We start from the raw sequence: 55844 nt of genomic DNA, 5'->3' as shown, positions 1-55844 counted from the left end.
GTCCTCTAAGTAGGCCTGAACGGCGGTACGCAAACCAGGCTCGTCATCGACAAGCAGCAACCGTGGGGTCAGAGCCTCGCTGGGGGTCTCCGTCATGGACCTGACGCATCTACGCGAAATCTAAAGGCGCTATTGGCTTGGCAACCGCAAAACCTCTTGGGATTCCACTTGCAAGGTGGAGAAGCCCAACGCCTTGGCCTGCTCTGTCAATCCTGAGGGATCTTTACCAGCCAGTTTTGGCTCACAGGCAGCCCACCAGACCAGATGGTTTTCCCGATTCGCCGCCGTAACCAAACCACCCGGGTTGAGGCGCTGAAGATAAATCGCACTCTGATCGCGGGTGACGCGCATGGGCTCAGTGCGACTACAACTCACCGATTCCGTCGGAATGATCAGATTTTCAGAAGATTCCCTCCAAAGCTTGTAACGCCTCAGATCCGGATCAGCCGAATCCACCTCGATGGCAAAAATGCCAAGCATGGAAGGACGTCCCAACTCACGCGTCTCAAGCACCACCAGATCGGCAGGCCGCGACGCCCGCATCTCTTCCAGCACCTTCTGACGCAGGGATTGCTCTGCCATGCCAGGCGGCACCACACTGATCGTGAGCAGACTGAGGCTGCTGATCCAACAAGCCGCGCGCATCACATAGGGACGACAGACTCACACCATGCTGCCAAGTTCTGACACCGTCTCGACACAGGGGGGAGCCATCGCCCTCGATCATCAAGCCACGACCCCGTGTCACAAGGATGTGATGACGGCGATGGAGCCCTGGTGGAGGGAGCAGTGGGGCAACCCTTCCAGCAGGCAACATCGCCTGGGACTCACGGCCGCCGCCGCCGTGCAAGTGGCCCGAGAACAATTGAGTGATTGCCTTAACTGCTCTGCCGAACAGCTGATCTTCACCAGCGGAGCCACCGAGGCCAACAACATCGCCCTGCTCGGACATGCACGAGCCGTCTCCCGCGAGAGGGGAAAACCAGGGCATCTGATCAGCATGGTCAGCGAACATCACGCTGTTCTCGACCCTCTTCAGCACTTACGGAGCGAAGGCTTTCGCATCACCCTGCTCTCGCCCGAGCCGGATGGGCGCCTTGCCCCCGCCAAACTTGAGGCCGCCATCAGCGAAGACACCCAGTTGGTCAGCGTGATGCTGGCTAATAACGAAATCGGCGTCATCCAGCCACTTCCTGAAGTCGCCGCCCTTTGTAGAGCTCACGGGGTGACGCTGCATAGCGATGCCGCTCAAGCCTTCGGCCACATCCCCCTGGATAGCAAACGTCTGGGCGCAGATTTCCTCAGCCTGAGCGCCCACAAATTGAACGGACCGAAAGGGGTCGGTGCTCTGATCTGCCATCCGGAGCTAGCGGTGGAACCGCTGCAATGGGGAGGGGGACAAGAACGGGGGTTGAGACCTGGCACCTTGCCTGTGCCACTCATCATCGGATTTGCCAAAGCGGCGGAGTTGGCCCTAAGCGATCTCGCAAGCCGCAGTCAACGCCTCGAACAGTTGCGCAATCGGCTTTGGGAGGGTGTGAAACAGAGACACCCAACCGTTGTTCTCAACGGGCACGCCACGGCTCGACTACCGCACAACCTCAACATCACCATTCCTGGTATCTCGGGAAGCAAACTGCATCGAGCGTTGCGATCTCGCGTGGCCTGCAGCAGTGGCTCGGCCTGCAGTCGCGGTGAACCTTCCCATGTGCTGATGGCCTTAGGTCGAAGCCGCCAAGAGGCCGAAGCCTCCCTGCGACTCAGCCTGGGACGCAGCACCACGAACGGCGACATCGACCAAGCCATTCAGGCTATTAACGGCGTCATCCACCAATTGCGTCATAAAGCGTGAAATTAAGAGTGCGCGTCGCTACTTTCCGGCCAAGCCACTAATACAGATCTGGCAATGAGCGACACCACAGAGAGCGGCAGGCTCCACGTCCTAAAAGCAATTGAAGATGGCTGGGAAGGCTTCACAAAAGCCCCCATGTCCTTTGTGCTGTTCACCCTGCTATCGGGCGCATTAGGGCTGATCTTTCAGGTAATGAGTCATGGAGCTGCCATCAGATCATCGGCAGGATCGGGCTTTAATCCAGGCACCGTTCTGCTGATGATTGTCGCCGTGATTGGCAGCACCGTGATCAGCCTTTGGGCGGTCACAGGCCTGATTCGCGGAGCATGGAAGGCTCTCAGTGGGCATAAACCTTCTTTTAATGACTTCACACGCTGGGATGGCAAAGCGGCAGGTCGCCTGTTCATCAACCAGGTGGTGCTTGCCATCGTGCTGGCCATCATTCTTGTGATCGCCATTGCCATTGGATGGGGATTGCTCCAGATCAATCAGGTCTTGGCCGTGATTCCAGGCCTCGTGGCCGGCATCGTTTTTCTCTATTTGGGAGTGAACCAGAAATTCCTTCCTTTCATCGCCATCGTGGAGGAAGGCAATCCTCTGGATAACATTCAGAGCGGCAGAGACGTTGTGGATCCCAGCTGGTGGTGGATGCTCCTGCTGCTGGTTGTGGAAGTTGTGATCCTGGGCATTGGCCTTCTGCTCAACGGAGTCGGCCTGCTGGTGGCTAGCCCCTTGGTGATCTGCATCTCAACAGCGGCCTACCGACAGCTGTTTGGCACAGAAGACCAAACCGGTTTTCTTAGCGAACACTGAGTGCGATAAAAGCCGCCAATCCGATCAGCGCCAGAAGCAACTGCGCCAGACGACTGACGAGGAGGCCGGCCACCACCGCCAAGCCCACCACGGCTCCTTGGCGTAGTGCTTTGAGCCACCCGAGATTCAAGGGTGGCTTTTTGTTGACCCAGGTCTCCACCACCAGGGCCCCAAGCCAGGGGCCGAACAAGGCTCCAAGCAGTGGGCCTCCAAAAGGAAGGGCCGGAAGCAAGCCAAACACCCCTAAGAGCAGACCCACTCCTGCCCCGGCTGCTGACCAACGGCTGGCCTTCAAGCGCATCGAGGCCAGGCCCAACGCCAACAGGTCGGCCACAAGGCCCAGAGCAAACAACACCAAAGCGACGGCGAACTCAGGCCAGGCCTGCTGCCATCCGACAGCAGCGATCCACACCAGTCCCCCCACAGGGAGCCAGATCAAGCCTGGAAGCAAGGGCAAGAGCGTGCCAGGAATCGCCAGCAGCTGCACCAACAGCGCCAGCCACCACAATCCGTCAGAAGACCAGGGAATGTTCATGGCTCAAACCGAGCGTTGTCAGGCCTGCGCCTCGCAATTCTGAGTTTTGCGCTGCGACTGCGCGGATTCTCTTCCTGCTCCTGCTCTGACGCCATCAACGGTTTGCGCGTGACCCGCTCAAGCCGTTCCTCTTGGAGGAACGCGGTTTTGACGCGGCGATCTTCCAACGAATGAAAACTGATGATCGCCAACAGCCCTCCTGGTTTCAGCCATCCAGGTGCTGTCTGCAGCAATCGGTCCAGCGCTCCCAATTCATCGTTCACGGCAATCCGCAGCGCCTGAAACGTGCGCGTGGCGGGATGAATTCGTCCCCGTCGTGCTTTCGGTGGGTAACACCCCGCCACGGCATAAGCCAACGCTGCCGTCCCTGAATAGGCGCCTTCTGCCTCCAGATCCGCCTTGATCCGGCGAGCAATCCTGCGAGACAAACGTTCCTCACCAAAGGCGTAAATGAGGTCAGCCAGAGCATTCAGATCCAGCCGCTCGATCATCTCCGCTGCCGTTTCACCCCCAGCCGCTGGGTTCATGCGCATATCCAAGGGACCGTCCAGGCGGAAGCTGAAGCCTCTGGAGGCCACATCCAATTGGGGACTGCTCACCCCCAGGTCTGCCAGCACTAACGACACCGGTTCCTGCGGTTCAAAGGCAGCAAAGTTGACCGGCACGATCTGCACGCGCTCAAGGAAAGGCTCCAGCCTTGAAGCAGCGGCAGCCCTGGCCGTGGGGTCCTGATCCAATCCAATCAAACGAAGGCCAGGACAGCGTTCCAGGATGAGTTCGCTATGACCACCACCACCCAGAGTGGCGTCGATCACAGCTGTGTTCTGCCAGAGGGATGGGGGCTGTTCAGACAGAACCTGCATCAGCATTTCAGCCAATACGGGCACATGGCTGAACGTCAAAGCAGAAGACAGCGAGTGATCGGGCATCGGTCCTTCCTAAGATCCCAATAACGCAATGAACCTCGGCTCACCATGACGCAGCTGGAAACGCGCACCGAGCCGATGGTGGTCAACTTCGGCCCCCATCACCCCTCCATGCATGGGGTGCTGAGGCTCGTCGTAACCCTGGACGGTGAAGACGTTGTGGATTGCGAACCGGTGATCGGCTATCTCCACCGCGGCATGGAGAAGATCGCCGAGAACCGCACCAACGTGATGTACGTGCCCTACGTGAGCCGTATGGATTACGCAGCGGGCATGTTTTACGAGGCCATCGTGGTGAACGCTCCAGAGCGCCTCGCCAACATCCCTGTGCCCAAGAGGGCTAGTTACATCCGGGTCTTGATGCTGGAGCTCAACCGGATCGCCAACCACCTGCTCTGGCTTGGCCCCTTCCTCGCTGATGTTGGTGCCCAAACACCGTTCTTCTACATCTTCCGTGAACGGGAGATGATTTACGACCTGTGGGAAGCGGCCACGGGTCAGCGACTGATCAACAACAACTATTTCCGCATCGGTGGTGTAGCCGCCGACTTGCCCTGGGGCTGGCTGGAAAAATGTAAGGATTTTTGCGACTGGTTTGGACCAAAAATCGATGAGTACGAAAAGCTCATCACCAACAACCCAATTTTCCGTCGCCGCATTGAAGGCCTCGGAGTGATCGGCCGAGAAGAGGCCATCAATTGGAGCTTGTCGGGTCCCATGCTGCGAGCCTCCGGCGTGCCTTGGGATCTCCGCAAGGTGGATCACTACGAGTGCTACGACGATTTCGATTGGGATGTGGTCTGCGAGAAGGAGGGTGACTGTTTTGCTCGCTATCGCGTGCGCATCGAAGAAATGCGTCAATCGCTGAAAATCCTGCGCCAAGCCTGCGACATGATCCCCGGCGGCCCCACAGAGAATCTCGAAGCCCAGCGGATGGCAGAAGGCAAAGACAGTGCCTTTGCCGGATTCGACTACCAGTACGTGGCCAAAAAAGTGGCGCCTACCTTCAAGATCCCGAATGGTGAGCTGTACACCCGTCTGGAATCAGGCAAGGGCGAAATCGGGGTGTTCATCCAGGGCAACAATGACGTCACCCCCTGGCGCTTCAAGATCAGGGCCGCCGACAGCAACAACCTCCAGATCCTTCCTCACATCCTGAAGGGACACAAAGTTGCCGACATCATGGCGATCTTGGGCTCGATCGACGTGATCATGGGATCTGTCGATCGCTGATCGCCCTGAACGTCGTTCTACGCCAATTCCGCCAGTCAGGGTTCCTCGTCCCAAGCACCCTGACCATGGTCCTCTGGTTCAAAGGACGCTACCCGCAAATCCCAGGCTGGGGCTGCCCATTTCGCGGCATCACAGGAATTCCCGGCCCAGGCTGCTATCTAACGAGAGCCACTTCCGCCGCTCTCACTGGTGACCTTCACCGTGCCTTGGAGTTTCATCTGTTTGGGCCGGTTTTGGCGGCAGTATTGCTGAGCTGGAGCGTCATGGCCCTTTGCAAGCGTCGGTTCATCCCGGTGCGTTTCAGGCTTGCACCCATCAGCATCGTTGCTTCCGCCTTCGCTCTGTATTGGCTCCTTCGGCTGGTGCTCAGCTATGGCTTTGGAGTGGTTGGTTCGCCGGGCTTTCCAGCTCCAGGCTGAACCATTCCACCGCGCATCTCCATCCCCTTGTCCATCACCGTGCCATCCCCCGACCACTGGCTTCAGCTTCAACGCAGCGTGCGCTTTGGGGAGACCGATGCCGCAGGCGTGATGCATTTTGATCAGCTGCTTCGCTGGTGCCATGAGGCCTGGGAAGAGAGCCTTAACCGTTATGGCATCGGCGCAGGCACCATCTTCCCTGGCTGTCGAGATGCCAGTGAAAGGCCCACCATCGCCCTACCGGTGGTGCATTGCGAAGCCGATTTCCAACGGCCAGTGCATGGCGGCGATGACCTGAGAATCCTGCTCGAACCTCAACGGCTCAACCCCGGCTGTTTCGAGGTGAGATACCGCTTTCAGATCGAGGAAACGGAGGTTGCGCGTGGTCTCATTCGGCACCTTGCCATCGAAACCGAAAGTCGCAGGCGCTGCGCCTTACCCGAGCCGATTGATCTCTGGCTGGAGGCCTCAACCGTAGGAAGACTCGAAGCGATCTAACGGCAGCGGCGCTGCATAGACACAGCCGTGATCGCCCACACCAATCCAGCCACCTGGAGCGGCAGCATGCAAGCCGCAATCACCAAAGGATGAAAACCGTCATGGGCGTGGGTGGATAAGGCTGTTCCACTCACGCAGGCTGCGATCGCAAGCAGCAGGGTGGGGGCGGATGGCCAGGAACGGGGCTTCGCCATTAAAACCAAGCCTTTTGCTGCTCGAGATACATCTCCCGGAATTCATCTGTGGATTTGGTGAGGTAAATGATGCCTTCAATCATTCCGATCACAGACATCACGCCGGTCGCGACACCACAGGTCACAACCCCACCAGCCAAGCTCACCACCAACATGATGATTCCGGCGTTGTTGTATCCCAAAACAAACTTGTGAATACCGAACGAGCCCAAAAAAATTCCCAACAAACCTGCTGCCAGCTTCTTGTTGCTGATTTCGGTTTCCGACAGCACAGTCATGGACTTAGCGCAGAAGACTTAATTCTTGCGACTCCAGCCAGCGCTGCCAACGACCCCGCTCCCATTTGCCCTCCAATGAGGGTTCAAGAACCGCGCACTCAAGCCATTGCAACGGTTGCTCGGCCGCTAGCCAGCCTGAGGTCATCTTGCGCATCGATGCTTGCACCGACGCCCAGCCCTCGGTCTCAATCCAGCCATCACGGCAACGCACCAACGCCACCAATCGCTGCCCCCATTCCTCACTAGGGACGGGCAGCAGCAGAACCGCTTCCAGCGGCAGTCCTTGCTCCTGCGCATGATGCAGGAGGCGTTGGCTGAGCTGCTCAGGAAACACCGTTTCACCCCCGGAATGGATGGCACCATCAACCCGGCCTCGTATCTGCACGCGCAGATCCCCATCCCCTGCGGAAACGAGAGCGGCCGCATCTCCGGTGCACCACCAGCCCTCGGCATCCACGAGGGGATCCAGCCGCCCATCACGCCAGCGAGCCAGCGCTAAACGCTCCGTTCGCACCCTCAACACACCAGCCCGGTCCAGCTGCAGCTCCACATCATCGAGGGGCGCACCACAGCCCAGCTCCCCTTGAAGGAAGCGATCGGGCGCCTGCGCCACCACCATCGCAGCGGTTTCAGTGGCGCCATAGCAAGGAGCAAGGCGAATCCCCTGAGCGCGAGCACGCTCCGCCAAGGGTGCAGGCAGCCCGGCTCCTCCCACCCAAACCAGGGCCAAATGCCGCAACCAAGCCAGCCCCTCGGGGTGATCCAGCAAGCGTTTGAGCTGGGTTGGCACCAAAGACACCACGGCCGGTTTCTGGCCCCAACCAGGGACGTCCCGACAGGTCGCCAGCAAGGACGGCGGATCTTTCATCAGCAAAGGCGGAAGCAGAACGTGCTGTGCTCCCCAAAGGCGACTGCGCCACCAAGGCATCAAGCCACTGATGTGATGAACCGGCAAGGGATTGAACAGGATCACCCCCTCTGGGCTGAGGCCAATCCCCCCTAGCCAGCGTCCACACGCTGCAGCAGAGCCATCGAGGTGAGCCCACGGCTGCAGACACCAGCTCCGCCCCCCCTGACTACCACCACTGGCCAACACCACACCCCCCTTGCGCGGCCAAGCAAGGTCGGAGAGTGAGTCGGGGAGTGAGAGGTCTCCATCGGTTCGACGTCCACCAGCCTGGCCCACCTGCAAGTGCAACCAGGCCCCCGCCTCTACCGCTTGCTCCAGGGCGGCGAACGTCGCCATGCCTCCCCCAGGCTGCACCAGCCATCGAGCCAATCCCTCGAAGCCTGCGCTCACCCGACCCCCCCGGCTGCGGCCCACACCTCTGCAGGATCAGAACTGAACAGGGGGCCAGCCGGACACCATCCCGGAGCCAGACCAGGAGCCGCCGGTGTTTCCCCCTGTGCCTGCAGGGCCGCTAGGTGCGCCAGCCAGCGGCCACCGATCCCGGTTTCAAACGTTGTGCTCAACATCAGGCGGGGCTTGCCGCGGCCAAGGTCCCGCAGGAGAGGCCTGGGGTCTCCCTCCAACAACGGTCGGCGCACCTGCCAGCTCTCCCACTGATCCCGCCAGCTGGGATGGGCCTGCAAGGACTCATCGAGAGCGACCGGCACCACCGCAGCGATGGCCTTAAGGCCCTCCCAATCATCAGCCGCAAGCGGTTGCTCCAACCACTCCACCCGTGGATCCCCGCGTAGCTTCTCCACCCAGCGCCATGCCTGAAGCCTATCCCAGCCGCCATTGGCATCGAACCGCAAGCGTGCCGACGCCGGAAGCCTGTCGAGAAGACCCTGGAGCAAGCACCACTCCTGCTCGTGGTCGCAGGCCGCCACCTTCCACTTCAGCGTGAACGGCAGGCTGCAATTCACGCTGGATAGCAGGCGATCCAGGGCATCCTGCATCGCAGCTCCTGCCGGCAACAAAAACGCCGACGGTGGCGCTTGGAGCCAGCCCACACAAGAGGCACTCCCCAGCTCACCATCCAACTCGGCGAGGGCAGCACCAAGGGCGAAAGCCAGCGCCGCCGGCCCTGCCACCAGCAAGCGCTCCAGCTCGCTGGTGGTCCAAACAACCCCAGGCTCCATCATCGGCACCATGGCCTCTTGGCAGGCCTCGAGCTGCTGGAGATCCAAGGGCGACACCTCACCCCATCCGAGACGACCGGCCGAACTTTCCACGCGCAACAACCAACCCCGACGTTGCTCCAAGACACCAGTAGCAGTCTGGAGTGGGCGCGTGAGCTTGAACGCATAGGGCCTGATCTGCACGCGCAGCTCCATGGGTGTCAACTCAGGAGGGGGCCGAGCGCTAATCCCGCGCTTAAGCCAAGACCGTTTAAAGCCTGAAAACGCAGCGCCAAAAATTTGCTGCCAGCAATCCGATCTGGTTCGGCATGGTGTTCCCGCAGCAAACGGATCAGCGCTGATGCCGCTGGCAGGCCAATCGCGCTGAACAGAGCCGTCAGCGGCCAATCACCATGAAGAACCGGCACCCACTCGAGCGCGAGGGTGCCGGCCACAAACCAGGGCACCAAAGAAGCCGCTTTGGCCGTTCCCAAGCGCACCACGGGAGAGCGTTTGCCATGGGCCGCGTCCTCATCCAGTTGGTGGAAATGGGAGCAAAACAACACCAGAGACGTGGCCAACGCAGGACCTGAACCAAGCAAAAACGCAAGCTGCCAAGGCACTCCCGCCTGATCAGCAGGAGCCAGTACAAGCAATGCCGCCGCCGTCGCAAAAGGACCAAAAGCAAGCCAGCAAAGCGGTTCCCCCAAGCCCCGATATCCCAAACGAAAGGGTGGGCCTTGGTACAGATATCCGAGCCCACAGCTCACAAGCACAAGCGGGAGCACTGCCCACGAACTACGCAGAGCAAGCATCAGCATCAGGCCTAAACCCAAGATCAACGCCAGACAGGCCCAACGCCGCACAGACCGTCGCTGCCCTACCAGGGCCACGATCGAATGCGGCTTGCCCACCACATCCACACCGGTATCGGCGTCAAACAGATCATTGCTGAGGTTTTCCCAGAGAAGCAGCAGCACCGCCGCCAGCAAAAACCCCGAGAACTGCAACCAGCGCACCGACTCCTGGCCGCCTAGTCGCCAGCCTGCCGCCAACAGCACGGGCATCACAGCAACCGAATACATCCGCCACTTGATGGCGGCCTTCCACAGGCGTCGGCGATCGGACATGGAGTAACGGGTTGCGACAGCCTGGGGATCTGGCATGGGCAGGATCCAGACACACTGCGACTTGGCTCATACATTTGAGCAGGACGCTGCACCGATCCGCCTGCACATGACAGCCGCTGCCAACCAACCAACGGCTGCTCAGCGGTTCGACACGCTGCTCAACACCGCTCAGCGCGCCTGGCAACAGCGCCAATTGGAGGAAGGCACCTTCAGCCTCGCCCTGCAGATTCCTGCTCAGGATCCCCTGAAGCAGTTGCCCTGCCTAGCGGGAGAGAGCTCGTTCCGCTTCCTGTGGGACAGCGCCCCAGGCCTCTGCCTCGCTGCGGCTGGTCAATGCCAACACCTTGACCTGGCGGGTCCACGACGCTTTGAACTGGCCCAACGCTTCAGCGACACCACCCTGCAACGCCTGATCGATGCCAGCCCTGAGGCACCGTGCCAAGCCCGGTCTCGCGTCTTGCTCGCCTTCAGTTTTTTTGAGCAGAGCAGGGAACAGCAGGGCAGCGTGGAGGCGGCCCCCTGCTTGCAAGCGCTGCTCCCGCGCTGGCAGCTCAGTAGCCATGGCCAACAAAGCTGGTTGCGCATGCATGGCCATGCCTCCGATGCCTCCGATGTGCGGGTCTTGGTGGAAGCGCTTTGGCAGATGGCCGAAGCGCTCAACGCAAGCTCGCCTCACGATCGGCCAGGCGATGCAACGGTTCTGGGGACCCCCGTGGGCTGCTGGCAAGAGCGCTATCAACCCGCACTCGAGCAAGGGCTGGCGTTGGTGAATGAGGGAGCGCTGCACAAGCTGGTGCTGGCGGTTCGTCAGTCGATCGAGCTCACCACACCTCTCTCCCCCTTGCCGCTACTGGAGAGGCTGCGGCATCAGCAAACGGGTAGCTGCCGCTTCCTCTGGCAACGCGGTAGCCATGATGCTTTTTTTGGAGCCTCGCCGGAGCGTCTGCTGAGCCTGCGAAACGGACGGTTGCGAAGTGATGCCCTGGCCGGCACCGCTGGTCGAGGCGAAGGCGGCGACACCCTGATGCAATCGAGCAAGGACCGCCATGAACACGAGCTGGTGGTGAAAGCGATCAGCGAGAGCCTTCATGAGGAAGGGCTTGAACCCCAGAGCCCCCGGCGGCCCCAACTGGCGCGCCACGGGCAACTGATCCATCTGCACACCCCGATCAGTGCCGATGCCACAGGACATCAGGCCCTGGCCCTCGCCGCCGCACTGCACCCAACCCCCGCCGTCGCGGGCCTGCCCAGGCGGGAGGCGATGCATTGGCTGCAAACGCTTGAACCCTTCGAGCGGGGTGGGTATGCAGCCCCCATCGGCTGGATCGACCAAGCCGGGGATGCGGAATTGCGGGTTGCGATCCGCTGCGGACACCTGCGCGGGCACCAGCTCGACCTCACCGCAGGGGCTGGCCTGGTGCGGGGATCGATTGCGGAGCGGGAATTACAAGAGGTGAGCCAAAAGCTGGCCGTCCTCGCCGACCAGCTTGATCTTCATTCAGGGAGCAGGGAGCGAACGCAGTCGCCACTCCATTGATGATTGTTTGAGCACATCACCGAAGGGTTCAGCGCGACCACCGATGTGCTGTTGAAGGAAAGCCTCCACCAGAGCGATCATCGCGAGGCTGTTACGAGGGTTCGCCAATCCATGCCCCTCATCGGGGAACACCACAAAGTCGATTGGAAGGCCACGAGCCTCCATCGCCGACGCAATCGTTTCGCTCTCTTGAAGCTTCACGCGCGGATCATTGGCTCCATGGCCCAGCAGCAGCGGACGCTGGATCTGATCCACATGGTTGATCGGTGAGATCGCATCGAGATCCACCGACCCCACACCAATCATCCGTTCCGTAATGGTGCGCGCTGATTCCCAATAAGGAGGGAAAGACGCGAGCAACGTGCGCAGATTGGATGGCCCCACTTGTGACACTGCAGCAGCAAACAGCCTGGGATCCCTCGTAAGACCAGCCAAGGCGGCATAGCCGCCATAGGAGCCCCCCATGATCACCAAGCGATCAGGATCGGCGATGCCTTCTGCCACCGCCCAATTCACGGCATCCACCAAGTCGTCTTGCATCCGCCCGTACCACTCGCCTTCTCCCGCGAGCAAATGGGCTTTGCCAAACCCAGTGGAGCCGCGATAGTTCACACTCAGCGCGTGATAGCCGCGGTTGGCCAGCAGCTGATGCATGGGATTCAATCCCCAATAGTCTCGAGCCCAAGGGCCGCCATGCACCAAGAGCACGAGGGGCTTGGGCTCCTTCCCAGCCACAGGGGTGCGGGTCAAATAGGCGGGAAGTCTGCGCCCATCCCGGGCCTTGAGATCCAAGCTCTCCATCGGAGCCAGGTCGTAGTCGTCAAGCCGTGGCTGGACTGAAAACAACTTTCTCTGTTGTCTTTGATCCCGATCCCACAGCCAATACTCATCTCCCTGCTGATCCGAACCAATCGCAACCAACCAGAGCCGATCCTTCAGATCGTTATCAACAATGCTGAACTCTTTGGAACCCGCCACCTTTGTCAAAGCGTTCAGGTCGGGTTGGAGGGCAGGGTCAAGCACCACACGCCGGCTGCGCAAATCCACCTCCGTCAACACCGTGGGCTCACCTGTCTTGATGTCATTGAGTGACACGCCTAACCCACCAGTCGACGACCGGTGCACCAGCTCGGGCTGACAAGTCGTGCCACAGGTTCGAAGATGTTCACGGCTCCAGCGCACAAAACGGGGAAGATCCTCGCCAGTACTCAGGGAGCCATACAGCCATTGGCCATCCCGGGTGAATCCGGCCACGCTCGACGCGCTCATCGTGTCTTCAAACCCAAAGCTCAGAAAAGGACGCCAGTCCTTTTCTCCAGGCAGGCGGAGCTCATAGGCACTGCCTCCATCGGCCAGCACCTGACTGCGCAACACCGGCTGCCAAGCACCATCCACCCACTCCACACTCACCTCGCGGCCGTCATCGGTGTTGCGATACAGCAAGCGACGCTTTCCGCTGTCGATTTCGAGCGCATAGAGATCGTGAAAACGGGGATCACGATCATTGAGACCCACCACAATTTCATTGGGGACATCGCGATCGACCGCCTCAATCTCGGCCTTCACTCCTGACGCCGGCGTGAGATCAACGCTGTCTCCCGATTGGGGATCAATGCGAACAACAACCGTGTTTTCATCGCCCTGGGTATCGCGCGTGGAAATCAAATAACGGCCATCGGGGGTCCATCCCGCAGGTCGCTGGGGGCGGCTGCGCTGTTGCGTTAAGACCCGCGGAGGCGCCTCTCCCTCCAGATCTCGCACCCACAGGTTGAGAACCCCTTGATCAGGGGCTAGATAAGCGATGCGCCGCCCATCAGGGCTGAGCGAAACACCAATGATTTCCGGATTACCAAACAGCACCTCACGGGGAATCAGCGGTGGCTCGTGGGCAGCTCTCGCGACCGGCGGAACAACAGCTGAAACCAGACCAAGACTGGCAAAAACGAGTCCTCCCAGAATTCTTTTGCAAAGAAGTCTTGGCATGGAACTCACTCTGCTCAATCTTCCGATTGTGACAAGCAAGTTCAGGACGAACCACTCAGACGTGCAATCACCATGTCGGCCAAAGGCACATGCATCAGCCGCTCCACCTCACGAATGCCCGTTGGGCTGGTGACGTTGATTTCACTGAGCATCCCGCCAATCACATCGATACCCACAAAGAACAAGCCTTCCGAGCGCAACGCGGGAGCCAAGGCCTCACAAATCAAGCGTTCACGATCCGTGAGCTCCGTGGCCTCCGGAAATCCCCCAACAGCGAGGTTGCTCCGAAACTCCCCCTCTTTGGGCTTGCGGTTCACGGCTCCTAGAGGTTCTCCATCCACCAACAGGATCCGCTTATCTCCATCGGTGACGGCCGGCAGAAACCGTTGCGCCATCACCGGAAGAGAACCCTGTTCCGTGACCAGTTCCAGCAAAGCCCCTAGACCTGGCGCTGACGCGGAGACGCGCACAACACCTAAACCAGCCCGGCCACCGAGGGGCTTCAGAACCACTTCCTCCTGTTCGCGCGCAAAGGCCGATAGCTCCGAAATTCGGCCCGACACCAACGTTGGAGCCATCCAACGACTGAAGCGCAAGGCACCAAGCTTTTCGTTCCAACTGCGCAGCGATGCCGGACGGTTCAGCACCAGGGCTCCTGCTCGCTCGGCCACATCGAGCAGGTGGGTTGCGTAGAGGTAGGCCTCATCAACGGGAGGATCTTTCCGCATCCAGATCGCTCCAAAGCGCTTGAGCGGACAGCGTTCTGGTTCACCGATCTCAATCCAGGGATCCGGTTGCACCGGCACAGCCACCGCTAGGGGCTCATCACCGAGGGCAATCAAATCAGCAGGCGTGGACGCCCAGACCTCATGGCCGGCGCGCTGGGCCGCCTGCATCAACGCAGCTGTGGAATCTTTGGCGGGGTTGATCCGATCCAGCGGATCCAACACAAAGAGGTGGCGCATGGCAGACACCTATTCAGCCCTGACCGGCGAGCAGGGGATCCAGTTTCCCCGCGCGCTCCAGGCCATGAAGTTCATCGCAGCCGCCAACATGTTGGTCATCGATGAAAATCTGAGGAACGCTGCGTTTGCCGTTGCCTCGAGCCGCCATCGCATCCCGTCCAGGCTCATCCCCATCCACCGAGATTTCGGTGTAGGCCACACCCTTGCGGTCCAGCAAACCCTTCGCGCGAATGCAAAACGGGCAGGTGCTCCAGGTGTAAATCTCAACCTTGGCCATCGAACTGCCGCATACGAAGGCTGAATCTTATGCAGGACGACCGCGCTGATAGCGTCGAGATCACAAGACTCCGTTGCCCCATTGCTGGATCTCACAGACTTCAAACGCGATCTTTCCGAGCTCACTGACCGCCTGGGCCATGCCCAGGACTGTCTTTGACGTTCCTGCACTGAATGCCAGGCAGCAGGATCTCGAGCAACTCGCCGCTCAACCCGACTTTTGGAACGATCAGCAAAACGCACAAAAGCAGATGCGTCGCCTCGACGAGGTCAAGGCGCAGCTGCAGCAACTTGTCGATTGGCGTGGAGCGATCGACGATGGGCAAGCCACCCTTGAGCTCTATGAATTAGAGCCTGACGAAGACCTGCTCGGTGAGGCGCAGCAAGGACTCAATCGGCTGCGACAAGCTCTTGATCGCTGGGAATTGGAACGGCTTCTCAGCGGTGAATACGACAAAGAAGGTGCGGTCTTGAGCATCAACGCCGGTGCCGGGGGGACCGACGCCCAGGACTGGGCCCAGATGCTGCTGCGCATGTACACCCGCTGGGCTGAAGACCAGGGGATGAGCGTGACGGTCAATGAGCTATCGGAGGGAGAGGAAGCTGGGATCAAAAGCACCACGATTGAGATCGAAGGTCGCTACGCCTACGGCTACTTGCGCAACGAAAAAGGCACCCATCGACTGGTGCGGATCTCCCCCTTCAATGCCAATGACAAACGGCAAACGAGCTTCGCGGGTGTGGAAGTGATGCCCAAGCTCGATGAAGAGGTTGATCTCGATATTCCTGAAAAAGATCTGGAGGTGACGACCTCCCGCTCCGGCGGGGCAGGTGGACAAAACGTCAACAAAGTGGAAACGGCCGTTCGCATCCTCCATGTGCCCACCGGCCTGGCAGTGCGCTGCACCCAAGAGCGCTCTCAGCTTCAGAACAAGGAGAAGGCCATGGCTCTGCTCAAGGCGAAATTGCTGGTGATTGCCCAGGAGCAGCGTGCAGCAGAAATTGCCGACATTCGCGGTGACATCGTTGAAGCGGCCTGGGGAAATCAGATCCGCAACTATGTGTTTCACCCGTATCAGATGGTGAAAGACCTGCGCACCCAAGAGGAGACCACGGATGTGCAAGGCGTGATGGATGGAGATCTCAACCCCTTCATCCAGGCGTTACTGCGCCAAGGTGTGGATCGCCCAGGCAGCGACGACGACGGCTGAGCGACGCTCCATCCATCACGATCATTCCTCCATGACCAAGGCTCCCGAAAACGACAGCAGCCCCTCCACCCCCCAAAGCGATGACAAGGGGGCTCCACCCCCCAGTTTCGTGAAATTGGCCATGCGCAACATGGTGCGCAAAGGCGGGCAGAGCCTGTTCCACTTCGGCCTAACCGCTGCAGGGTTCATTGGTTTCATTCTTGTGGTGGCCTGGTTAGGGCGACCCACACTCCCGCAATGATCACGCTCGACCTGGCCTTCAGCCCTGCAGCCGCTGATCTCCTTGATGCGGCCGATGACGCGAGCACGCGCTCCAGGCTGCAGCAAGCCAGAGACTGGGAGTGTGATTTAAGCGCTTGGATTGAAGACCTTCGCCAGGGCCGCGACCACCCCTGTCCCGAAGCTGTGAGGACCTGCGAGTCGGTCAGCCTTGGGGTCTCGCTGCTCGATGACGCCAGCGTCGCCGACCTGAATCTTCGCTGGCGCCAGAAACCCACGCCAACAGACGTGCTCTCCTTTGCGGCCCTGGAGAGTGGGATGCCGATGGGTGCTGGTCAGGAGCTTGAGCTAGGAGACATCGTCGTCTCGGTACCCACCGCCCGTCGTCAAGCCTTGGAACAGGCGCATGGCTTGGAACGGGAACTGCGTTGGTTGGTCAGTCACGGGCTTCTGCACTTGTTGGGCTGGGATCATCCCGATGAAGACTCCCTCGCTGCAATGCTTCAGAAACAGGAGCACCTACTTGGCATGGGCGGTAACGTTCGTTCCTTAGTTGAGATCAACTGTGAATCAGCAGATGAAGTCACTGCTGAACCCTGAAGACGGAGCACCGGTGTCAGAGGAGATCAGCCAGCGCAGCACCCAACGAGCCCACCGTGCCGCGAAGCGGGGTGCTTGGCGGATCGCGGGGGATCTCCCCTCCAGCTTCCGCTACGCAGCCCAAGGGCTGGGCTATGGCTTCGTTAGCCAGAGGAACTTTCGTATCCACGTCTTTACGGGTGCACTGGTTCTAGGGATGGGGATTTGGCTCCAGCTGCCCGCGATCCAGCTGGCCGTGTTGGTGCTCACGGTGGCTGTCGTGTTGGTGCTGGAGCTGCTCAATACGGCCATCGAGGCGGTCGTGGACTTGGCGATCGGCCGCCGATTCCATCCCCTCGCCAGAATTGCCAAGGATTGTGCCGCTGCCGCTGTGCTCGTCTCTGCGATCAGCTCAATGCTGATTGCGCTCCTTCTTCTCGTTCCACCCCTGATCCTGCGCCTGGGCCTCTGAACAATGCTCCTGGTTATCGATAACTACGACAGTTTCACGTTCAACCTGGTGCAATACCTGGGCGAACTCGCCAGCCAGTTCCCCGTGGCGACCGACTGTCGCGTCGAACGAAATGATGCCCTCAACCTTGAGGAGATTCGCAAGCTCAATCCATCCGCCATTTTGCTTTCACCGGGACCAGGCGATCCGGATCAAGCCGGTGTTTGCCTTGAGGTTCTCCGCCAGCTCTCACCCACCATCCCAACCCTTGGCGTGTGCCTCGGACATCAATCGCTTGCGCAGGCCTACGGCGGACGCGTTGTGAGAGCCCGCGAACTCATGCATGGGAAAACATCACCTGTTCAGCATCGCGGTGAAGGCGTCTTTGCCGGGCTTCCCCAACCCCTGACCGCGACCCGATATCACAGCCTGATTGCTGAACGGGAAACCCTTCCTGAGTGCCTTGAAGTCACTGCCTGGCTTGACGACGGAACCATCATGGGGCTGCGCCATCGCGACTACGCCCATCTCCAGGGAGTGCAGTTCCATCCGGAAAGTGTGCTCACAGAAGCAGGGCACCAGCTGCTGGCCAACTTCCTGCGCCAAGCAGAACCCCAGTGACAACACTGCTAGCTTCCTGGGCAAGAAGACGATCAACAATGTCGGTCCACGAACGGGTTCAGAGTCTTTTCCGCATTGTTCTGAGTAGTTCCGCCCTGCTGGCGGTTGGAACGGTGGCTCCCGTTCGGGCGGCAGGCGTCACCGTGACTAATTACGGCCATAGCGCCTTGCTCATCCGCGGAGGTGGCCAATCCGTGATGGTGAATCCATTTCGGGCGGTGGGCTGCGCCAAGGGACTGGCTGAGCCTCGCGTGAACGCAACGGTGATCCTCGCCAGTTCGGAATTACCCGATGAAGGAGCTCGCATCGGGGGCGGCACCTATTTGGCCAAACCAGGCTCCTATCGGGTCGGTGGCCTCAGGATCGAAGGGTTCGCCGCTCCCCATGACCGGGTGGGTGGCCGTCGTTTTGGCCAAGCCACGGTGTGGCGCTGGCAACAGGCAGGTCTCAACTTCGCCCATCTCGGCGGCACCGCCGCCACCCTCAGCGGTGAAGACAAAGTGCTTCTCGGTCGCCCCGACGTCTTGATCATCGGTGTTGGCGGCGGCGGCAAGGTCTACAACGGAGAGGAGGCGGCCAAGGTGGTGCGCGCACTCAATCCCCGCAGGGTGATTCCCGTTCAATACGTGAATGGGGAGCCTCCTTCCGGATGCGACCTCGGCGATGTTCAGCCTTTTTTGGATGCGATGGCTGGGACCGAAGTGCGCAAAGTGGGACCAAACCTCAACCTGCCTGGAACCCTCGGTGACAACACCGTGATCGATGTCATGCGTTGATCGCCATCGAAGCCAACAGCGCTGACAGCTCGGCCCGTTCCATCTCAGCAATCAAGGCCAAGAGCAAAAGAATCCTCGCCTTCTGAGGGTTGAGGGTTCCTGCCGGCAACAACCCCAGGGCATCCTGAAGCGCACAGGGATGAACGGGCCCGCTACCGCAACGACTCGCGCGCAGCATCAACGGCAAGGCCCCAGGCCAGGTTTTGATCGCTTCACACTCCCCTGCAGACAACTGACCGGCCCCGGTGCCGGTCCAAACCAGCCCCTTTACCCCCGCCTTGAAGAGGGCCGAAACCATCGACACCGGGGCATCCACACAGCCGTAAACAATGGCCACTTCAGGCCACTGGGGCGGCAATACCAATGGGGCGAACGGAACGAACCGGGCCCCGGACACCCCCGGCAAATGCACGCCGCTGTCATCCACCCAGCCCAAGGGGCCCAGGTCTGGACTTTGAAACGCACCCACCCCCTGGGTGGCCACCTTGGTGACAGCCCTGGCTCCATGGATCTGGCCATCCATCACCACAAGCACCCCATGCCCGCGGGCCCGAGCACTCAATGCCACTTGCACCGCTTGAAACAGATTGAGCGGACCATCGGCACTGAGGGCTGTGGCCGGACGCATCGCTCCCACCAACACCACTGGCCGCGGATCATCAATCAGGAGCTCCAACAACCAGGCGGTTTCTTCCAAGGTGTTGGTGCCGTGGGTGATCACCACGCCCGCCAGCTCGGGGGAGGTAGCGAAAGCCTCACGAATTCGCGTCACCAGCTGGATCCAATGCTGAAACTGCAAATCAGCACTATCCAAGTTGGCCAGTTGTTCCACCTGAATGTGGGCCAGCCCTTGCAGCTGCGGCAGCGCCTGGAGCAGCTCCGATCCAGCCAATGCCCCCGCGGTGTAGGCGTTAAGGGAGGTGCTGGTGGCACCACGGCCGGCGATGGTGCCCCCCGTAGCAAGCAGGAGCAACGTTGGAAGTGATGATGTGGCCTGATCGACCGTCAAAGCTCGGAATCAATCGCTTGATAAGCCTGCCAAAAGCGCTGCATCTGCTCCGTAGTGCCAATGCTGATGCGCAGTGAACCATCAATCTGAGGCTTCCCCGCCATCGATCTCACCAAAATCCCTGCCGCCCGCAGCGCGGCTTCCACGGCTTCAGGCGAACGACGAGGCCAAAGCAACAGATAATTACCACCAGCCGCATGGTGAACGACACGCTGCCGCGTTAATTCAGAAACGATCCAGTGACGCGCACGTAACACCTCGGCAACATAGGTGTCGGTGTAGGGCTGATCCTTCAAGGCCGCCATCGCCGCCGTGACCGCCAAACTATTGACGTCATAGGGGCCCGTAACCCTGCCGACCCGGTCCACCACATCGGGATGACCCAGGGCAAACCCGATCCGCAAACCAGCAAGTCCAGCGGTTTTCGCCAATGAGCGGAGCACGAGCAGATTGGGAACAGCACGAAAATCAATCAACGGCAAGACGCTGTCTCCCGTGAAGGCCTCATACAACTCATCCACCACCACGAGCGATTCAGGCGCCGCAGCCGCAAGTTCCAACACTTGATCCGCTGGCAAACGCGTTCCCGTGGGGTTGTTGGGATTGCACAGCACCAAGATGCGGGGCTTCTGCGACAAAGCCGCTCGAATCGCCTCCAGCGGAAACAAAAACCCGGGAAGCTCATGGGGCACGGCCTCAATCGCCATCCCCTGCATGCCCGCACAGGGGGCGTAATACCCAAAGGTGGGACTGGTGGTCAACAGCGTGTCACCAGACGCACCAAAGGCATGAATCACGGCATGGATCGCCGCATCCACCCCGTTGAACACCCCAACATGGGCAGGCGTCAGCACAGAAGCCAGGCCCGCCGGCGACGCCTCGAGATTGGCAATCAGGGCTTCGCGAAGGCCGTCGTACTCGGGATAAATCGCGATCTGCTCGGCCGGAAAGGCGCGGATCGCCTCAGCGACCCTTGGGCTTGGCCCCATCGTGTTTTCGTTGAAGTCAAGCCGGAGCAAGTCGCGACGCCCTTCGAGAGGAGCGCTGTAGGCCTTCAACCTTTCCACCTCAGGCCGAGCGCGCGGTGCATTGCCTTGAGGGTGTCTATTCACAGCCAATCCCACATCACTAAACAATCAAAACGTGACAGCCAATTCGAACCACAGCTCTTGCACTGACAAAGGAATGGTGTCATCACATCCGCTCCAACGTGGCAATCCCTAATAAGCCCAACCCTGATTTCAGGGTGTCAGCAGTGAGCCGACACAACGCCAAACGGGGTGACAGGGACTTGCCCTCAGCCTTAAGGACTGGAACCTGGTCATAAAAGCGATTAAACACTTGGGACAACTCGAACAAATAACTGCAGAGACGGTTCGGCAATAACTCCTCCTCCACCTCGGCAATCACCGCATCAAACTTGAGCAGTTCCCGCACCAAAGCCCACTCCTGCGGCTCGCTGAACTGCAGCATTCCGGCCTCGGCCTCAAGATCTCCCCCCTTGCGCGCAATGCCAGCAATTCGAACCACCGCATACAGCAAATAGGGCGCCGTATTGCCTTGCAGGGCCAGCATCCGATCAAAGCTGAACTGATAATTGGTGATCCGGTTCTGACTGAGGTCGGCGTATTTCACCGCCGCGAGCCCCACCGTGCCAGCGACGTGCCGAATGAATGACTCGTCCTCGTGACGTCCCTCCTCCTGCAAGCGCCTGCGGAGATCGGCTTCTGCCCGCTCAACGGCTTCATCGAGCAGATCCCGCAGCCGAACGGTGTCACCAGAACGGGTCTTGAGTTTCTTGCCGTCCTCGCCCTGAACCAGCCCAAAAGGCACATGCTCCAGTCGGCCGTCCTCTGGAATCCAGTTCGCCCGTTTGGCGACTTGAAACACACCAGCAAAATGATTGGCCTGACCGGCATCGGTCACATAAATCACACGGCGCGCCCCATCCCCGTCCGAGCCCCCCGCAAAGCGATAACGGATCGCCGCCAGATCGGTGGTGGCGTAGTTGAACCCACCATCACTCTTGCGAACAATCACCGGTAGGGGCTTGCCATCCTTCCCGTTCACGCCCTCCAGGAACACACACTCCGCTCCGTCATCGGTGACCAGCAGATCAGCCTCCTTCAAGCCACTCAGCACTGAAGCCAGATAGGGGTTGTAGAACGATTCGCCTCGTTCGCTCAGACGAATATCAAGCCGGTCGTAAATCTTCTGGAACTCTCGCCGCGACTGATCACAGAGCAATCCCCAAGCCTTGAGAGACACCGGATCTCCTCCTTGCAGCTTCACCACCTCCTCGCGAGATGTGGTTTGAAAAGCTTCGTCTTCGTCGAAACGCTTCTTGGCCTCGCGATAGAAAGCCACCAAGTCACCCAGGTCAACAGCATCGGCCGTGTTGAGGGTCTCGGGGGCCACCTGTTTGAGATGGGTGATCAGCATCCCGAACTGCGTTCCCCAGTCACCCACATGGTTTAAACGCAGCACCCGATGACCGCGGAACTCGAGCACCCGAGCCAGAGAGTCGCCAATAATCGTGGAGCGCAGATGGCCGACATGCATCTCCTTGGCAATGTTGGGGCTGGAAAAATCCACCACCACCGCTGAATCGTTGTGTACCTCCGGTACCCCCAGGCGCGGATCACCAAGCCTTGCTGACACCTCAGCCGCTAAGCACTCAGGCCGAATGGTGAGGTTGATAAAGCCTGGGCCAGCGATCTGAGGCTCTAAACACAGGGACGTGAACGCTGGGTCAGCCTGAAGCGCCTCCACAATCGCCCCTGCTATTTGGCGAGGAGCCTGCTTGAGAGGCTTGGCCAAGGGCAGGGCGCCATTGGCCTGGAAATCACCAAATTCCGGCTTACTGGCTGACGCCAGCTGGGGATCGAGCAGAGCATCCACCTCGGGGAAGGCCCGCTGCATCGCCTCACGCAACTGAGTGTCTAAAGCCTGGGCGATGCGCAGCATGGAAAGCAGCGGTGAACGAATTCAGCTCCTGATCATCCCCCGGCGCGGGTGAGCTTCAGCCCCCAATCACGCCAACCTGGGCTGAGGAAATGTTGGCGCGATCTCAACAAAACGCTCAAACCATACAATTTAGCCACTCCCAAGTCTTAGACAAGAGGACAGCAATGACCACGTGGATCTTGAATCCGGTTGATCTTTAGGAGCCAAAAAAGTAACATCAATATGGTCAAATTAACAGAATTAACTAGCCGTTACTGGATCAAGCTAAGCCTATTCATACTCTTGGCAATCACAATTCTGTCGTTGCATCCTCTGGAGAGCTTGCCCGAAGCTCCAGGAACAGACAAAACGCATCATTTGATTGCCTATGCAGCTCTTGCCTTTCCAACGGCTTTACGCAAGCCAAAGCGATGGCCCATCATCATCATTTTTGCTCTTTACAGTGGCCTGATAGAGCTCATACAACCCTATGCCAATCGTTATGGGGAATGGATGGATTTTCTTGCCAACATCAGCGGACTCCTTGTAGGCGTCATGCTGGCATTTTCCACCAACAAACTTACGAAACGAGCTCAATAAGGCATCCCCGCAGATCCCGGGCAGCCCATGATCAGCTCCCTGCGGGGGTGAAGCGCATGCTCAGATCCAGCCAGGAGCTGCGTGTCATCGGCGCACTGGAGGAAATCAGATCCACCCCCGTTGCGGCGTACAACGGCAATTCCGCTGGGTTGACCCCAGAGGCTTCCAACACAACGGATGTCCGAGCAGGACGCAATGCCGCCTGAGCCCGCAGCGAGGGGACCAAGGTTTTCAACGCATCCGGGCTGAACTCATCAAGGAGCACCGCATCGGCACCGGCTACCACCGCAGCCTGGGCTTCCTCAGCCGATTCCGCCTCCACAATCACCCTGGCTGGCCAGGGTGCATCAGCGCGTACCGCTGCGATGGCGGCTGTGACGCCACCGGCCCAAGCCAGGTGGTTTTCTTTGAGCATGGCTGCGTCATCCAGCCCCATGCGGTGATTCACCCCACCACCGCAGCGGACAGCATATTTTTCCAGCGTTCGAAGCCCCGGAGTGGTCTTGCGTGTATCCGCTAAGGCCACACCCGTGCCCTCCAACTGAGCCACGAGAGCGGCCGTCGCCGTGGCAATACCCGACAGGCGCATCGCCAGGTTGAGAGCTGTGCGTTCCAGCGCAACCAACATCACCGCAGGGCCACGCAGCTGCAGCAATGCATCACCTGCCTCAACGGACGCCCCGTCTGCAACGCGTACATCAATTGACCAATTCCGCTCTCCATTCGCCAGTTCCCGCAAAAGAGGTTCAATCAAGACGCCTCCACAGAACACCCCTGGCGCTTTAGCCACCCATTGGGCCTCACCCTCCACGCCCTGGAGTGCCGGAGCACTGAGATCACCTCGTCCGAGATCCTCCTGAAGCCACTCGGCCAACTGCTGGCGAAGTTGTGGAGTGATCGACAGCGGCTGCAGGGACACCAGAGGAGCAGATCAAGGGCATCTCATGATGACGCCAGTCTCCACTGACCATGCGGCTCAAGGTACAGCGCCTCATCGGGCCATGGTGGCCAGGCGACCTGGATGGGTTTCTAGCCCTGGGGCTCAACAACCTGATCCAGATTTTGCTGATCATCAGCCTCTGCCGAAGTGTGCTCGGCTATCCGGATGCCTTGCTGTTCGGACAAATCTTGCCTGCCGCCGGAGTGAGCCTTCTGGTGGGGAACCTGGCCTACACACGACTGGCCAGGCAACTAGCCGCCGATGAGCAACGGGACACCTGCACCGCCATGCCCTACGGCATCAACACAGTCAGTTTGTTTGCCTACATCTTTCTCGTGATGCTTCCAGTGAAGCTGGCAGCACTCAATGGTGGGATGACAGAGGCTGAGGCCATCAGCCGTTCTTGGCATGCAGGAATGGTGGCCTGCATGGGATCCGGCCTGATCGAAATCGCAGGAGCCTTCAGTGCCGACCGCTTAAGACGCTGGCTCCCGCGAGCGGCCCTGCTCTCCACCCTTGCCGGGATCGCCCTCGGTTACATCGCACTGGGCTTCCTGCTGCGGACCTATGCCCACCCTCTGGTCGGACTCACGAGCCTGGCCGTGATCGTTCTCGGCTATTACGCCAAGGTGCGCTGGCCGTTGCCCACAGGCCTGATGGCCGTTCTTCTGGGCATGGTTCTCGCCTGGAGTAGCGGCTTGATCGCTCCCAGTCCAGGCGCTTGGCAGGACAGCATCCGCACCATCGGCTGGCATCCACCAACCCTTCAGCTGCAGATTCTTTGGGACAACCGAGCAGACCTCTTCCCCTGGCTGGGGGTGATCGTGCCGATGGGGCTTTTCAATGTGATCGGATCCCTGCAAAACCTTGAAAGCGCAGAAGCCGCGGGTGATCGCTACGCCACCCGCACCTGCCTGCTAATCGACGGTGTTGGGACACTCGCAGCTGCAGCACTCGGCTCCTGCTTCCCCACCACCATCTACATCGGCCATTCCGGTTTTAAGGAGATTGGGGCCCGCTCGGGCTATTCCTGGCTGAACGGTGTCGTGATGTCGGCAGCGTGCTTCTTTGGCTTGTTTGAGTTGCTCGCGCTCTTGATTCCGATCGATGCCGGCATGGCGATCGTGCTGTACATCGGGATTGCGATGACCGCTCAGGCCTTTCAGGCCACACCCTCACGCCATGCCCCCGCCGTGGTGCTCGGACTGCTTCCTGGCCTGGCTGGATGGGGCGCCCAATTGCTGAAAGCCGGTTTACGCGCAGGCGGTCTGGGCACTGCAGAGCGACCTTTCAACCAAGAGATGGTTCAGCAGCTCGCCAGGGGAGATGTCTGGGCGGCAGGTGCATTTGCGCTGGAGCAGGGACAAATCATCACAGCCATGCTGCTTGCAGCGTTGCTGGTGTTTGCCATTGAAGGCCGGTTCCTCGCCGCGGCAAGCTGCAGTGGATGCGCGGCCGTCTTCGCTTGGTTTGGCGTCATTCATGCCTGGCAATTTTCCACCGCTGACACCGTTGTGCACTTGGGTTGGGGAACGGGTCAGCCCTGGGCCATCGCCTATGCGGGGATCACCGTGTTGGTGTTGATCGCCCGACGCTTACCCAAACAGCAGCAAGGGAACTGATCACTTGCCGATGCAGAAGCGAGAAAAGATCCGATCCAACACCGATTCCGTGAGTTGCTCACCGGTGATCTCACCCAGGCTGCGAATCGCCTGACGCAAATCGATCGTCCAAAAATCCCAAGGAAGGCCATCGGCCGCCACCTGCTCACTGCGGGCCAGGGCCTCAGCCGCAGTGGATGCCAGATCGGACTGACGCTGATTCAAGGCCAAAAGCAAGGGCTGCTCGCTCAAGCCTCCACAACGCTCCAACACCTTACGGACGAGATCCTGCTCCCCCTCTCCAGTAACGGCGCTGAGGCGCACATCGGCAACCGATACGGAAGCCGACGAGGAAACAGGCCCAGCAACGGAATCAGCCTTGAGAGGTAGGTCGGCTTTGTTGCCCACCCGTAAGCAGGGAACCCCGTCAGGGATCTGGGCAAACAGGGCTTGATCCTCCTCCGACCACCCCTGGGCGAGATCAAACAACAACAGCACCAGGTCGGCACTGGCCAGGGCATCGCGGCTGCGGGCAATTCCCAACTGTTCCACGGCATCACGGGTGGCCCTGATCCCTGCAGTGTCGAGCAGGGTGATCGGTACGCCATCCAGCACGATCTCACTTTCCAGCAAATCCCTTGTGGTGCCAGGCAAGTCGGTCACGATCGCCCGCTCCCGGCGACTCAACAGGTTGAGCAGGGAGCTCTTCCCCACGTTGGGCCGGCCCACCAGCGCCACCCTCAATCCATGGCGCACAACGGATCCCCGCTCGCCGTCGGCCACCAGCGCGTTCAACTCCATCCGCACAGCCTGCAACTCCTGCAGAAGCGCCTCACCATCTAAAGGGGGAAGATCCTCTTCAAAGTCCACACGGGCCTCCAACTCACTGAGCTGATCGAGCAAGCGCTCTCGCAGGACCACCATTTTTTTCTGGATCCCGCCATCAAGACCCGCCATCGCCAGCTGCGCTGCCCGCTGGCTGCGCGCTCCCACCAGATCACCAATCGCCTCCGCCCTGGTGAGATCAAGACGGCCATTCAGCACAGCCCGCTGGCTGAATTCACCGGGCAGGGCCCGACGCACGCCTGGCTGCTCCAAGACGCGCGCCAGCACCTGCTGCACAGCGATGACCCCGCCGTGACAGTGAATTTCGACCACGTCTTCCCCGGTGAAACTGCGCGGCGCCAACATCACGAGCACCAGCACCTCATCGAGCCGTTCCACACCACCGGCAGCCACCACATGGCCATACAAAATCCGGTGGCTCTCCCAAAGCTGCTGACCAGGAATCACCGTGATCGCAGCAACGGCGCGCACCGCACTGGGACCCGACAACCGAATCACGGCGATGCCACCCTGCCCCGGTGCCACAGCGGTAGCGATCGCAGCGATCGAAAGCTCCTGATCTGGCCCAATCCCCGACATTCCCCGATCCCTGCCGCCATCACGCACTCCTTCCTACGATCCCGGTGCTTCCTCAGCCGCATTAGCGGCCAGCAGTTTCGATGAAGCGGTTGCGGAACAAATTGCAGCGACGCTTGAACCGATGGCTGCAGTGGATCTGGCAGCAGGAGGGAACCCCTGGCCAACGCGCCCGCGGACTGGCCGCAGGGGTGTTTTGCGGCTGCTTTCCCTTCTTTGGATTTCAAACCCTGCTGGGAATTGGCTTGGCCAGCGTTGTGCGCGGCAACCATTTGCTCGCAGCCGCAGGCACCTGGATCAGCAACCCGTTCACCTATGTGCCGCTGTTTTGGTTCAACTACCGCCTAGGGGCCATGATCATCGGGGAAGGCGCTGGCTGGCCGGGGCTCAACAATCTCAATCAAGAGCTGCTCGCCACGGCGGGGTGGGATGTGATGAGCAGGCTTTTGCTCGGCTCATGCCTGACTGGGATGCTTCTAGGAGTCTTTACATGGAGGCTTGCACGAAGCTGGCTACAACCTGAAAGAAACAAAATCAAAAGCTAGCGCAATTGACGACAATAAATCAAACATCTTTTACCAAAAAATATTCACCAAGCGATACACATATAGGAATTAAATTCCGAAGAGCGCAGAAACTTCGTCGAGCAATTTAAAGATCAGACAACAACTACCCAATGGGCCCGCTATGGTGATTATTGATATATATCATTATGACTGTTTTTGGTACCAATGATCGCAGATATGGCACTCTCGCTCAGCTGGAAACCTATGACGGTCTAGCTTGTGCTCCAACAGCTGTAACCAATGCGCTGCTAGCTCTTGATTTGGATGGACTGTTAGCTATACCAGATTCTCCTGGCAGCCATGAATCATTATTTAACACACGAGCAGTTTTAGCTAAAAAATATTTTCACACCTCAAGAGAATGGGAGAAAGCAGGCCTCGCCAAAGGCTCTCCTCCTTCCCTAACTTTAACAGGTACTCGCGATTATATTAAAGATTTAGGGTTCGAACGAAACGCGCGAGTAAGCGCTCTTGGCTTGAATATTTTTAACGGTAGAAACCTTGCTGGCTTCGACGTAATAGCAGAAATTAACGGCGAAACCATCGCTACGCCAGAACTTACAAACGCAATTCCTTATGCAGTGGTCGGCACAGGCAGCTCTGGCTCAAACGGTATTTTTGATTACTTAGCTCAAAACCTTAATTTAGGACCAGTAATTTTTGGCGGTTTTTATCTTGGCCCTAACGGAGAGCCTGACGGACAAGGGCATGCACTGACAGCAACAAAAATAATCATCGATGACGAAAATTCAAATGCAATTATAGAAAAAGGTGAAGCATCTATCTATTTCATTGATCCATTAAATCCAAGTACATCGTATTCGCCTAAAATTGGAGACAGAATTTTAGCTGACTTCAACTCTGTAAAGAGTACCGGTTCAGCAAATTTCATAAAAGCAGATATCTGGGAAGGCACCGATGGATTCCTGAAGGTGAAATACGATCAGCAATCCTTACAGGACGCAAACAATATTCTTGACTTTACTTCCGGAGACTCATCGAACAACCGCAGTGAAAATACTACAACAGTTGCCGTTGCGATGGCCATGGCAATTAACAACAGTAATATCCCAGAAAACTTTGGCCAAGCGCTAGGAGAAAATCAAATAAACACGCCTGGTATTTTAAACTTCAACAATCTTGAAAATCCTGAAGGGATCAAAGCATCTTCATTCTCTGGAAATTTATATAGCAATGAATCCTCGAACATGTCTAATGATTTCCTATTTTACGAGATCGAAAACTTGGGGGGCACGATCATAGATAAAGATCAATTGACAGGTGAGACAATCACTTATTCTCCAGGAGATGCAGGCTATGCGAAAGCCGCTTGGGGCAATTCGCAATCACTAAACAGTGCAAAATTAAAAACAACTATGGGTGAAAGAGTGTCTACAGACGATGCAGCCTATATCCCTTTTACTGTCAATATCGACCAACTTAGCAGTGGCTTATTAGCCCCCATTGCATTAACGGCAGCCGGCGACTATTGGACATCCTTCAGTGCTGGAAATAGCGATGGCTTGCAGCATTTTAAATCGATAGGAAATCTTTCTTGGAGAATGGAAGACCAATTTAACTTAGGCGATGCAGACTTCAATGACCTACACGTAAGCCTGCTTGCCACCGAAATCGCCTAATCCTTATTTAGACCACTCATCGACGAAGCCAACCATACATTTAAGTGATTCCAATCATCACCTTGATCGATGGGCTCCCAGAGCGATTCAATCAGGGGGCGGGTGGGTGTCTGGCTCAAGTTCCAGCGCCTCAAGCGTTCCGACACCGAGGCTTCTGGCTCAGATGCTGCTCGTGCCGCTCCTCGTGCCTCGCTGGCCTGGGTCTGCCACCACCAGGCATCGCGCCAGGCTTGCCACACCTTCCTGCTAGGTGCTTCTCCATCGTTCAAGACAACAGGCAAGCCCTCAGGCTCTTGGGGCAAACCAGCGGATTGAATCGTCGAAACGAGACCAGTAAAAAAGTCTCCATAGGCAACGGGCCAGCTCGCGAGTAAATCCAGCGTTGCGCTCACCAGGCGATCATTACTGTCCACATCAGGATTGGGAGTCAATCCCAATCGCCTCAGCAAACAAAAGCGATAGTGGTTTTGATAGGTGCTTGCATACTGCTCAAGCGACTGCTCCATGGACGACCGAGCGAGCAACATCGCCAAAGGGTTTTGGAGAAGCTGCAAATTCTTTCGGCAGATCGCTGGCTGACGTCCATAGGAATACAGCCCGGTCTGATCGAAATAGGCCGCCGTAAAACTCGGGTCCCAGCGGTCTAAAAAGGCAAACGGTCCGTAATCAAAGCTTTCACCAACGAGCGACATGTTGTCGGTATTGAGCACGCCATGCACAAACCCTGCTGCCATCCACTCAGCTGCCAAGCGAGCCACCCGCCGCACCAGCTCTCCATAGAAGGCGAGGAGCTGATGCTCCAAAGCCGGGCGATCGCCATCAGGGGCTGGATGGGCTGCCGCAACATCGGGGTAATACACCGCCACCACATGGCGGAGCAAGCGCTCCAACCCCTGGGGGTCACGCAAAGACAACAACCGCTCACAGCTACCAAAACGCAGATGGGTCCGTGCCATCCGCACCATCACCGCACTCCGCGTCGGCGATGGCTCGTCCCCACGCCAAAGGTCCTCACCGGTTTCGATCAATGACAACGTGCGGCTCGTGGTCACCCCAAGACGATGCAACGCCTCGGAGGCGATCACTTCACGCACCCCTCCCTTCAAGGTGAGGCGTCCATCCCCACCACGACTCCAAGGGGTGGTGCCACTCCCCTTGCTGCCAAGGTCTTGAAGCAAACCGGTTCGATCGCGCAGTTGGCCATAGAGAAAGCCGCGGCCATCTCCTAGCTGGGGGTTGTAGGTGCCGAACTGGTAGCCGTGATAGCGCAGAGCAAGCAGGGGAACACGCTCTTCAAAACGGCCATAGGCCCCCTCGAAGTCTGGGTCCGACACAGCCTCTGGCTCCAACCCCAGCTGACGCAACAGGGCGTTGTTGCGAAAGCGCAACTGCGTTCGCGGAAACGCCGCCGCCTCCACCACATCCCAATACGACTCACCCAAACCCTCGATGGAGGGTTCGAACGGCAAGGACAACAGCGGATTGCTCAACTCTGGCCGGTTCGGGCGATATCGATCACATCGGCCATCGAGCGGATCTGGTCCATCGTGCGCTGCAGCTGCGCTGAACTTCCAAGCTCCACCATCAAATCGATCCGAGCCGGCTTGCCGTAGGCCGTTCTTACCTGCGCATCACTGACGTTGATCGAACCATCGGACAAACGCATCAAGATGTCCTTCAAAATGCCAACGCGATCAATCACCTCAATGCGCAATTGAGCAGGGAATCGCGATCCCGCTTCTTGCAGCGATGGATTCCAACGAACCGGTAAGCGACGTTCCGTTGGAATCGCTTCCAGGTTGGCGCAATCTTGGCGATGGATGGTGATGCCGTGATTACCAAGGGCCACAGCACCCAGGATCGGCTCTCCTGGTAGCGGACTACAACAGCCACCAAGGCGATGATCCAAGCCCTCCACCCCAAGGATGGGCGCCGCTCCCGCAGACGGCACCTCACGATGGGGCGTGTGCTCGGACTGCTTGAGCAGTTGCTTGGCAACCTCCTCATTGCTCAGGGGGGCCTCCACCGCAGCCGTTTGCAGGCGAATTTCTTCGCGCAAACGATTGAGCACTTGATGCAGCGTTAACGCCCCAAAGCCAAGACCAGCCAGCAGATCTTCCGTGGTTTGCAGGTTGCAACGCTCAGCCACCCTGCGCATCGCTTCACTGCCCAGCAAGGCATCAAAACCACTCCGTCCCAGCTCGCGCTCAAGCAACTCTTTGCCGCGATCGATCGTCTCATCACGATGGCTGCGTTTGTACCACTGACGGATGCGATTTCGTGCGGTTGGAGTGGCTACAAAATTGAGCCAATCTAAACTTGGATGGGCACTTTTTGTGGTGAGAATATCAATGAAGTCACCATTTTGAAGTGGGGTCGACAAGGGCACCAGCCGATCATTAATTCTCACGCCATGGCAATGATTTCCCACCTCGGAGTGAATGCGAAAGGCAAAGTCAACAGCCGTTGATCCCTTACGGAGCCCCACCACATCGCCCTTCGGCGTAAACACAAACACTTCCTCGTCAAAGAGGTCTTCCTTGATCGACGCGAGGTAGTCGTTGTGATCATCCGAGCCCCCCTCCTGCTGCCAATCCACAAGCTGACGCAGCCAGTTGAAACGCTCGGTATCCCCTCCGGTCGCCGGGGATCCACCCTCTTTGTATTTCCAATGTGCCGCAATGCCAAATTCCGACACTTGATGCATTTCCCAGGTTCGGATCTGCACCTCGATCGGACGATGGCGACCAATCACAGCGGTGTGAAGGGATTGATAGCCATTGGGCTTCGGCAGCCCGATGTAGTCCTTGAACCGGCCAGGGATTGGCCTGAACGTGTCGTGAACAACGGCGAGGGCGCGATAACAGCTCTCGACATTCGGCGCAAGGATCCTCAACGCCGCCACGTCGTAGATCTCGTGAAACTCCTTTTGCTGGCGCTGCATCTTTGTCCAGATGCCATAGAGATGTTTCGGACGACCACTCACCTCACAGCTGTCGAGGCCCACGGCAGCCAAGCGATCGCAGAGCAACTGAACCGTGACCGAGAGGCGATCCTCCCGCTCACTGCGCTTGGTTGAAACCTCCTGCTGCATTTCACGGAAGGCCTCAGGCTCCAGCAACTTGAAGGAGAGATCCTCGAGTTCCCATTTGAAGCGTCCAATCCCCAAGCGATTGGCCAGCGGGGCATAGATCTCACGCGTTTCCCTGGCGATGCGCTGCCGTTTCTCCTCCTTGAGCGCCCCAAGCGTGCGCATGTTGTGCAGACGGTCCGCCAGCTTCACCAACACCACCCGGATGTCACTGGCCATCGCCAAAAACATCTTGCGCAGATTCTCTGCTTGCGCCTCAGTGCGATTGGTGAAATGCAGGCCGCCCAGTTTGGTGACGCCCTCCACCAACTCACGCACCTCAGGACCGAAATGGCTCTCGAGCTGATCGGGGGTGACATCGGTATCTTCCACCACGTCATGGAGGAAGCCCGCTGCAATCACGCTGGCACTGGCCCCGATGTCTCGCAAAAGATCCGCGACGGCCACCGGATGCACGATGTAAGGGTCACCGCTGGCGCGGAACTGCCCCTCGTGCAGTTGAAACGCAAAATCAAAGGCAGCCGCTAAAAGGGCCTCTGGATCGGTTGGACAACTGTGTCCGATACCCGGAGGAACGTGCGCCAAACATTGCTTCAACCACTCGGGAAGCTCAATGCCGTAGTCATCAGGCGTGCGAGCGGGACGTTCACGCAATGCCGTTAAACCGTAGGCCGCAGGAGTCGATCCAGACTGAGTCTGGGAGGGATCCGGTGCTGAGGTTGCGTTGAGCATCCGACCCGGCGGGTGCATCCATGGTATGTAGGCATGAGGCACCGTGCTTTCTTTCATGCCCAACGCGCCAGGAACGGTTCTGTCGCTGAATCAGTTGCGTCTGCGCTACCCAGGAAGTCCGTCCTGGACGCTGGATGGATTGGATCTCAGCCTGCAATCGGGAGATCGCTTGGCACTCGTTGGTCCGTCTGGATGCGGGAAGAGCACCGTGGCAAGAGCGGCCTTGCAACTGCTGCCTCCGGGGAGCTGCTGCGAAGGAGATCTCCTTCTGAATGGTCAAGATCCACGCCAACTGAGTCGGCCGGCCCTGCGCGCCCTGCGCGGGGAAGCGGTGGGCCTGGTGTTTCAAGACCCGATGACTCGGCTCAATCCATTGATGACCGTAGGCGGCCACCTCCTCGACACCTTTGCCGCTCACCGGCCAGGAATGGGGCATCACGAGCGGAAAGACCGCGCAGAAAGCTTGCTGGAACAGGTTGGCATCGGGGCCGAGCGCTTTCGGGCCTACCCCCACGAATTCAGTGGTGGCATGCGCCAGCGTTTAGCGATCGCCCTGGCCATTGCCCTAGCACCACCGCTTGTGATCGCCGACGAACCCACCACCAGCCTGGATGTGGCGGTGGCGGGGCAGGTGATGGCGGTGCTGCGCAATCTCTGCGAAGAACTGGGCAGCGCCCTCCTGCTCATCACCCATGACTTGGCCATGGCCAACCGCTGGTGTGAAGACATGGCGGTGTTGGACGGGGGCCGTCTTGTGGAACAAAACAGCAGCGATCAGGTGCTGACCCATCCCCAATCCGAGATCGCCAAGCGGCTTGTTAGCGCCGCCAGGGCCAGGGAGGGAGGCAATACGCCGGAAACACCTGACGGCACCCCCGTCCTGCAGGTGGAAGGCTTGCGCTGTTGGCACAACCTCGGCGGACCGCCCTGGTCTCCCAACTGGCTGAAAGCGGTGGATGGCGTGAGCTTCAGCTTGCAATCCGGAGAATCACTGGGAGTGGTCGGCGGCTCTGGCTGCGGGAAAAGCACCCTGTGCCGGGCCTTGATGGGACTCACGCCCATTCGGGGGGGCGACGTTTGGCTGCAAAACCAGAACCTGCTGCAACTGCGCGGCAGCGCGGAACGCCAAGCACGACGCACCATTCAGATGGTGTTTCAAGACCCGCTGGCATGTCTGAATCCAGCCCTCAGCGTTGCCGACGCCATCGCAGACCCCCTGCTGATCCATGGACTCGCCTCACGGGCAGCCGCTCGAGAACGGGCAAGGGAGCTCCTGGAGCTGGTGGGACTGTCACCAGCGGATCATTTTCAAAATCGACTGCCCAAGCAACTATCTGGTGGCCAGCAGCAACGCGTCGCCATTGCACGCGCCCTGGCCTTAGACCCGCAGGTGCTGATCTGCGACGAAAGCGTGAGCATGCTCGATGCGGAGATCCAAGCCGAAGTCCTGGCACTGCTCAGAGGTCTGCAGCAAGACCTCGGCCTGGCGATGATTTTTGTGACCCATGACCTCTCGGTGGCGAGCGGCTTCTGCCACCGCGTGATCGTGCTGGATCGAGGGCATGTTGTAGAAGAAGGCCCCGGAGATCGGTTGCTCCATCAACCGCAAGCGGCCATTACCCGCACCTTGGTGGAAGCCTGCCCACTGCTGCCCACCAGCACCCCATGAGCATCCAGGCTTTCGTCCATGACATCGACATCGTGGGGTGCAGGTACCCCTTCACCTTCATGTTCCAGCAGCTGACCAAGGTGATTGAACTCAGAGTCTGGTGTTGATTTCTGAGAAAAAAATGAGATCCGGCCTCGATTTACGCAGAGAGATCAAACACTTGAATCCTTGCTCCCCTAACGCAAATCACTGTTGAACAAAGCCATCCGTTTGAAGGAGGGTCATTCCGATTGCATCGGACGGGAATGGGAAGCACAACCACCCATCTCTGCCGTAAAAATATTCAGACACAGGTTCTGCTTTTGCAGTCAGAACTTGGTTGGAATTCAGAGCTGAGATGACATCGTCCCCCCATATCAAGGGTCATGACATCTACAAATTTCTTGCAAACCTCCATCTCCGGTGATCGGTGGTGGGGAGGGTTCACAGCAGAAATCACACTCACCAATTCATCCACACAAGATCTTGCGAATTGGAGCTACAGATTTGATAGCCCCCACCTCATCAACACCGCTCCTTGGGGAGCCGAGATCAGTGCTGTTCTTCTCGACAACGGCCTCACCCGCTACACCCTGACGGGAAAAGACTGGGGAGAAAAGATTCCAGCCGGAGAGTCGGTCACCATTGGATTCAATGGAACCCAAGGCACGGATCTGGGTAATCAAGGGGAACTGTCTGCGGCCATGCTCTTCGGCTTAGACAGCGCGGAAGCCGTGATGGCTCAGGTAAGTGAAGTGAGCTCTGAGAGTTCTGACACGACGACTAATCCAGGGCTTGAACCAGTCATTGAGACACCTGCGATGACGTCACCGATGTCGGAGCACGGCATGGGACATCACGGGATGGCCCATGGTTCCAGTTCTGGGGATTACATCGACATCAACACCTGGGGTTCCTTTCATGGCTCCAATCACAACTCCGAGCACGATGAGTTGGTGGGTGGTCGCACAGCGATCACGACAGAAGCGATGGTTGCTTACAACGGCTTGCGTGCCTTTGCGGGCCTGGATGTTGTTGAGATTGAGGCGGTTGGTGAGTGGGCATTCGCCCAGGGGCTGACGAACAACTCCCAGGCTTGGGGTGATGACACCAAAGGGGTTGGACTTTGGTTTGCCATGCAGGGAGCCAAGGTGGGCTGGATCTCCGATGCGTCCTACGACCCGCAAATTCTGGCCGACATTCAACGCACGGCCCGGTTGGGCAGCAGTGGTGAAGTGATGCAGATGATTGAGCAGTTTGGCCATGAAGGCTTTGCCGACTATCTAACAACCAATCAACTGGAAGAAAATTTCATCAATACCCTCAAAATGGAGCCGCATTACGGAGGTTGGATGCATGGACGCACCCACGGCTTTCGTGACATCGAAGGCGTAGCCATTGCCCACGATATTCACCATTTAACAGTGTTGGGATGGGATCAAAATGAACCCTTTATGAATGACACCTTCGACTGGCCCCAATGGCCTGCCCTCGATGTCAGCGACAACACGGTCATCAACTATTTCCAAGGGATTGTTGCGCGGGGAGATCCACTTTCTGAGAACCTAGAAAATCTTTCTGGAAGCACACCGTCGTCTGATCCCATCACGGGCTCACCCCTGGAGATTCAGGTCAGTGGTGATCTTTGGGAGGGTGGCTTCACTGCCTCGATGAATGTGACCAATCAAAGCGACCAAACATTGGATGATTGGGGGGTGAGTTTCATCAGCACGCATCAGTTTTACGGAGAATCTTGGGGTGTTGATGTCTCTACGCAAGAGCTTGGAGACCGCCTTTACCGCTACGAGCTCACAGGAGCTGATTGGGCGCAATCGCTCGCCGCTGGTCAAGGCATGACGGTGGGATTCAATGCCTTGAGCGCAGAGGACCTCAGCGGGGATGCGTCTCTGACATCCGAACTGCTGATGGCACCTGGAACGGAGCTCACGCTCCTCTAAGCACTTCGTTTCCGCAGCACGGTCAACAGTTTCTCCATCACCTCTGGGAGCGGAGCCTCAAACACCATCCGCTCTTTCGTGATCGGATGGTCGAGGCCCAACTGAAAGGCATGCAGGGCTTGCCCAGGAAGCTCCATCGGCAATTTCCTGCAGCGGCTGTAGGTGATATCCCCCACCACGGGGTGATTGATATGGGCACAATGCACGCGGATTTGGTGCGTTCGTCCTGTATCGAGCTTGAAGCGCAAGAGGGAGTAATCGCCCAATCGCTCCTGGAGGGTCCAGTGGGTGCGCGCATAGCGGCCGTTTTCATCACTTACCACCGCATATTTTTTGCGATCCACAGGGTGACGGCCAATCGCACCAATGATCGTGCCCGACTCCCCTTGCGGCACCCCATGCACCACCGCCAGATACTCGCGCGAGGCAATCCTTTGTTGGATCTGGGACTGCAAACGCACCAAAGCCACCTGTGATTTGGCCACCACGATGCAGCCCGTCGTGTCTTTATCAAGGCGATGGACCACACCAGGCCTCAATTTGCCGCTGATTCCTGGTAAGTCCGGGCAGTGATGCAACAGGCCATTCACCAGGGTTCCATCCTTGTTTCCAGGGGCTGGGTGCACGGTCAAACCGGCTGGCTTGTTGATCACGATCAAGTGCTCGTCTTCAAAGAGCACATCGAGATCCATCGGCTCGGGCTTGAGGTAAGGCAGCGGTTCTGGCGGTGGCATCCAGAGCTGCACCTGGTCTCCCTCTCGCAAGGGAGTTTTGGCTTTCCCCGTCTTGCCATTCACCCGCACATATCCAGCATCAATGAACTTCTGGATCCGAGACCGGCTTTGCTCAGACCGCTGGCTCACCAACCAGCGATCCAAACGCATCGGCAGCGGTTTGGGATACGTAAGCGTCAGCAGATCACCCTCACCCTCACCAAAACCATGCGTAAACACCTCCTCCGGCAAAGGGGGTCTCACACGCCCTTGGCCTTCAACGCTCAAGCCTCCTCCAGTTCCGGCAATTCCAAAGCAATCGAGCCCAACAGCGATCGCCGGAAATCATCGAGCAACCGCTGCGCCATTCGTGCCGTATCGCCGGAGGTATGGCGTTCGGCCGTTGCTGCCAACCAAAACGCTGGATCCGCGGTCTGCCCAGACACCGGTGTGCCATATCGCTGTTCAAGGACGGACAAAACCACCCCGGAAGCCTCCCGTCCCTGCGACTCGATCAACAATTTCAAGAACGCCTGAGCCACCAACTCACCGTCATAGGCCGCCTGTCCGATGTCATCACAAAGGGCCAGATGCAGCGCCGCCCGTTGATCATCCAAGCGGGGTGGCAGAACACCCGGAGCATCGAGCAAGTCCAAATCTTGGCCCAGCCGCACCCAGCGCAAGGTGCGGGTCACGCCAGCCCGACGGGCACTCGCCACCACCTTTTTCTTGACCAGACGATTGATCAAGGCCGACTTCCCCACATTGGGAAATCCCAGGGTGAGGGCGCGCACTGCCCGCGGACGCATCCCCCGGGTCTTCCGCCGCTCATTGAGTTGATTTCCAGCTCGAATCGCCGCCTGCTGCACCAGCTTCACCCCCGTACCAGCCTTGGCATCACACCAAACCGTGCGCTGCCCCTGCGCTTTAAACCACTGATCCCAGGCCTCCCATGCCGCAGGCGTCACCATGTCGCGTCGATTAATCACCAGCAAATGCTGCTTCCCCTTCAACCAGCGGTTGAGATGGGGGTGTCCGGTGGCAAGGGGAATGCGAGCATCACGCACCTCAATCACCAAATCAACCTTGTCGAGGTTGCGCTTGAGCTGCTGTTCCGCCTTGGCGATATGCCCCGGGTACCACTGAATCGGAGGTGTGCTCACGGCACCACCAAAACCGGACAGGGGGCGAGCTGAATCACCCGCGCTGCCGTGCTGCCACTTTCGGCTTCAAGATTCACGCCGCGGGTGCCCATCACAATCACATCCACATTCAACTCGTCTGCCACGTCGCAAATCACAAACGCTGGCATCCCCTCACGCTCCACCACCTCACAGGACACCCCAACCTGCTCAAAGCGGGCTTTGGTTTCGGCCAATAGCGTTGCCACCACTGCATGGTCATGCATCTCAGGGCGCTCGGACTGAATCACAGACAACAGGATCAGCCGGCTGTGATGGCTGCGTGCCAAGTCCAGGGCTTTGCTTGCCGCTTCAACAGCTTCTCGGCTCTGATCAAGCGGAAACAACACGGTTTCAAACATTGGGCCACCTCCGTTAGTACCCCTCTTTTTCAGTGCTAGCGCGTAATCGGGTTAATCTCGCCCCGATTTCACACCTCACGACATAACCACATGGCGAAGCGTTCCCTGGCAAAACTGAATACCGGCGACTTGAGCGGCAAACGCGTTCTCGTGCGGGTCGACTTCAACGTGCCTCTGAACGACGCCGGTGCCATCACAGACGACACCCGCATTCGTGCAGCACTGCCAACGATCAACGACCTGATCAGCAAAGGCGCCAAAGTGATCCTCGCGGCACACTTCGGCCGCCCCAAGGGTCAGGTCAACGACAAGATGCGCCTCACCCCAGTCGCTGCACGACTTAGTGAGCTGCTCAGCAAGCCTGTGACCAAAACCGACAGCTGCATCGGACCTGACGCCGAAGCCAAGGTGAACGCCATGGCCAATGGCGATGTGGTTCTGCTCGAGAACGTGCGCTTCTTTGCTGAAGAAGAAAAGAATGATCCCGCCTTCGCGGAGAAGCTTGCCGGCCTCGCCGACGTTTATGTGAACGATGCCTTTGGTGCCGCTCACCGTGCCCACGCCTCCACGCAAGGCGTCACCAAGTTCCTCAAGCCTTCCGTGGCTGGCTTCTTGATGGAGAAGGAACTTCAGTACCTCCAGGGCGCAGTGGATGAGCCCAAGCGTCCTTTGGCTGCGATCGTTGGTGGATCCAAGGTGAGCAGCAAGATCGGCGTCCTCGAAGCCTTGATCGACAAGTGCGACAAGGTGCTGATTGGCGGCGGCATGATCTTCACCTTCTACAAAGCTCGCGGTCTTGCTGTTGGCAAGAGCCTCGTGGAAGAAGACAAGCTCGAACTGGCCAAGGAATTGGAAGCCAAAGCAAAAGCCAAAGGCGTTGAGCTGCTGCTCCCCACCGACGTGTTGCTTGCCGACAACTTCGCTCCTGATGCCAACAGCCAGGTGGCAGACGTCACAGCGATTCCCGACGGCTGGATGGGACTCGACATCGGTCCTGATGCGATCAAGGTGTTCCAAGCGGCCCTGGCTGATTGCAAGACCGTGATCTGGAACGGCCCCATGGGCGTGTTCGAGTTCGACAAGTTCGCGGCAGGAACCAACGCCATTGCGACAACCCTGGCTGAAATCGGTGGAAAAGGCTGCTGCACAATCATTGGCGGTGGCGATTCCGTTGCGGCTGTTGAGAAAGCAGGCCTGGCCGAAAAGATGTCTCACATCTCCACCGGTGGTGGCGCCAGCCTCGAGCTCCTGGAAGGCAAGGTGCTTCCCGGCGTCGCCGCACTGGACGACGCCGCTTGATTCAAGCCGCCATACAAAACAGCTGAACGATTAGCTGAATTCAGGGCCGTTCCAATGGGAGCGGCCTTTTTTTTGCAATCGACGCCTCTCTGGCCGAGGCGGTAGTCCCAGTCGCTGGCGCTCAGCCGTCATGGCAGCGCGTGCCTCCCGAAACAATTCGCGTCGGCCTTGGCGTTGCTCCTGCTTACACACCCGAAAGGCATCGATGGTGTTGGCCGATTGAATACATCGCTGCTTGGCTGCTAACAACGCCTTTTGCTGGTCCATACTGCTCAGCTCCCAACGGCGCCGTACCTCAAACAGCTGCTGCTTTTGCACATCCGTCAGCGTTGATCGAGCCGCGCGCGCCTTCATTGGCGACTCAGCCCATCCTGTAGCGGGGTGGAGAGCGGCGGCGGCAAACGTGGCACAAGGGATGACCAGATAACGCTTCCAAGGCTTAGGCGTAACCATGCGAATCATTCACAGAACGCACTCATGCTGAAAGCAAGGTTCAGTGAAAATCTGACCCACATGGCGTTCAAGCATGACCGGATCTAACCAGGACCCTTGAGCGTGCCGCTTCACTGCGATCTCTGGAGGCGATGCCTGGAAAAATGAATGAGCTTTCGCCCAACCATGAGCCTATGAATTCGCCTGCTGCGGTGGCCATGGTGGGGCTCGGCGCTCTGGGGTTACCCATCGCCGTCAATCTGCGACGTGCCGGCTACCGGCTCAACGTGCATACCCGCAGTCGCTTAGCGGAATCGTCGGCAGAGCTTGTTGACGATCAAGGGCCCACAGTGGCCTCCAGCAGCTCCCCACAAGAAGCCGTGCATGGCTGCGCAGTCCTGCTGATTTGCGTCAGCGATGACGCCGCCGTGGAAGCGGTGCTCTGGGGAGATGGCGGAGCTGGCTATGCCCTCACACCAGGAAGCTTGGTGATCGATTGCTCCACGATCGCCCCAGCCACAGCGGCCGCGATGGCCAAGCGGCTGGCAGAACAAAACGTGCACTACATCGATGCGCCTGTGACAGGAGGCACGGAGGGCGCCAAGGCCGGCACACTCACCGTGCTCTGTGGTGGCGAAGCCATGGCACTGGAGCAGGCCCGACCGCTCTTGGAGGTAATCGGTGGCTCGATCCATCACTTCGGGCCCGTTGGCAGCGGCCAACAGGTCAAAGCGGTGAACCAGGTTCTGGTGGCCGGCAGCTATGCCGCTGTGGCAGAAGCCATCGCCCTGGGGCAACATCTCCAGCTGCCCATGCACCAGGTGGTGAACGCCCTGCAGCAAGGAGCCGCGGGGTCATGGGCCCTGCAACATCGTTCAGCCGCGATGCTTGCGGATCACTACCCGCTCGGCTTCAAGCTCGCACTCCATCACAAAGACCTCAAGATCGCGCTGGATGCTGCCAAGGAGCAGCAGTTGGAACTCCCCATCACGCAACGCGTCCTGGAACAAGAGTCGGAACTCATGCAACAGGGATTCGGAAACGCCGATGTGTCCGCGCTAAGGCGTTGCTACCCAGCTCATCCCCATTAAGGCTGGAGCTGACGTTTGTCATCGACAACGCGCACCTGCTTGCTCACGCTCACCACACCCTCTGGATGCACCAACAACGCTGCCCACGTTTGGATGCCGGGTTGAAATGGAGCTTGCACTGACTTAAATAAGCCACCCCCTCCGAGGGGCTGAAGCTGGATATCTGGACTTTCTTGCCCCAACACCTGCTCAGGGGTGAGGGCGATCAAACCTCCCGCCAACAGAGCATCACCCAAGGGCTTGTCCACCACGACATCAACGTCGTAGCGACTGCCGGTGAGCACACTGTCGGGAATGAGCAAGCTGATCGGCAGAGACTCCTTGGCAGTGGTCATGATCGATTGATCGCTCAGAATTTCCTGATTCGTAATCAAGCCGCTGTCCGTGGTCACCGCGAGACGCTGATTCGCATAAAAGGAATAACTCAAGCCATCCTGCTGGCGTCTCCCGCTGACGGAAATCTGCATGGTCGAGCGACCATCTGAGGTGGCAGTGCCGGGCCTCACCGACCAATTCAGCTGAGGGAAACGGCTGCTGAACAGGCGATAACGCTCCTCCAGACCACCGAATTGCTCCGGCGTAAACAGAGACTTCAACGCGGCAACATTTCCCTCGGACTGATTGAGGGCGGTTTCCAACCGCTCACTCAAATCAAACGGAGCTTGGGTCACAGCCCGCCCGGACAAGGGAAGTGCCAGCGCGGAGCCAAGCAGCAATGACACCAACGAGGCACGGAGAGCCCGAGACATGAAAGACATCCCCTGAGTGCCTTTAAGTTAAGTCGCTCTGTTTCATCCTGCTCGTCCTCATGCCTCGGCTTCTTGTTGCTGCCAGCGGCACTGGAGGGCACTTGTTTCCAGCCCTTTCCGTTGCGGATGCTCTGCCGGAGCCATGGAGCGTGCGTTGGGTGGGCGTTCCCGACCGCCTGGAAACAAGTCTGGTCCCAGGCCGCTACCCCCTCACCACCGTCAAGGCCGGTGGATTGCAAGGTCGAGGACTGCGCAAACTGATCCAGCTGATCCAATTGCTGGCCGCTAGCGGCAGCATCCGCCGCCTGATCCAACGGGAAGGCATTGATGCGGTCTTCACCACAGGCGGATACATCGCTGCACCAGCCATTTTGGCGGCGCGATGGTGCGGCATCCCCGTGGTGCTTCACGAATCCAATGCCATTCCCGGCCGGGTCACACGCCTGCTCGGACGCTTTTGCACCCGTGTTGCCGTGGGGCTTGAAGCGGCCGCAGCACGCATCCCTGGCTGCCGAGCGGTGGTGACCGGCACCCCAGTGCGGGCTGCTTTTCTCCAGCCACACTCCCTACCGGAGTGGGTGCCTCAGGGCGACGGCCCCCTGCTTGTAGTGATTGGCGGAAGCCAAGGCGCTCTTGGGCTTAATCGGATGACGCGCGTGCTGTTTCCTTCCTTGCTCAGCAACGGCTGCCGCGTGGTGCATCTCACCGGCAGCCATGACCCCGACGTGGGTTGCATCGAACACCCCTTGCTGGTGGAGCGACCGTTCAGCGATGAGATTCCGGCCTTGCTCCAACACGCTGACCTCGCCATCAGCAGAGCCGGTGCCGGCAGCCTCAGTGAACTGGCCGTAAGCGGAACACCCACCGTGCTGGTGCCCTTCCCCCAAGCGGCCGATCGCCATCAAGATGCCAATGCCGTCTGTGCTGCAGCGGTTGCCGCCGCCGTGATCGTGCATCAACACGACCCCAGCGAGACGACTCTTCGCGACGCCGTTTGGCGCCTGCTCGGAGCCAGGCTTCAAGGAGACGATCCAGCCGTTGACCCCTTACCCGAGATGGGGCAAGCCATGCGGGAGCTTGGCGTGGAGGATGCGGATCAGAAGCTGGTGGCCCTGCTCCAAGCCCTGTTGGCCTGAGCACGCTGGAGCGCACGAAGGATGCGTTGATTGCCTCGCCGATCTTGCAAGCCAATCCGCAGCCAACACTCCCCCAAGCCTGCGAACGAACGGCAATCCCTAAGCAAAACGCCGTCGAGCGCTAAACGCTCGCGCAGCTCCAGCAAGGACTGCTCTCCTTGAATCAGCAGATAGTTGGCAGCTGAGGGGTAAGGGTTGACTCCAGGAATGGCATCGAGTTGTGCCCGAAACCAACTGCCTTCCTGTTGCACCCACTGCTGAACGCGCTGTTGCCAACGCTGCAGTCCAACCCGATCGTTCATCACAGCCACTCCAGCCGCAATCGCCAAGCCATTCACAGGCCAGGGATCGCGCCATCCATGCCATCGCTGCAAACGATCGGCTGCCGCCACGGCGTAGCCAAGACGCAAGCCCGCAATCGCAAACAGCTTCGTGAGACTGCGGATCACCACAAGATTGGGATGATCTGCCACCAACGGAAGTAACGACTGATCTTCCCCCCCTGGCACCAGGGGCAGGAAGGCCTCATCACAGATCACCAGCGAATAGCGAGCCAACAATGGCTCCAGCGAACAACGGCTCCAAAGCTGACCGGTGGGGTTATGGGGATTGGTGATCCACATCACATCGCCCGTCTCCTTCAAGGCGCCCAGCGGAAAGGATTGCGGCCAGCCATCCCCCCACGCCAAGGGCAAAGGCCGCGCCTCGATCGCGCCACCCCAACAAGCCAAAGCGCGGGAATAGTCGGCAAATCCCGGCTGTAGCAGAACACTGAGCCCAGCGGCGGTGGCATCGCGAGCCGCCCATGTGAACAACTCCGCGGCCCCATTTCCAGCCAGGACCTGATCAGGATCCAACCCATGCCATGACGCGATCGCAGAGCGCAAATCAGCCTGAGCGCGGTCGGGATAATCACGCAGAGCCTGGCCCTGAATGGCGGCGGCAAGAGCTCGACGCAGCGCGCGAGGCGGGCGAAAGGGCACCAACGAAGCACTGGCATCCAGCAACTGGGAGGGCTTCATCCCCAGCCGCCGGGCTTCCTGGCTGAGATTGCCTCCATGGGGAGGAAGGCCGTTGCTCACGCCGACTGGTGCTGGATGCACCCATCCTGCCCAGCCAGCCTTCTGCGCCACGGTCGACGAAGCCCGAGAAGGCCGATACAACGCAGTACAACAAAGCAAGCCCCCGTGTTGAACCCGTCCCGCTGGATGCCCTTGCTGGGTTTATGGCTGATCGCCATCCCTGTGCATGCCGAGAACATGGACGATCTCATCAAAGTGCTCCAGGACGGTGATTGCCGCAACTGCCGTCTGGCCGATGCCGACCTTGTGCATGCCGATCTACGCGATGCCGACCTAAGGGACGCGCGCTTGCAGCGAGCCAATCTCGGCGAAGCCCAATTGGATGGGGCTGACTTAAGCGGGGCCAATCTCAGCTTTACGAGTTTGCGCGGGGCTTCCCTGCGTGGCGCCAATCTCGAAGACAGCGTCTTGCATGGCACCGACCTGCGCAATGCCGATCTCAGTGGAGCTCGTTTGAGCCCCAACGCTTTGGAGGAGGCGCATTGGCAAGGAGCTAAGGGCATCTCCAGTGGCATTCAAAGCCATGCCGCTCTACACAATGCCGGCGTGGAGGCTTCTCAATCAGGTCGTTGGTCTCAGGCTGAACAACTATTTAGCGCCGCAATTCTTCGTTCACCAGAGGAGCCTTTGAGCTGGGTTGCTCGAGGGATCAGTCGCAGTGAACAAGCAAAAGATGATTTAGCAAGTCAAGACTTCGGTTATGCCGCTTTGCTATTTGAAAAACAAGGCGCCGAGGGTTGGGCAGAACAGCTCAATCAAGCTGCAGATTCAATCAGCTCACGCCGCTACCAACAAACCACAAAAGAGGGTGGCAGTGGGGTCGGCAATCAGATTCTTCAAGGCACGATCAACGGACTTCGCATGCTCGCACCGCTAGCAGCAAAAGCACTCATTCCGCTTGGATTAGGCCTATGAACAAAGAATCAAACCTCCTTGATCAGAATCCACCCATGATCTGCCTGGCCGCAGGAAGGCTGGGCTTGTATCCGTAGCCAAAGCGCCCTCCCTGTTGATCATTCATGATTCTTGGCGTAACAAGAATGACCAACTCACTTTTACGCCTATCCCCTGAAGACGAACGGAAGAATTGACCGATCAATGGCAAGTCGCCAAGAATGGGCCATTTGCTCACAAGTTGCGCATCAGTGTCAGAAATTACACCGGTTAGAATCAGAGTTTGTCCATCACGCACACGCACTCGCCCGGTATCAAGAGTGCGGCTATTAATAATATCAACATTGCCACAATTTCCCGCAGGCTGAGAACCAATTGCGGCCGATATTTCAGGAGAAAGCGAGAAAGAAACAAATCCATTATCGTCAATCTTCTCCACTCTTGCGCCAAATGTTAGACCAGCATTTGCAAAGCTTGGCTCGCAAAATGAATTTCCATTCCCATCCTGCTTTACACTGTAACCAGTGATCAATCGACTACCAACAGAGACAAGGGCTTCATTACTTTTCTCTCTACCAATCTTTCCGTCTGCAGAGATCTTCCCAGAATCACTACCAACAGATTTCTCATCACCCTCTTGAAGAATCAACGTGGGATTGGCCAAAACCTTCGTAGAGCTTGATTGAATACTTGCCCTCAAGAAATCAAAGAACTGATTTTCTGGGTAACGGAAGCGAGTGGGAGATCTATAAGTAACTTTACCCTCTTCATCAATCTCACTAACACCTGGCTGGAGTGGATTGTCGTACGTCCCAAAATCTGGCCGGTAAGGGCCCACAGGAAATCCACCAACAGTTGAAGACGATCCCGGCAAAGGGAATGAGGCTTGCGGTTCATCCACAAATCCCTCACCACCGTCTAGAGATCCAGTCCCTGGAACTGGGGTGGTGTTCGCAGCTCCTGTATAGGACCCTGGCAATCCTGCTTCAGGGCTTCCAGGAGGCTTGTAGGCACCATAGTTAGCAAGCAGCTGCCCATCTTGACTCACAATAAATGCGTTGCCCGAGCGAAAGGCAAAACTATTAGAAATTTGAGAATCATTGTCTAAATTAATATCAAGAATCTGAACTGTCAAAGCAACTTGTCTCTGGCGAAGATCAATTTGCTTCAGATAGCTTTCGCCAACAGCGACCAGCCTTGAATCGCCCACAAGCGTAATTGTCTGCAAACGGGAATCAGTGGTCCCAGAGAGCCCCCTTAAAGGACCAATTGTTGATCCATACGTTTCAACGCTTGTAAGCGTTGAGGTGCTAGCTGTGACATTAGCCGTGCTGTTTGCTGGCGTCCCCGTTGATGCTGTTTCTTGAGATGTCAGCGTGGTGGTATTTACTTTGCTGATGGAAGCCCCCAGGCTCGCAAGATAATTAGCAGCGGAAGCTGCGCTCGCCTGGTTCAGTCGGTACACCTTCGACATCTGAGGCCCGAAGGTCTTAGCTGACACCGCTGACCCAACTAATAAAGTTCTCCCATCAAGCTTTCCCTGAAGGCCAGCTGCCAACAACACCCCGTTCAAAGCTCTGGAGTAAGTTTCATTTTGAAACGCTATTGACACCGGTTTAGCAGTTAATTCTGCATCGGGATTATTGCCAGAATCAGCACCGTCTGACACATAGACAAAGCCATAACCACCAAGCCTTGCCAAAGCCATCAAGGCATCTTTTGCAGGTGCATTGTTGAGGGTAAGAGTGACTGGAGGACCGCTCACATTCACATAACTGCGGTTCTGCAGCACCATCGTTCCCACTGCCATATCACCTAATGGCGGGGCAACGGCGCGAGGACGCAAGGGAGGGGCATACTGCGTTTGAGGAACACGCCCTGGGGTGTTCAGATTGAGGCGACCTGTTTGCAGGGTGGGAGCAACACCTAAACCTGAAAACTGGAGGATGAGATCCCGACCATCCGCACTGACCACAGGATCTTTCAAGGGCCGACCTGGACTCGGCGTTACCTTCAAGGAGTAGGAGCTGCCGCTTCCTGCCAAGGTGGCGGACTGAATTCCAGCGACTGGATCGGTGAGCCGCACCTGACCATTACGCACCCCGGGCGCACCCCGAGTCTGCAAACTCCCTTCCCAAACTTGCCCATTCATGCGCTGCTGAAGCTGAGGCTGCGCTCCAACCCCTTCAATCACGAGTTCCACGCCTTCATTGCCCCGGCGCAAGCGCAAGTTCATGGAACCCTGGCTCTGAGCCCTTATCGCCCCAGCACCTCCGAGCCCAAACACCACATCGCACTCAGCGAGTGCAAGGCTGCCAATCAACGCCAATGGAATCAGCCGGGAGGGTCTCGAGGGCATGCCCACGCCTGATTCACAAACACTATGGGCGGATGGTATCGAGCGAAACCCTTAGGAGCCAGCCCTCAAGCGCAGGATTGGGACGATTCAGGATGGCGCCCTGACCCTGGATTGAGGCACGGATTCAACAGATTCTTTTGCGCTCCGACCCCCATCCGTGGTCTTGTCAAAAAAGCTCAACCTGAGCTTGAGCTCGGTCAGGGGTGGCCCTGCAGGGGCTCCCTCAGCATTGGTCTCTGGTGGGACAGCTTTGAGCTCAAGGTCACTGGGCTGAACCAGGAGTTCCAGGGTCTCCATGGCGCGCAAAAACTGCAGCACCCCTGTGTAAGGCCCACGCACCTGCAGCAAAATCGCCGTTTTCTCATATCCCTTCATGGCTGGAGGCGCCGCGCCCTTGCCTTCACCTCCTTCGGCCTGATTTTTGGCTCCTTGCTCGGGAGGGTCCGTCAGAGCAGAAGCGGCGGAGGCGGGTTCATAGCGTTCAATCACCACACCACTCTCCGTCGCCGTTCGACTCAACTGGGTGAGGAAGGTCTCGATCTGGCCACGCCCCGCCACCAAATTCACCACCAGATCTTGCTGTTGTTGGGCCGCCACAAGCTTTTGTTGCTCTTGCTTCACCTGAGCCGCGATCAACGGAAGGGACTGCTGCTGCACTTTGAGCTCAGCGATCCGACGGGTCCGCTCCCCTGATTCCAACCAATGGGGAAGTCCAGCAATCGCAAACACACCAGCACCGATCAGCACGCCGACGAGGAGTGGGGTCCCCACCAACACCCGCTGACGCGTCAGATAGTTCTGCCAAGAGCTGGCATTGCCATTCAGATTCGTCACAACGGCACCCCACGCTGCTCAATCAGCCAGTAGCGCTCTGCCAAACCGATCGCTCCTAACTCCTGAAGCTGGATGAGGGATAAGCGCACCTTCGGATTCAGCGCCCACTCCACGCTGAAGGTCACAGCCGGGTCATCCCCGTCCTCCCGCGTGATCTTCATCACCTTGACGCCCTGGTCCAAGGTGATGGGCAGTTGAGACAGGGAGATTGCGAGGGCATTGATGCGTTCAAGAGGCCCTGGGGACGCTCCAATCTGCGCCTTGCCAGACAGTTGGATCTGCGCCTGGCCAACTGACAACTCCTGCAACTGAACGCCAACAGGAGTCACGCGTCGGAGCTGCTCCAACAGGGGGGATCCGCCGGGGAACGCCACCAGCTGTTGCGCAATCCTGGTGGTGTCCTTGTTCACCGCAGCGGTCTTCGTGCTCAGCCGCCGCAGCTGCGCTTCTGCCGAGGCGAGGCGTTGTGCCGTCGGCGCTAGCACCTTCAGCTGCTGCTGTTGCTGCTGTCCCCGCCAGTTCACTGCTGCGGTGATGGCACCACCCATTAACAACACGGCCCCACCCAGCAACGCACCTCGACGCAACAAAAGGCGGGTGGGAACAAAAGGGGCGGGCTGAGCAGGCAAACCCAACTCGATGCGCCGCTCCCGGAGCAAATCAACGGGGGCTCCTGCCTGTCCCCTCACGCTGCGATCTCCGCGGAAGGAGCCTTCAAAGCCAACTGAAGCAGTGACATCTCACCATCTGAAACAAGCGGGCCATGGAGACCAGCACCATGACCTTCCGCCCAACGTCCCTTCCATCTTGGCGCCGCCGTAATCCACCAGCTGCGCCTTGCACCAGCCTGCTGTTGTTTCTGATCCCATGCCTCGAGCAGGAACAGCACCTCCTCTCTGATGGACGAAAGCTGCGTGGCTTGCAAGCCAACATCCAACTCCGGGAGGCCATCGCACAGCAACACAAAACGCCAAACCCCTTCCGACTCAATCAGCCAAGCCCACTCTCCTTGGAGGGGTGCGTTGAGAGCCTGCAGTGCTCGCCAAGCAGCAACCAACAGCCACTCCGCTTGGCAGAGATTGAGATCTGCTAAAGCCACCGTGTCGATCCAGGCCTGCAGGATCAGGCGATCAGCGCCCACCACCATCGCCATATCGCTGTCTTTCAACGAGGACAAGGCGACATAGGACTCCTGCCATTGCAGTGGCCAGGTCATCTCCGGTGCCAGCACACGTAAGGAGCTGGCATCCACCAGACCAGCGGCACCATCCAGCAGCCGCCAATCGCAACTCGGCAGAGGCAGCAACAATTCCAACTCCACAGACCCGGAGGCAAGGCCCTGGTCGATCAGCAAATCCGCCACCATCTCAGCCAGCACCTCTCGTTGAAGCGGAACCCCTTCCTGACAGAGACCAGGAGGAAGGTTGGTATCGATGCTGTGCTGCTCACCCTGATCCCACCACGCCAAACTCAGAACACGATCAGAAGCAGCAAGAACCACACGCCGTCGCGCGAGGAAGCTGGTGATCTGAACCAACAGGCCATCCAGGGCAGGGAAGCGATCGCGCAGATCAGCCAGCTCCAAGTTCTGCTCCTCGATGCGTCTAAAGGATGTGCAGGAAGCGTATCGACTACTTCCAGGGCGCGCCGCTTCCGATCGCCTCACTCAGATGGCGAAAGCCATGGAGATCGAGTTGGCTGATCAGACCTTCCAGGATGCGTGGAACCAAATCGGGACCTTCAAAAATCCAACCGGTATAAACCTGCACGAGGGACGCGCCAGCCGCAATCCGTTCCCAGGCCGCCTCAGCGGATGAGATTCCCCCCACGCCAATCAACGGCAAAGCCGGACCAGCACTGGCACGCAGTCGTCGAATCACCTCCACAGCGCGGTAGCGCAAAGGATCACCACTCAACCCACCAGCCTCTTCCGCAAGGGTGCGGCCGGTCTGCGCAATTAGCCGCTGCCCTAAGCCAAGGCGATCCAGACTGGTGTTCACAGCAATGACACCGGCCAAACCCTCCTCGTAGGCCAATCGAGCAATGCCATCAATGGCATCGTCCTCAAGATCGGGCGCGATCTTTACCAGAAGTGGGGGGCAAGCGGGCAGCCGGCGTAGCCGCTCGACCAACCGCCGCAATTGGGTTGAATCCTGCAGATCTCGCAAGCCAGGAGTATTGGGAGAGCTCACATTGATCACGGCGTAATCGGCCATCGGCGCAAGACATTCCAAGGAAGCGGCGTAATCATCAGGGGCCTGGTCCAGAGGAGTGAGTTTCGACTTCCCGAAATTGATCCCGAGCACGGCCGGACGATGGCCTGGTGCCGGCAGGGCTTGCCGCTCAAGGGTGCGTTGCATCGCCTCTGCACCCTTGTTGTTGAAGCCCATCCGGTTTAGAGCAGCCCGTTCAGCAGCAAGCCGAAACAGGCGGGGCTTGGGGTTTCCTGGTTGACCATGCCAAGTGACGGTACCCACTTCAGCAAATCCAAACCCAAAGCAATCCCACACCCCTGCGGCAACACCGTTTTTGTCGAACCCTGCCGCCAACCCCACAGGATTGCTGAAGCGACAACCAAACAGAACTTGCTCCAAGCGCAGATCCCGACGCTGAAGCTCCGTGGCAACGCCCTCCAACACGGATGAGATCCCAGGCCAACGGCGGCGCAGGCTGACCTGAGCGAGGGCTTGCAATGCCGCCTGGCTGAGCTGTTCTGCATCCACCCCCTCATCACGAGCCAATTGGGGGCCCAACCATCGCCGATAAAAGCCGGCGGTGGATAGCACCCCGGGGGATGACGCATCAGCCATCTGGGCTCCTAGGTCTGTTTCGATCCTGCCGGGTCGCGTCGCAACCGCCAGCGATCATTCTCCACAGGCTCCACCATCCAGTCACGCCAACGCCAAGAACCTTGACGTTCTGACAAACGATTGAGGGGCTGTTCCACCAACTGAGCCAACTCCACAGCCGTTAAGGCATAGCCTCCAGATGCCAGGCGATCAGCCAATTCCATTCGCGTGAGGAGCTTCTGCAGAGACGCAGGCGCCGGATCCGCCAAGGGCTGAGTCGGGGCAGCGGATGGTGTGGCAGCCGATGGTGGGGAAACGGAAGGGGGAGGCGTTTGCGCCCGGCCTTTGGAATACGCCACCGCAATTTGATCCACCCTGTCGTTGTCAGGATCTCCGCTGTGACCTTTCACATAGCTGAGCGGCACCTCTGCAAGCCGAGCCTGATCGAGCGCCTGCCAGAGATCCTGGTTGAGCACTGGCTTTCCAGCCGCAGTGCGCCAGCCCTTGCGCTTCCAACCAGCCATCCAACGGCTCAGTCCATCGATCAGGTATTTGCTATCGGTGCGCAGGGTGAGATCGGGATGCAGCGGTAATTCAGCCAGGCGTTGCAACATGGCAAGCGCAGCTTGTAACTCCATCCGGTTGTTGGTCGTGGCCGGATCCGCACCGCCAAATTCCTCCACACTCCCGTCTTCGAAACGAATCAACGCACCCCAGCCACCAGGCCCTGGGTTGCCACTGCAAGCACCATCCGTCGCTGCTGCCACGACGCGACCACGTCCATCAGGTCCATCAGCCATTGATTCCACCACCGGATGTTCGGTACAACAGGTCGTTGTTCTCCACTTTGGAGCCCCCGTTTATGCGGCGAACCTACCTCCGGCGGCTCCTTTTGACTGGAACGGCACTGATCTTGGGGGCCAGCTCCGCTGTGTTACCGGGGTGGACCCGATCACTGTTTGACAGCAAGCCCCTCAACCAAGAGCAGTTTGCGATCCTGGCCCGCGCCGTTGGCCGTGACAGCTGGAAACTGTTGGTGCTTGAGCAGATCAAAGCCCGTCCTCTTTGTTGGAAAGATCAAGCGGATGGATTGGTTGAACCATCGTTGAACAGCTTTGATTTCACGGGTATTTGCAGCCGCTATCTCGACAGCAATGGATATTCACTACGCACGGCTGGAGAAGACACACAAAAGTCCGTTCGGTTACGCCTTCGGCAAGGACAACGGGGACTGGAGCTTCACGCCCTGGACCCCAACCGCAGCACAGCAGTCGTCGTAGCCAGGGCCCGACAAGCCAGACGGAACAAAGATGCTTTCGTCAAACTCAAACTGGAACCGGGTTGGCAACTTGAGCGTCGGGCCTATCAGGGGCGAACCCTGAGCCACGTGTATTTCGCCAACAGTGAATCGCTCAATCAATTGCGAGCAAAGGCTTCAAATCGTCCAAGCCGTTCGGTTCGGATGGCGACAGTGGCCCAAGCGCCAAGGGCACCACGATCCCCATCCAGCTACGTCGGGAAGGGGCCCATCCCCCTTGAAGTGATTCCATTCCGCCCTTAAACAAAGCATCAGGGACAGTTGGATGAGCGACAACCTGCCATCACCCCAACCAAGCAAATCTTCTTAGGTTCTACCTGTGAGGAGTGCTGTTCGCCTCTTCAGGGTCGAAACAAGGAAAGACTCCTGAATGCGTTGTTCTTTAAAAACCCTGCCTTTGGCAGGGTTTTTTTATGGGCCAAAGCCGCAGGCTAGAGGTCATTAAAAAAGCCGGTTCAGAGAACCGGCCAGGGATGATTGGAGGGATAGAGCCCTGTTGCTTAGCAGCAAGGGCTCCAACAGATCACTTGATGGTGACCTTGCCGCCAACTTCTTCGATGGCCTTTTTCAAGGCTTCAGCGTCATCCTTGGAGACACCTTCTTTGATGGCCTTTGGAGCAGCTTCGACCATGGCCTTGGCATCGCCCAGGCCGAGACCTGTGGCTTCGCGAACAGCCTTGAGCACTTTGATCTTGGCGGCAGCATCGAAGCTTTCCAGCACAACATCAAATTCGGTCTTCTCTTCAGCCGCTTCACCACCACCGGCAGCGCCAGGGGCAGCCATCACTACACCAGCAGATGCAGCAGCAGACACACCAAAAGCATCCTCAATTTGCTTAACAAGCTCGGAAGCTTCAAGCAATGAGAGTGATTTCAGTGATTCAAGAATTTCGTCGGTTTTTGCAGACATGATTGGGAATCAGCAACAGATCAGGGAAAAAAAGTGAGGTCGAAAACGTTCAGCTCTCGCCGCTATCGGCGTGCTGCTTGAGCGCTCTTGCAAGACCGGAGGGAACCTCGTTGACACCCACAGCAACCTTGGTAGTAACTGCATTGATGGCGCCTGCGATCTGGGCCATGAGTACTTCCCTGGAAGGAAGATCCCCAATAGCTTTGATCTCGTCCTGAGACAGGAGCTTGCCTTCAAAGAGGCCGCCCTTGGTCTCGGATTTTTTCGTCTCTTTCTGAAAAGCTTGAACAGCTTTAACAGCACCACCAACATCACCCTTAATCAGGACGAAGGCGTTGGTACCACTCAGCAGAGAGTCGAGGCTTGACCAAACACTGTCACCATCAATGGCACGACGCATCAAGGTGTTTTTAGTCACCTTGCAAACGCCGTTGCTGGCTTGCAGACGAGTCCGCAAATCAGACATTTCTTTGATGGAGAGGCCCTGATAGTCCAGGACCAGTGCCATTTCGGCCTCGCCAAGAAGCTTTTTAAGCTCCTCGACGATCTGTTGCTTGCTCTCCAGAGTGCGGCCCATAGGGATTAAATCGGAGGAACAAGCTGGACACGCGGGCGTTTCAGGGCTCCCGAAGGAGACGAGGCCGCGTGTCGATCCAATCCAATGGGAAAAAATCGTCGCATTTACCTCGGCAGGACTTATGAAAAGGCTCAACAAAGCTGAGCTGAAATCACCTGCTGTCTTAGGCCGGGCGCGTGCCCGTGGACTGGCATCAGCCAGTCCACAAATTTACAGCACTAAGTTCAAGCTTCCTGCTCGATGTCCTGAAGCAAGGCGATATCCACTTCGACAGACGGTCCCATCGTGGACGTGACGTACAGGCTTTTCCAGTAACGGCCTTTCGCGCCACTGGGCTTGTTGCGATCGATGGTTTCCTGCAAGGTCTTGAGGTTCTCAAGCAAGGCCTCAGCCTTAAAGCTCGCTTTACCAAAGCGAACATGCACAATTCCGGTGCGGTCAGCACGAAATTCAAGCTTGCCTGCCTTGAATTCCTGAATCGCCGCTGCCAAGTCGGTGGTAACCGTTCCGGCTTTGGGGTTGGGCATCAAGCCACGTGGACCAAGAACACGGCCCAACTTGGCTACCTTCGGCATCATGTCCGGGGTAGCAATCAGAAGGTCGAAATTCATCTCGCCCTTGGAGATGGCCTCCACAAGGTCCTCATCACCGGAGAGTTCAGCGCCGGCGGCCTTGGCCTCAGCCACTTTTTCACCACGGGTAATCACCGCGATGCGGACGGTTTGACCCGTTCCTTGTGGAAGAGCGACTGTCGTACGCAGCTGCTGGTCGGTGTATTTGGGATCGATACCAAGGCGCACATGCGCCTCCATGGTTTCGTCGAATTTGGCTGTGGCGTTCTCCTTGACCAATTGAATGGCTTCAAGAGGTGAATAGGCACGGTCCTCGATTTTTGTAACGAGGCTGGCCAGGCGTTTGGAAAGTTTTGGCATGACAGGTGTGGGGTTCAAACGGCACTGAGGCCTCCCCCGAAATCAGTGAACGGAACAAACAACGAACGCAAGGCGTTCAGTCGCTAACGGCAACACCCATGTTGCGGGCGGTGCCTTCAATGATGCGCATCGCCGACTCAACACTGGTGCAGTTGAGGTCGGGGAGTTTGGTCTTGGCGATCTCCTCAAGCTGGGAGCGATTGATGGAGCCAACACTGCCCTTAGCGGACTCACCGGAACCCTTGGGAATTCCAGCGGCCTTGGTAATCAGAACCGAGGCAGGAGGGGTTTTCGTGATGAAGGTGAAACTGCGGTCTTCGAAAACCGAAATTTCAACCGGAATCACGTATCCGGCCTTGTCCTGGGTACGAGCGTTGTACTCCTTGCAGAACGCCATGATGTTGACCCCGTGCTGACCGAGGGCAGGACCCACCGGTGGTGCGGGGTTGGCTTTGCCGGCCTGAAGGGCC

58 protein-coding genes (2 of these 58 cut by a window edge) are annotated in these 55844 nt (G+C 58.3%); 23 read left to right on the top strand and 35 right to left on the bottom strand.

Translation table 11 applies throughout. The annotated features are described in order from the left end of the window. Window positions 1-96, bottom strand: the 5' end (the start) of a protein-coding gene (locus DXY38_RS06065; RefSeq protein ID WP_006854021.1) for a response regulator transcription factor. It extends 618 nt beyond the left edge of the window; only the first 96 of its 714 coding nucleotides appear in the window; it begins with the start codon at window positions 94-96; its stop codon lies off the left edge, out of view. Window positions 97-129: 33 nt separating this feature from the next. After that, entirely contained in the window at window positions 130-645 is a 516-nt protein-coding gene (locus tag DXY38_RS06060) for a hypothetical protein (protein ID WP_115070869.1), read from the bottom strand. A gap of 25 nt (window positions 646-670) precedes the next feature. Between DXY38_RS06060 and DXY38_RS06055 the strand changes: the two genes are divergently transcribed. Both DXY38_RS06055 and DXY38_RS06050 read left to right on the top strand, forming a co-directional pair. Further along, the gene (locus DXY38_RS06055; protein WP_115070868.1) at window positions 671-1852 is read left to right on the top strand and encodes a cysteine desulfurase family protein; all 1182 of its coding nucleotides are present in this window, start codon (window positions 671-673) and stop codon (window positions 1850-1852) included. A gap of 54 nt (window positions 1853-1906) precedes the next feature. Beyond that, complete coding sequence (locus DXY38_RS06050; RefSeq protein WP_115070867.1) at window positions 1907-2665, top strand: hypothetical protein; 759 nt, start codon at window positions 1907-1909, stop codon at window positions 2663-2665. Here DXY38_RS06050 and DXY38_RS06045 read toward each other — a convergent pair. After that, entirely contained in the window at window positions 2652-3200 is a 549-nt protein-coding gene (locus DXY38_RS06045; RefSeq protein WP_115070866.1) for a DUF456 family protein, read from the bottom strand. The genes DXY38_RS06050 and DXY38_RS06045 overlap by 14 nt on opposite strands. Continuing rightward, window positions 3197-4129: a 16S rRNA (cytosine(1402)-N(4))-methyltransferase RsmH gene (rsmH, locus tag DXY38_RS06040; RefSeq protein ID WP_115070865.1), complete on the bottom strand. Its 933-nt coding sequence runs from the start codon at window positions 4127-4129 to the stop codon at window positions 3197-3199. The genes DXY38_RS06045 and rsmH overlap by 4 nt, the downstream gene beginning before the upstream one ends. 45 nt (window positions 4130-4174) lie before the next feature. On the opposite strand from rsmH, the gene DXY38_RS06035 reads away from it, so the two are divergent. The 3 genes from DXY38_RS06035 to DXY38_RS06025 all read left to right on the top strand — a co-directional run bounded on the left by DXY38_RS06035 (window position 4175) and on the right by DXY38_RS06025 (window position 6276). Further along, window positions 4175-5359 carry an NAD(P)H-quinone oxidoreductase subunit H gene (locus DXY38_RS06035; protein ID WP_006854027.1) on the top strand — a complete coding sequence of 395 codons (1185 nt, stop codon included), beginning with the start codon at window positions 4175-4177 and terminating at the stop codon, window positions 5357-5359. Between the two features lie 65 nt (window positions 5360-5424). Next, window positions 5425-5778, top strand: coding sequence for a DUF2752 domain-containing protein (locus tag DXY38_RS06030; RefSeq protein ID WP_115070864.1), 354 nt, complete (start codon window positions 5425-5427; stop codon window positions 5776-5778). A 39-nt stretch (window positions 5779-5817) separates the two neighbouring features. After that, window positions 5818-6276, top strand: a complete 459-nt coding sequence (locus DXY38_RS06025; protein ID WP_115070931.1) for a thioesterase family protein — start codon at window positions 5818-5820, stop codon at window positions 6274-6276. Here the strand turns inward: DXY38_RS06025 and DXY38_RS06020 are convergent. Genes DXY38_RS06020 through menA form a run of 5 tightly spaced genes read right to left on the bottom strand, consistent with a single transcriptional unit; the run spans window position 6273 to window position 9981 of the window. Further along, window positions 6273-6470: a hypothetical protein gene (locus DXY38_RS06020; RefSeq protein WP_115070863.1), complete on the bottom strand. Its 198-nt coding sequence runs from the start codon at window positions 6468-6470 to the stop codon at window positions 6273-6275. The two genes, DXY38_RS06025 and DXY38_RS06020, sit on opposite strands and share 4 nt — an antisense overlap. Then, window positions 6470-6748, bottom strand: a complete 279-nt coding sequence (locus DXY38_RS06015; protein WP_006854031.1) for a TM2 domain-containing protein — start codon at window positions 6746-6748, stop codon at window positions 6470-6472. Before DXY38_RS06015 ends, DXY38_RS06020 begins: the two co-directional genes overlap by 1 nt. Window positions 6749-6752: 4 nt before the next feature. After that, entirely contained in the window at window positions 6753-7994 is a 1242-nt protein-coding gene (locus tag DXY38_RS06010) for an AMP-binding protein (RefSeq protein WP_115070930.1), read from the bottom strand. A 50-nt stretch (window positions 7995-8044) separates the two neighbouring features. Further along, window positions 8045-9031: an o-succinylbenzoate synthase gene (locus DXY38_RS06005; protein WP_115070862.1), complete on the bottom strand. Its 987-nt coding sequence runs from the start codon at window positions 9029-9031 to the stop codon at window positions 8045-8047. A gap of 5 nt (window positions 9032-9036) precedes the next feature. After that, window positions 9037-9981, bottom strand: a complete 945-nt coding sequence (gene menA, locus DXY38_RS06000) for a 2-carboxy-1,4-naphthoquinone phytyltransferase (protein ID WP_115070861.1) — start codon at window positions 9979-9981, stop codon at window positions 9037-9039. A gap of 70 nt (window positions 9982-10051) precedes the next feature. On the opposite strand from menA, the gene DXY38_RS05995 reads away from it, so the two are divergent. After that, a complete protein-coding gene (locus tag DXY38_RS05995; protein WP_115070929.1) occupies window positions 10052-11482 on the top strand; it encodes an isochorismate synthase MenF in 1431 nt (476 codons plus the stop codon). Here DXY38_RS05995 and DXY38_RS05990 read toward each other — a convergent pair. The 3 genes from DXY38_RS05990 to grxC are packed head-to-tail and all read right to left on the bottom strand — an operon-like array spanning window position 11444 to window position 14707. Then, the gene (locus tag DXY38_RS05990; protein ID WP_115070860.1) at window positions 11444-13465 is read right to left on the bottom strand and encodes a S9 family peptidase; all 2022 of its coding nucleotides are present in this window, start codon (window positions 13463-13465) and stop codon (window positions 11444-11446) included. The genes DXY38_RS05995 and DXY38_RS05990 overlap by 39 nt on opposite strands. 41 nt (window positions 13466-13506) lie before the next feature. Then, a complete protein-coding gene (gshB, locus tag DXY38_RS05985; RefSeq protein ID WP_115070859.1) occupies window positions 13507-14430 on the bottom strand; it encodes a glutathione synthase in 924 nt (307 codons plus the stop codon). A gap of 13 nt (window positions 14431-14443) precedes the next feature. Beyond that, on the bottom strand, window positions 14444-14707 hold the full coding sequence (gene grxC / locus DXY38_RS05980; protein WP_115070858.1) for a glutaredoxin 3: 264 nt from the start codon (window positions 14705-14707) through the stop codon (window positions 14444-14446). A gap of 81 nt (window positions 14708-14788) precedes the next feature. On the opposite strand from grxC, the gene prfB reads away from it, so the two are divergent. The 6 genes from prfB (at window position 14789) to DXY38_RS05950 (ending at window position 18563) form a co-directional block, all read left to right on the top strand. Further along, a protein-coding gene (gene prfB / locus DXY38_RS05975) for a peptide chain release factor 2 (protein ID WP_115070857.1) occupies window positions 14789-15917 on the top strand; the annotation gives its coding sequence in 2 pieces (ribosomal slippage) (window positions 14789-14863 and window positions 14865-15917; 1128 coding nt in all). Between the two features lie 31 nt (window positions 15918-15948). Beyond that, on the top strand, window positions 15949-16158 hold the full coding sequence (locus DXY38_RS13985) for a DUF3285 domain-containing protein (protein ID WP_006854039.1): 210 nt from the start codon (window positions 15949-15951) through the stop codon (window positions 16156-16158). Further along, on the top strand, window positions 16155-16736 hold the full coding sequence (ybeY, locus tag DXY38_RS05965; RefSeq protein WP_115070856.1) for an rRNA maturation RNase YbeY: 582 nt from the start codon (window positions 16155-16157) through the stop codon (window positions 16734-16736). The genes DXY38_RS13985 and ybeY overlap by 4 nt, the downstream gene beginning before the upstream one ends. Continuing rightward, window positions 16714-17187: a diacylglycerol kinase family protein gene (locus DXY38_RS05960; protein WP_115070855.1), complete on the top strand. Its 474-nt coding sequence runs from the start codon at window positions 16714-16716 to the stop codon at window positions 17185-17187. The genes ybeY and DXY38_RS05960 overlap by 23 nt, the downstream gene beginning before the upstream one ends. A 3-nt stretch (window positions 17188-17190) precedes the next feature. After that, the gene (locus DXY38_RS05955; RefSeq protein ID WP_115070854.1) at window positions 17191-17787 is read left to right on the top strand and encodes an aminodeoxychorismate/anthranilate synthase component II; all 597 of its coding nucleotides are present in this window, start codon (window positions 17191-17193) and stop codon (window positions 17785-17787) included. A 38-nt stretch (window positions 17788-17825) separates the two neighbouring features. Then, window positions 17826-18563 (top strand): MBL fold metallo-hydrolase, encoded by a 738-nt coding sequence (locus DXY38_RS05950; protein WP_115070853.1) that lies wholly within the window; start codon window positions 17826-17828, stop codon window positions 18561-18563. On the opposite strand, the gene DXY38_RS05945 is transcribed toward DXY38_RS05950, so the two are convergent. The 3 genes from DXY38_RS05945 to argS all read right to left on the bottom strand — a co-directional run bounded on the left by DXY38_RS05945 (window position 18553) and on the right by argS (window position 22539). Further along, entirely contained in the window at window positions 18553-19572 is a 1020-nt protein-coding gene (locus DXY38_RS05945) for an asparaginase (RefSeq protein ID WP_115070852.1), read from the bottom strand. The genes DXY38_RS05950 and DXY38_RS05945 overlap by 11 nt on opposite strands. Continuing rightward, complete coding sequence (locus tag DXY38_RS05940; protein ID WP_244279029.1) at window positions 19569-20684, bottom strand: histidinol-phosphate transaminase; 1116 nt, start codon at window positions 20682-20684, stop codon at window positions 19569-19571. The genes DXY38_RS05945 and DXY38_RS05940 overlap by 4 nt, the downstream gene beginning before the upstream one ends. Before the next feature lie 82 nt (window positions 20685-20766). Further along, on the bottom strand, window positions 20767-22539 hold the full coding sequence (argS, locus tag DXY38_RS05935; RefSeq protein ID WP_115070850.1) for an arginine--tRNA ligase: 1773 nt from the start codon (window positions 22537-22539) through the stop codon (window positions 20767-20769). 189 nt (window positions 22540-22728) lie between these two features. Here argS and DXY38_RS05930 point away from each other — a divergent pair, with 189 nt between their 5' ends. After that, window positions 22729-23118: a VanZ family protein gene (locus DXY38_RS05930; RefSeq protein ID WP_244279028.1), complete on the top strand. Its 390-nt coding sequence runs from the start codon at window positions 22729-22731 to the stop codon at window positions 23116-23118. Window positions 23119-23149: 31 nt separating this feature from the next. On the opposite strand, the gene nadC is transcribed toward DXY38_RS05930, so the two are convergent. After that, window positions 23150-24037, bottom strand: a complete 888-nt coding sequence (nadC, locus tag DXY38_RS05925; RefSeq protein ID WP_115070848.1) for a carboxylating nicotinate-nucleotide diphosphorylase — start codon at window positions 24035-24037, stop codon at window positions 23150-23152. Between the two features lie 50 nt (window positions 24038-24087). On the opposite strand from nadC, the gene DXY38_RS05920 reads away from it, so the two are divergent. Next, window positions 24088-25680 carry an NCS2 family permease gene (locus tag DXY38_RS05920; RefSeq protein ID WP_115070847.1) on the top strand — a complete coding sequence of 531 codons (1593 nt, stop codon included), beginning with the start codon at window positions 24088-24090 and terminating at the stop codon, window positions 25678-25680. On the opposite strand, the gene mnmE is transcribed toward DXY38_RS05920, so the two are convergent. After that, the gene (gene mnmE, locus DXY38_RS05915) at window positions 25681-27084 is read right to left on the bottom strand and encodes a tRNA uridine-5-carboxymethylaminomethyl(34) synthesis GTPase MnmE (RefSeq protein WP_115070928.1); all 1404 of its coding nucleotides are present in this window, start codon (window positions 27082-27084) and stop codon (window positions 25681-25683) included. Between the two features lie 80 nt (window positions 27085-27164). Here mnmE and DXY38_RS05910 point away from each other — a divergent pair, with 80 nt between their 5' ends. Then, on the top strand, window positions 27165-27626 hold the full coding sequence (locus DXY38_RS05910) for a DUF2062 domain-containing protein (protein ID WP_115070846.1): 462 nt from the start codon (window positions 27165-27167) through the stop codon (window positions 27624-27626). A 167-nt stretch (window positions 27627-27793) separates the two neighbouring features. Continuing rightward, window positions 27794-29287 (top strand): hypothetical protein, encoded by a 1494-nt coding sequence (locus DXY38_RS05905; RefSeq protein WP_115070845.1) that lies wholly within the window; start codon window positions 27794-27796, stop codon window positions 29285-29287. Here the strand turns inward: DXY38_RS05905 and DXY38_RS05900 are convergent. After that, window positions 29284-30762 carry a YdiU family protein gene (locus DXY38_RS05900; RefSeq protein WP_244279027.1) on the bottom strand — a complete coding sequence of 493 codons (1479 nt, stop codon included), beginning with the start codon at window positions 30760-30762 and terminating at the stop codon, window positions 29284-29286. The two genes, DXY38_RS05905 and DXY38_RS05900, sit on opposite strands and share 4 nt — an antisense overlap. Before the next feature lie 11 nt (window positions 30763-30773). Further along, window positions 30774-33110 carry a bifunctional (p)ppGpp synthetase/guanosine-3',5'-bis(diphosphate) 3'-pyrophosphohydrolase gene (locus tag DXY38_RS05895; protein ID WP_115070843.1) on the bottom strand — a complete coding sequence of 779 codons (2337 nt, stop codon included), beginning with the start codon at window positions 33108-33110 and terminating at the stop codon, window positions 30774-30776. Window positions 33111-33165: 55 nt separating this feature from the next. On the opposite strand from DXY38_RS05895, the gene DXY38_RS05890 reads away from it, so the two are divergent. After that, on the top strand, window positions 33166-34779 hold the full coding sequence (locus DXY38_RS05890) for an ABC transporter ATP-binding protein (protein ID WP_115070842.1): 1614 nt from the start codon (window positions 33166-33168) through the stop codon (window positions 34777-34779). A gap of 365 nt (window positions 34780-35144) precedes the next feature. Then, entirely contained in the window at window positions 35145-36716 is a 1572-nt protein-coding gene (locus DXY38_RS05885; RefSeq protein WP_115070841.1) for a cellulose binding domain-containing protein, read from the top strand. On the opposite strand, the gene DXY38_RS05880 is transcribed toward DXY38_RS05885, so the two are convergent. From DXY38_RS05880 to DXY38_RS05870, 3 genes are read right to left on the bottom strand one after another with little or no spacing between them, the layout of a single operon-like run. Continuing rightward, window positions 36713-37717 (bottom strand): RluA family pseudouridine synthase, encoded by a 1005-nt coding sequence (locus tag DXY38_RS05880; protein WP_115070840.1) that lies wholly within the window; start codon window positions 37715-37717, stop codon window positions 36713-36715. The two genes, DXY38_RS05885 and DXY38_RS05880, sit on opposite strands and share 4 nt — an antisense overlap. Next, window positions 37714-38592 carry a ribosome biogenesis GTPase YlqF gene (ylqF, locus tag DXY38_RS05875; RefSeq protein ID WP_006854062.1) on the bottom strand — a complete coding sequence of 293 codons (879 nt, stop codon included), beginning with the start codon at window positions 38590-38592 and terminating at the stop codon, window positions 37714-37716. The genes DXY38_RS05880 and ylqF overlap by 4 nt, the downstream gene beginning before the upstream one ends. Next, complete coding sequence (locus DXY38_RS05870) at window positions 38589-38972, bottom strand: universal stress protein (protein WP_115070839.1); 384 nt, start codon at window positions 38970-38972, stop codon at window positions 38589-38591. The genes ylqF and DXY38_RS05870 overlap by 4 nt, the downstream gene beginning before the upstream one ends. Before the next feature lie 90 nt (window positions 38973-39062). Between DXY38_RS05870 and pgk the strand changes: the two genes are divergently transcribed. Next, window positions 39063-40271 carry a phosphoglycerate kinase gene (gene pgk / locus DXY38_RS05865; protein WP_115070838.1) on the top strand — a complete coding sequence of 403 codons (1209 nt, stop codon included), beginning with the start codon at window positions 39063-39065 and terminating at the stop codon, window positions 40269-40271. Between the two features lie 30 nt (window positions 40272-40301). Here pgk and DXY38_RS05860 read toward each other — a convergent pair whose 3' ends face one another. Beyond that, window positions 40302-40733: a hypothetical protein gene (locus DXY38_RS05860; RefSeq protein ID WP_244279026.1), complete on the bottom strand. Its 432-nt coding sequence runs from the start codon at window positions 40731-40733 to the stop codon at window positions 40302-40304. A 164-nt stretch (window positions 40734-40897) separates the two neighbouring features. Here DXY38_RS05860 and DXY38_RS05855 point away from each other — a divergent pair, with 164 nt between their 5' ends. Then, entirely contained in the window at window positions 40898-41794 is an 897-nt protein-coding gene (locus DXY38_RS05855; protein ID WP_115070926.1) for an NAD(P)-dependent oxidoreductase, read from the top strand. On the opposite strand, the gene DXY38_RS05850 is transcribed toward DXY38_RS05855, so the two are convergent. Beyond that, window positions 41791-42543: a hypothetical protein gene (locus DXY38_RS05850; protein ID WP_115070925.1), complete on the bottom strand. Its 753-nt coding sequence runs from the start codon at window positions 42541-42543 to the stop codon at window positions 41791-41793. The genes DXY38_RS05855 and DXY38_RS05850 overlap by 4 nt on opposite strands. Window positions 42544-42602: 59 nt before the next feature. On the opposite strand from DXY38_RS05850, the gene DXY38_RS05845 reads away from it, so the two are divergent. Further along, window positions 42603-43679, top strand: a complete 1077-nt coding sequence (locus DXY38_RS05845; RefSeq protein WP_115070837.1) for a glycosyltransferase — start codon at window positions 42603-42605, stop codon at window positions 43677-43679. On the opposite strand, the gene DXY38_RS05840 is transcribed toward DXY38_RS05845, so the two are convergent. Then, entirely contained in the window at window positions 43640-44761 is a 1122-nt protein-coding gene (locus tag DXY38_RS05840; protein ID WP_170952870.1) for a histidinol-phosphate transaminase, read from the bottom strand. The two genes, DXY38_RS05845 and DXY38_RS05840, sit on opposite strands and share 40 nt — an antisense overlap. 105 nt (window positions 44762-44866) lie before the next feature. Between DXY38_RS05840 and DXY38_RS05835 the strand changes: the two genes are divergently transcribed. After that, window positions 44867-45676: a pentapeptide repeat-containing protein gene (locus DXY38_RS05835; protein WP_371410995.1), complete on the top strand. Its 810-nt coding sequence runs from the start codon at window positions 44867-44869 to the stop codon at window positions 45674-45676. 22 nt (window positions 45677-45698) lie between these two features. Here the strand turns inward: DXY38_RS05835 and DXY38_RS05830 are convergent, their stop codons facing one another. From DXY38_RS05830 to DXY38_RS05805, 6 genes are all read right to left on the bottom strand, one after another. Continuing rightward, a complete protein-coding gene (locus DXY38_RS05830) occupies window positions 45699-48014 on the bottom strand; it encodes a type II secretion system protein GspD (protein WP_115070835.1) in 2316 nt (771 codons plus the stop codon). An 87-nt stretch (window positions 48015-48101) separates the two neighbouring features. Further along, entirely contained in the window at window positions 48102-48848 is a 747-nt protein-coding gene (locus DXY38_RS05825) for a hypothetical protein (protein ID WP_115070834.1), read from the bottom strand. Then, the gene (locus tag DXY38_RS05820; protein WP_115070833.1) at window positions 48845-49537 is read right to left on the bottom strand and encodes a PilN domain-containing protein; all 693 of its coding nucleotides are present in this window, start codon (window positions 49535-49537) and stop codon (window positions 48845-48847) included. The genes DXY38_RS05825 and DXY38_RS05820 overlap by 4 nt, the downstream gene beginning before the upstream one ends. Continuing rightward, complete coding sequence (locus DXY38_RS05815) at window positions 49534-50433, bottom strand: hypothetical protein (protein WP_244279025.1); 900 nt, start codon at window positions 50431-50433, stop codon at window positions 49534-49536. Before DXY38_RS05815 ends, DXY38_RS05820 begins: the two co-directional genes overlap by 4 nt. A 46-nt stretch (window positions 50434-50479) precedes the next feature. Continuing rightward, entirely contained in the window at window positions 50480-51658 is a 1179-nt protein-coding gene (locus DXY38_RS05810; RefSeq protein WP_115070831.1) for a quinone-dependent dihydroorotate dehydrogenase, read from the bottom strand. A gap of 8 nt (window positions 51659-51666) precedes the next feature. Beyond that, window positions 51667-52437, bottom strand: coding sequence for a ribonuclease H (locus DXY38_RS05805; RefSeq protein WP_115070830.1), 771 nt, complete (start codon window positions 52435-52437; stop codon window positions 51667-51669). 62 nt (window positions 52438-52499) lie between these two features. Between DXY38_RS05805 and DXY38_RS05800 the strand changes: the two genes are divergently transcribed. After that, window positions 52500-53198, top strand: coding sequence for a DUF3747 domain-containing protein (locus tag DXY38_RS05800; protein WP_115070829.1), 699 nt, complete (start codon window positions 52500-52502; stop codon window positions 53196-53198). A 280-nt stretch (window positions 53199-53478) separates the two neighbouring features. On the opposite strand, the gene rplL is transcribed toward DXY38_RS05800, so the two are convergent. From rplL to rplK, 4 genes are all read right to left on the bottom strand, one after another. After that, window positions 53479-53865 carry a 50S ribosomal protein L7/L12 gene (gene rplL / locus DXY38_RS05795; RefSeq protein WP_006854083.1) on the bottom strand — a complete coding sequence of 129 codons (387 nt, stop codon included), beginning with the start codon at window positions 53863-53865 and terminating at the stop codon, window positions 53479-53481. Between the two features lie 49 nt (window positions 53866-53914). Beyond that, complete coding sequence (gene rplJ / locus DXY38_RS05790) at window positions 53915-54442, bottom strand: 50S ribosomal protein L10 (RefSeq protein WP_006854084.1); 528 nt, start codon at window positions 54440-54442, stop codon at window positions 53915-53917. Between the two features lie 224 nt (window positions 54443-54666). Continuing rightward, on the bottom strand, window positions 54667-55374 hold the full coding sequence (gene rplA, locus DXY38_RS05785; protein ID WP_115070828.1) for a 50S ribosomal protein L1: 708 nt from the start codon (window positions 55372-55374) through the stop codon (window positions 54667-54669). Between the two features lie 76 nt (window positions 55375-55450). After that, window positions 55451-55844 carry the 3' portion of a 50S ribosomal protein L11 gene (gene rplK / locus DXY38_RS05780; protein WP_006854086.1) on the bottom strand. It continues 32 nt past the right edge of the window, so the window shows 394 of its 426 coding nt (coding positions 33-426); its start codon lies beyond the right edge, outside the window; its stop codon occupies window positions 55451-55453.

Origin of the sequence: Synechococcus sp. UW179B, from assembly GCF_900474245.1 — a bacterium.
GTDB lineage: Bacteria > Cyanobacteriota > Cyanobacteriia > PCC-6307 > Cyanobiaceae > Synechococcus_C.
The sequence above is the reverse complement of the archived record's forward strand: the minus strand, read 5'-3'. Positions and strand labels throughout refer to the sequence as shown.

What these genes read in the sequence shown, in the direction of transcription:
- DXY38_RS06030 (WP_115070864.1), top strand. Translation starts at nt 5,425, where the DNA reads ATGGTCCTCTGGTTCAAAGGACGCTACCCGCAAATCCCAGGCTGGGGC.
- DXY38_RS05905 (WP_115070845.1), top strand. Translation starts at nt 27,794, where the DNA reads ATGACTGTTTTTGGTACCAATGATCGCAGATATGGCACTCTCGCTCAG.
- DXY38_RS05805 (WP_115070830.1), bottom strand. Translation starts at nt 52,437, where the DNA reads ATGGCTGATGGACCTGATGGACGTGGTCGCGTCGTGGCAGCAGCGACG.
- DXY38_RS05895 (WP_115070843.1), bottom strand. Translation starts at nt 33,110, where the DNA reads ATGCTCAACGCAACCTCAGCACCGGATCCCTCCCAGACTCAGTCTGGA.
- gshB (WP_115070859.1), bottom strand. Translation starts at nt 14,430, where the DNA reads ATGCGCCACCTCTTTGTGTTGGATCCGCTGGATCGGATCAACCCCGCC.
- DXY38_RS06010 (WP_115070930.1), bottom strand. Translation starts at nt 7,994, where the DNA reads ATGGCGACGTTCGCCGCCCTGGAGCAAGCGGTAGAGGCGGGGGCCTGG.
- DXY38_RS05955 (WP_115070854.1), top strand. Translation starts at nt 17,191, where the DNA reads ATGCTCCTGGTTATCGATAACTACGACAGTTTCACGTTCAACCTGGTG.
- DXY38_RS05860 (WP_244279026.1), bottom strand. Translation starts at nt 40,733, where the DNA reads ATGATTCGCATGGTTACGCCTAAGCCTTGGAAGCGTTATCTGGTCATC.
- DXY38_RS05890 (WP_115070842.1), top strand. Translation starts at nt 33,166, where the DNA reads ATGCCCAACGCGCCAGGAACGGTTCTGTCGCTGAATCAGTTGCGTCTG.
- DXY38_RS06060 (WP_115070869.1), bottom strand. Translation starts at nt 645, where the DNA reads ATGCGCGCGGCTTGTTGGATCAGCAGCCTCAGTCTGCTCACGATCAGT.
- DXY38_RS06005 (WP_115070862.1), bottom strand. Translation starts at nt 9,031, where the DNA reads ATGGAGCTGCGCGTGCAGATCAGGCCCTATGCGTTCAAGCTCACGCGC.
- DXY38_RS05810 (WP_115070831.1), bottom strand. Translation starts at nt 51,658, where the DNA reads ATGGCTGATGCGTCATCCCCCGGGGTGCTATCCACCGCCGGCTTTTAT.
- DXY38_RS06045 (WP_115070866.1), bottom strand. Translation starts at nt 3,200, where the DNA reads ATGAACATTCCCTGGTCTTCTGACGGATTGTGGTGGCTGGCGCTGTTG.
- DXY38_RS05855 (WP_115070926.1), top strand. Translation starts at nt 40,898, where the DNA reads ATGAATTCGCCTGCTGCGGTGGCCATGGTGGGGCTCGGCGCTCTGGGG.
- rplA (WP_115070828.1), bottom strand. Translation starts at nt 55,374, where the DNA reads ATGCCAAAACTTTCCAAACGCCTGGCCAGCCTCGTTACAAAAATCGAG.
- mnmE (WP_115070928.1), bottom strand. Translation starts at nt 27,084, where the DNA reads ATGTCGGGGATTGGGCCAGATCAGGAGCTTTCGATCGCTGCGATCGCT.
- DXY38_RS06035 (WP_006854027.1), top strand. Translation starts at nt 4,175, where the DNA reads ATGACGCAGCTGGAAACGCGCACCGAGCCGATGGTGGTCAACTTCGGC.
- DXY38_RS05870 (WP_115070839.1), bottom strand. Translation starts at nt 38,972, where the DNA reads ATGTTTGAAACCGTGTTGTTTCCGCTTGATCAGAGCCGAGAAGCTGTT.
- DXY38_RS05995 (WP_115070929.1), top strand. Translation starts at nt 10,052, where the DNA reads ATGACAGCCGCTGCCAACCAACCAACGGCTGCTCAGCGGTTCGACACG.
- rsmH (WP_115070865.1), bottom strand. Translation starts at nt 4,129, where the DNA reads ATGCCCGATCACTCGCTGTCTTCTGCTTTGACGTTCAGCCATGTGCCC.
- DXY38_RS05845 (WP_115070837.1), top strand. Translation starts at nt 42,603, where the DNA reads ATGCCTCGGCTTCTTGTTGCTGCCAGCGGCACTGGAGGGCACTTGTTT.
- DXY38_RS05850 (WP_115070925.1), bottom strand. Translation starts at nt 42,543, where the DNA reads ATGTCTCGGGCTCTCCGTGCCTCGTTGGTGTCATTGCTGCTTGGCTCC.
- DXY38_RS06020 (WP_115070863.1), bottom strand. Translation starts at nt 6,470, where the DNA reads ATGGCGAAGCCCCGTTCCTGGCCATCCGCCCCCACCCTGCTGCTTGCG.
- DXY38_RS05920 (WP_115070847.1), top strand. Translation starts at nt 24,088, where the DNA reads ATGCGGCTCAAGGTACAGCGCCTCATCGGGCCATGGTGGCCAGGCGAC.
- grxC (WP_115070858.1), bottom strand. Translation starts at nt 14,707, where the DNA reads ATGGCCAAGGTTGAGATTTACACCTGGAGCACCTGCCCGTTTTGCATT.
- argS (WP_115070850.1), bottom strand. Translation starts at nt 22,539, where the DNA reads ATGCTGCGCATCGCCCAGGCTTTAGACACTCAGTTGCGTGAGGCGATG.
- menA (WP_115070861.1), bottom strand. Translation starts at nt 9,981, where the DNA reads ATGCCAGATCCCCAGGCTGTCGCAACCCGTTACTCCATGTCCGATCGC.
- DXY38_RS05800 (WP_115070829.1), top strand. Translation starts at nt 52,500, where the DNA reads ATGCGGCGAACCTACCTCCGGCGGCTCCTTTTGACTGGAACGGCACTG.
- DXY38_RS06055 (WP_115070868.1), top strand. Translation starts at nt 671, where the DNA reads ATGCTGCCAAGTTCTGACACCGTCTCGACACAGGGGGGAGCCATCGCC.
- DXY38_RS05950 (WP_115070853.1), top strand. Translation starts at nt 17,826, where the DNA reads ATGTCGGTCCACGAACGGGTTCAGAGTCTTTTCCGCATTGTTCTGAGT.
- DXY38_RS13985 (WP_006854039.1), top strand. Translation starts at nt 15,949, where the DNA reads ATGACCAAGGCTCCCGAAAACGACAGCAGCCCCTCCACCCCCCAAAGC.
- DXY38_RS05990 (WP_115070860.1), bottom strand. Translation starts at nt 13,465, where the DNA reads ATGCCAAGACTTCTTTGCAAAAGAATTCTGGGAGGACTCGTTTTTGCC.
- DXY38_RS05960 (WP_115070855.1), top strand. Translation starts at nt 16,714, where the DNA reads ATGAAGTCACTGCTGAACCCTGAAGACGGAGCACCGGTGTCAGAGGAG.
- rplJ (WP_006854084.1), bottom strand. Translation starts at nt 54,442, where the DNA reads ATGGGCCGCACTCTGGAGAGCAAGCAACAGATCGTCGAGGAGCTTAAA.
- DXY38_RS06015 (WP_006854031.1), bottom strand. Translation starts at nt 6,748, where the DNA reads ATGACTGTGCTGTCGGAAACCGAAATCAGCAACAAGAAGCTGGCAGCA.
- rplL (WP_006854083.1), bottom strand. Translation starts at nt 53,865, where the DNA reads ATGTCTGCAAAAACCGACGAAATTCTTGAATCACTGAAATCACTCTCA.
- ybeY (WP_115070856.1), top strand. Translation starts at nt 16,155, where the DNA reads ATGATCACGCTCGACCTGGCCTTCAGCCCTGCAGCCGCTGATCTCCTT.
- DXY38_RS05830 (WP_115070835.1), bottom strand. Translation starts at nt 48,014, where the DNA reads ATGCCCTCGAGACCCTCCCGGCTGATTCCATTGGCGTTGATTGGCAGC.
- DXY38_RS05885 (WP_115070841.1), top strand. Translation starts at nt 35,145, where the DNA reads ATGACATCTACAAATTTCTTGCAAACCTCCATCTCCGGTGATCGGTGG.
- DXY38_RS06050 (WP_115070867.1), top strand. Translation starts at nt 1,907, where the DNA reads ATGAGCGACACCACAGAGAGCGGCAGGCTCCACGTCCTAAAAGCAATT.
- pgk (WP_115070838.1), top strand. Translation starts at nt 39,063, where the DNA reads ATGGCGAAGCGTTCCCTGGCAAAACTGAATACCGGCGACTTGAGCGGC.
- DXY38_RS05910 (WP_115070846.1), top strand. Translation starts at nt 27,165, where the DNA reads ATGAAGCGGTTGCGGAACAAATTGCAGCGACGCTTGAACCGATGGCTG.